Here is a 55,057-nt window from a genome sequence, read left to right as displayed (position 1 = left end):
CTTGCCGCTTTCCGTATCCGTTCCCGCCCTTCGGCTCAGGTGGCAGCGGCTTCGCGTGCCGCCTGCCGTGCCAGCGCAACGAACCGGCGCACCAGTTGGGAGCGCTCGTCGCGCCGGTAGGCCAGGGCGAGCAGCGCACTCGGGGCATCGCCGGCCAGCGGCAGGTAGGCCACGCCGGCGCCGCCGATCCGGCTTACCGAGGCGGGGACGATGGAGACCCCGAAGCCGGCCTCGACCATCGGCACGATCGAAGGGATCTGCGGCGCGGCCAGGCCGAGCCGGGGGCTGAAGCCGGCACGGTGGCAGGCGCCGGCGATCGTGTCGTAGAGGCCAGGCCCGATGTCGCGGGGAAACAGGATGAAGGTTTCGCCGGCCAGCGCCGCCAGCGGGATCGCCGCGCCGCCGGAGGCCAGCGGGTGCCGGCGCGGCAGCACCGCCAGCATGCTTTCCACCACCAGTGTCTCGACGGCCAGCGCCTCGTCGGCCTCCGCCGAGGGCCGGATGAAGGCCACGTCGATGCTGCCGGCGTGCAGCCCCCGGGTCAGCGCCGGCGTATTGCTCTGTTCGGGCAGCAGTTCCACGTCTGGGTGGCGCTGGCGGTAGTCCTGGATCAAGGCCGGCACGCGCGGCTGGAAATAGGTGGCGCCGGCAAAACCCACGCGCAGGCGGCCGGCCTCGCCACGCGCCAGTTGCGCCACCTCGGCCTTGGCCTGCTCCAGTTGCGTGATGACCGGGCCGGCCCGCTCCAGCAATCGCCGGCCGGCCTCGGTCAGCTCGACGCCGCGCGACAGGCGGTGGAACAGGCGCGCGCCCAGCTCGCGTTCGAGCTGGCGGATCTGCATGCTCAGCGGAGGCTGGCCGATGCCCAGGCGCGCGGCGGCGCGGGTGAAATGCCGCTCCTCGGCCACGGCGATGAAATAGCGCAGGTGGCGCAGCTCCATGTCGCAGCGCCCGTTATTCGTTGAAAGATATGAAAATCATCATCGCCATATATTAGACAGCATGATCGAGGCCGGGCACAGTGGATGCATCCACCCACCGGAGAGTCGCCATGCCCAGGACCACGCTTGCCGACCAATTGGCAGAAACCCTCGTCCAGGCCGGCGTCGAACGCATCTGGGGCATCACCGGCGACAGCCTCAACGGCCTCAACGACAGCCTGCGGCGGCTGAAGCGGATCGCCTGGATGCCGGTGCGGCACGAGGAGGTCGCGGCCTTCGCCGCGGGCGCGGAAGCCGCGCTCACCGGCAAGCTGGCGGTCTGTGCGGGCAGTTGCGGGCCGGGCAATCTGCACCTCATCAACGGCCTGTTCGACTGCCACCGCAACCACGTGCCGGTGCTGGCGATCGCGGCGCACATCCCGTCCTCCGAGATCGGCCTGGCGTATTTCCAGGAAACGCATCCGCAGGAGCTGTTCAAGGAATGCAGCCACTACGTGGAGCTGGTGACCAACCCGGCGCAGATGCCGCAGGTGCTGCACCGAGCGATGCGCGCGGCGATCCTGCAGCGCGGCGTGGCGGTGGTGGTGATCCCGGGCGACGTGGCCCTGCAGGAAGCGGTGGCGCCCACCGGCACGTGGCCGGCGCTGACGCCGCCGCGGATGCTGCCGAACGACGCCGACCTGGATCGCCTGGCCAGCGTGCTCGACGAGGGCGAGGCGGTGACCATCCTCTGCGGCAGCGGTTGCGCCGGTGCCCACGACGAGGTGATGGCGCTGGCCGACGCACTGGCCGCGCCGGTGGTGCATGCGTTGCGCGGCAAGGAACACATCGAGTGGGACAACCCCTTCAGCGTGGGCATGACCGGCTTCATCGGCTTCAGCTCCGGCTACCACGCGATGCTCAACTGCGACACCCTGCTGATGCTGGGCACCGACTTCCCGTACCGCCACTTCTACCCCGGCAAGGCCAAGGTGGTGCAGGTGGATTGCGATCCGTCGGCGCTGGGCCGCCGCGCGCGGCTGGACCTGGGCGTGGTCGCCGACGTCGGCGAGACCGTGCGCGCCCTGCTGCCCAAGCTGAAGAAGCGCAACGACCGCGGCTTCCTCGACACCGCGCTCAAGCACTATGCCGCCGCGCGCAAGGGGCTGGACGACCTGGCCGTGCCCTCGCCGAAGGGGCGGCCGATCCATCCGCAATACCTGACCCGGCTGGTCAGCGAGCTGGCGGCCGAGGATGCGGTGTTCACCGCCGACGTCGGCACGCCCACGGTGTGGGCCGCGCGCTACCTGCGCATGAACGGCCGGCGCCGGCTGCTCGGCTCGTTCAACCACGGCTCGATGGCCAACGCGATGCCGCAGGCGATCGGGGCGCAGGCCGCGCTGCCGGGGCGGCAGGTGGTTTCGCTGTCCGGCGACGGCGGCTTCGCGATGCTGATGGGCGATTTCATCACGCTGGCCCAGCTCAGGCTGCCGGTGAAGGTGATCGTGTACGACAACGGCTCGCTGGGCTTCGTGGCGATGGAGATGAAGGCCAGCGGCTACCTCGACGTGAACACCGACCTGGACAATCCGGATTTCGCCGCGATGGCCAACGCGATGGGCGTGCTGGGCATCCGCGTCGAAGCCTCGGACGAGCTGGAGCCCGCCCTGCGCCGCGCGTTCGCGCACGACGGTCCGGTGCTGGTGGACGTGGTCACCGCCAAGCAGGAGCTGGTGCTGCCGCCGAAGATCCAGCTCGAGCACGCGCGCGGCTTCAGCCTGTACATGCTCAAGGCGATCATGAACGGCCGCGGCGACGAGGTGGTGGAGCTGGCGCAGACCAACTGGCGACGCTAAGCCGCCGCCGCGGGAGGCACGCTAGCCGTTGTCCAGCGTGGTGCCGGTGAGCAGGCCGCGGGCCAGCATGCCGCACTGGCGGCGGTACAGGATCAACTGCCACTGCCGGCCGCCGACCTGGCGCCACAGCACCGCCGAGCGGACCGCGGCCAGCAGGTTGGCGCGCACGCGCTCCACCACCTGCGGCTGCTGCAATTGCTGCGGATCGCCGCTGACCATCACGCGCGGCTTCAGGGTGGACAGCGTGCCGGCGTACAGCTCGGCCAGCCGCCGGACCACCTGCGGCGAGTCCTGCCCGAAGTGCGCGACCTGGCGCTGCGCCGCGACGATGCCGTCCTGCAGCTTGGCGAGCAGGGCGGGCTGGCGGGCGAGGCTGCGCTCCAGTCGCATCACCGTCACCACCATGCGGGTGACCGCCATGTCGCGGCTGCCGTCGTCCAGTTGGGTGATGAGGGTGCGCAGGCCCAGCCGCACGCCGGCGACGCCGCCGTACACCCCGACCACCGAGGGCGCGTCGATGCGAAAGACGCTGGCGATGCCCGCGGCCATCGCGGCATCGTCGCAGCGTCCTTCGCTGGCCAGTTGCTGGGTCAGCGCGGCGGCCTGGAAAAGGCCGGCCAGCGCCAGCACGCGTTCTTCGTTCATGGCAAAGGTTTCAAGCACGTTCTGGAATTCCCCGATCGCTGGAGAGGCCGCCGAAGGGGGCGTCGGTGGCGGCGATCACCGCACCGCCGAGGCAGGCCTCGCCGTCATAGAAAACCACCGACTGGCCGGGCGTGACGGCGCGCTGCGGTTCGTCGAAATGCACGTCGAGGCCGTCGCCGCGCACGCTCACCGTGCATGCCTGGTCGGCCTGGCGGTAGCGGGTCTTGGCGGTGCAGCGGAACCGTGCCGACGGCGCCGTGCCGGCCACCCAGGTGGGCGTCTCGGTCCGCAGCCGCCGGGAGTAGAGCCAATGGTTCTCGCCGCCCTGCGCCACGTAGAGCACGTTGGCGGGCACGTCCTTGCCCACCACGTACCAGGCTTCGCCGCTGGCGCCGTGGCGCCCGCCGATGCCCAGCCCGTTGCGCTGGCCGAGCGTGTAATACATCGCGCCCTGGTGCTCGCCGACGCGCATGCCCTCGGGCGTGCGCATCTCGCCGGTCCGCGCGGGGATGTACTGGCCGAGGAAGGTGCGGAAATCGCGCTCGCCGATGAAGCAGATGCCGGTGGAGTCCTTCTTGGCGTGCGTGGGCAGTTGCGCCTCGCGCGCCATCTCGCGCACCAGCGTCTTCTCGATCTCGCCGACCGGGAACAGCGTGGCGGCCAACTGCCGCTGGCCCAGCGCGTGCAGGAAATAGGTCTGGTCCTTGGCCGCGTCCACCGCGCGCAGCAGGCGGTATACGCCGTCGCGGCGGTCCACGCGGGCGTAGTGGCCGGTGGCGATCTTCTCCGCGCCCAGCGCGCGCGCCTCGTCCAGGAAGGTCTTGAACTTGATCTCGCGGTTGCACAGCACGTCCGGGTTGGGCGTGCGGCCGGCGCGGTACTCGGCGAGGAAGTGCCCGAACACGCCGTCCCAGTATTCGGCGGCGAAGTTGCGCGCGTGGAACGGGATGCCCAGCCGGCCGCAGACGGCGACGGCGTCCTTGCGGTCGGCGTCGGCGGTGCAGGGGCCGGAGCGGTCGTCCTCTTCCCAGTTCTGCATGAACAGGCCCTCGACCTGGTGGCCGGCCCGCTGCAGCAGCAAGGCGGCGACCGATGAGTCCACGCCGCCGGAAACGCCCAGCATCACCTTCATGGGCGCGGCTCCGCGGGAGCCTCCGCCAGCAGGCTGTCCAGGGCGCCCAGCGGCAGGCGCTGGCCGGCGAGCCAGGCGTCGATGCTTGCCAGCACCATCGGGCTGCGCAGGCGTCCATCCAGGGCGACGATCTCGGCACGGGTCAGCCACAGCGCACGGCGGATGCCGGCGTCGAGCGGGCGCTGCGGATCGTGGCGCAGCGGGCGGGCGGCAAAGCTGAAGCGCAGCACCTCGTCGCCGTGCTCGGTGCTGCGCCACTGGTGCACGCCGACCAGGTGCTGCAGTTCCACGGTCCAGGCGGTTTCCTCCAGCGTCTCGCGCCGCGCCGCGTCCGCCAGGCTTTCGCCCTCGTCCAGATGGCCGGCGGGCTGGTTGTAGACGATGCGCCCGCTGACCTCTTCCTCGACCATCAGGTAGCGCTCGCCGTCGGCCACCACGCAGGCCACGGTGACATGCGGGCGCCAGGTATCGCCTCGGGAAGCGGAGTGGTTCATCGGGGGAAGGGGGACTGGAAAAGCCGTCATTGTGCCACTACCTACCGACCGCATGGCCCTACCGTCCGGCACGGCCCGGGCGGCGGGCGCCGCAGCGTATACTTCGACCCAGGAACGACGGACCGGAAAGGCATGGCTCACGAACCCGAACACGAACAAGGCAACGCCCACGGGTTGGCCGTCGAGACCGCCCGGCCGGAGGTGATGCGGCCGCCGCTGTACCAGGTGGTGCTGCTGAACGACGATTTCACCCCGATGGACTTCGTGGTCGAGGTGCTGCGCGGCTTTTTCGGCATGGACCAGGAAAAGGCCGTGCAGGTGATGCTGCACGTGCATACCCGCGGCAAGGGCGTGTGCGGCGTGTTCACCCGCGAGGTGGCCGAGACCAAGGTCACCCAGGTCAATGAATATTCACGCACCCATCAACACCCTTTGTTGTGCACTATGGAAAAGCTCTGAGCGCCCCCATTTCGTAGCCATCGCGGCAACTGCCGCCCCGCCATTGCAACGGAGACGGTCCGGATGTTCAGCAAGGATCTCGAAGTCACCATCGGCCAGTGCTACAAGCAGGCCCGCGAGCAGCGCCACGAATTCATGACGGTGGAGCACCTGCTGCTCGCGCTCACCGAAAACCAGTCCGCCCTGGGCGCGCTGCGCGCCTGCGGCGTGGACCTGCCGCGGCTCAGCGCCGACCTGGAACGGATCATCGCCGAGACGGTGCCGGTGCTGCCGCACGGCGACGAGCGCGACACCCAGCCCACGCTGGGCTTCCAGCGCGTGCTGCAGCGGGCCGTCTACCACGTGCAGTCCTCCGGGCGGAAGGAGGTCACCGGCGCCAACGTGCTGGTGGCGATCTTCGGCGAGAAGGATTCCCACGCGGTGTACTTCCTGCACCAGCAGGAGATCACCCGGCTCGACGTGGTCAACTACATCTCGCACGGCATCGCCAAGATCGGCGACGAGCCGAGCGGCCCTGCGGCCGGCGAGCGCGAAGGCGAGGAGGGCGGCGAGCCGAAGGGCAACCCGCTCAACGAGTACGCCAGCAACCTCAACGAGCTGGCGCTGGAAGGCAAGATCGATCCGCTGATCGGCCGCACCGACGAGATCGAGCGCACCATCCAGGTGCTGTGCCGCCGCCGCAAGAACAACCCGCTCTACGTCGGCGAGGCCGGCGTGGGCAAGACCGCGCTGGCCGAGGGCCTGGCCAAGCGCATCGTCGACGGCGAGGTGCCCGAGGTGCTGGAAAGCGCCACCATCTGGTCGCTGGACCTGGGCGCGCTGGTGGCCGGCACCAAGTACCGCGGCGATTTCGAGAAGCGCCTGAAGGCGGTGATCGCCCAGCTCAAGAAGCAGCCCGGCGCGATCCTGTTCATCGACGAGATCCACACCATCATCGGCGCCGGTTCCGCCTCGGGCGGCACCATGGACGCCTCCAACCTGATCAAGCCGATGCTGGCCTCGGGCGAGCTGCGCTGCATCGGCTCGACCACCTTCCAGGAGTTCCGCGGCATCTTCGAGAAGGACCGCGCGCTGGCGCGGCGCTTCCAGAAGATCGACGTGGTCGAGCCCACCGTGGCCGACAGCATCGAGATCCTCAAGGGGCTCAGGAGCCGCTTCGAGGAGCACCACAACGTGGCCTACACCAACGAGGCGCTGAAGGCCGCGGTGGACCTTTCGGTCAAGCACATCCCCGACCGCCTGCTGCCGGACAAGGCGATCGACGTGATCGACGAGGCTGGCGCTCGCCAGCGGCTGCTGCCGGAGGGCGAGCGCACCGGCAAGGTGGACGTGCCCGAGGTGGAATACATCGTCGCCAAGATGGCGCGCATCCCGGCCAAGCAGGTCTCGGCGTCCGACCGCGACGTGCTGAAGAACCTGGAACGCAACCTCAAGATGGTGGTGTTCGGCCAGGATCCGGCGATCGAGGCGCTGGCCGCCTCGATCAAGATGGCCCGCTCGGGCCTGGCCGATCCGTCCAAGCCGATCGGCTGCTTCCTGCTCGCCGGCCCCACCGGCGTGGGCAAGACCGAGGTGACCAAGCAACTGGCGATGCAGCTCGGCATCGAGATGATCCGCTTCGACATGTCCGAGTACATGGAGGCGCACTCGGTGTCGCGGCTGGTCGGCGCGCCTCCGGGCTACGTCGGCTTCGACCAGGGCGGCCTGCTGACCGAGGCGGTGACCAAGCACCCGCACGCGGTGTTGCTGCTGGACGAGATCGAGAAGGCGCACCCGGACGTGTTCAACATCCTGCTGCAGGTAATGGACCGCGGCGTGCTCACCGACACCAACGGCCGCGAGGCCAACTTCAAGAACGTGGTGGTGGTGATGACGACCAATGCCGGCGCCCAGCAGGCCTCGCGCCGCACCATCGGCTTCGTCACCCAGAACCACGCCACCGATGCGATGGAAGTGATCCGGCGCAGCTTCACGCCCGAGTTCCGCAACCGGCTGGACGCGATCATCCAGTTCAACCCGCTGGACTTCGACCACATCCTGCGCGTGGTCGACAAGTTCCTGATCGAGCTGGAGGCGCAGCTGACCGAGAAGCACGTCAGCCTGGACGTGGATGCCGAGGCGCGGCGCTGGCTGGCCGAGCACGGCTTCGACCCGCAGATGGGCGCGCGCCCGATGGCGCGGGTGATCCAGGAGAAGGTGAAGCGCGCGCTGGCCGACGAGCTGCTGTTCGGCAAGCTGGCCGAGGGTGGCAAGGTGACGCTGGGCGTGCGCGACGGCGAGCTGCTGGTCACCACCGAGGCGGCGGAAAAGCTGCCGGCCGTGGTGGACTGAACATGGGCGCCCCTGCGCGGGAGGCAGGGGCGAAGACAAGGAGGCGGGAGCCGCCCACGAAAAAGGCCGCGCATCGCGCGGCCTTTTTCCATGCACCGGAACCTACTTCATGCGGTAGGTGATCCGGCCCTTGGTGAGGTCGTACGGGGTCATCTCCACCTTGACCTTGTCGCCGGTCAGGATGCGGATGTAATGCTTGCGCATGCGACCGGAAATGTGGGCGATGATCACGTGCCCGTTTTCCAGTTGCACACGGAACATGGTATTGGGCAGGGTCTCCTGGACCGTGCCTTCCATTTCAATGACGTCGTCTTTGGCCATGCGTTCCGGTCGGTGCGATCACGGCCGTCGTGGCCGCGTAAGCGGGCGATTATGGCACGTCCGTGGCGATGGTTAAAGAATCATCAGCCGAAATGCTCGTCCAGCTTGCGCCGGATCTCCTGCTCGACCATGCCCTTGAGCGGCGACAGCATCATGCCCAGCTCCGCGCTGACGTGGATTTCGTCGCTGCCGACCGCGATCGCGCCGTTCACCCCGGGCCGGGAGAAGCGCAGGGTGTCGCCCTGCCACTGGCCTTCCATGCCGAACTTCTCGCGCATGCGGGCCGCGACCTGGTCGATCACGCCGCGGGCTTCGGCCAGCGGCAGGTGGTGCGGACGGCGGATGTCGATCTTTGGCATGGGTACTCCGGGTGGGCCAATTTGGAATGCGGCGCCACATCTTAGAGCCTGTCCCGGATATCCAGGTATTCCCACACGAAGCGTCATCCCGGCGGCTCTCAACGGCCGCAGGGCCGGTCAAGCTGGGATCCGGCGTCTTTGAGCTTTGAAGCATCGAGCCATTGGATGCCTGCTTGACCAGCCCTTCGGCTGTTGAAAAGCGCCTCGCAGGAACGGCGGGAAAGGTGGCTGGACCGACGGATGGATTGGGCTCTTTTAGAGCCTGCCGATGGCTGGGGCCCCTCTGCGAGCGCCATTGGGTGGCGGATGGACGGTCGAGGCGCAACGCCGGCGCCCTGTGCGCGCTCTAGCGAAAGCAGCCTTGGCCGTGCGCAAGCCGCCCGGCCACAGGGCATTCGGAGCACAGGCGGCCCGGAGCGCCCGTGGCGCATCGATGCGGCGCATGCATCTGCTAGAGTCCGGCCGTCAATCGACTGGTTCACAGATGCGCATCGAGTTTCCCAATTCGCCCCGTGAGGATTTTCGCTGGACGCAGGTGCTGCTGCGCATCGGCAGTGCCCCCGACAACGACCTGGTCGTGGCCGCCCACCAGGCCGCCGCGCACCACCTGCGCATCCAGCAGGACCGGCGCGGCTGGGTGCTGCAGGTGATGCCGTCGTGCGGACGCGTCTACGTGAATGCGCGGCCGGTGCGCGAGCGCGCCCTGCTGCGGCCGGGCGATGCCCTGAGCGTGGGCGATTGCCGCATGCTGCTGTGCGCCGACGAATCGCCCCTGGAGCGCGACCCGTCGTCCTTCCACGGGCCGGGCAACTGCACGGTGGCGCTGCGCGCGGTCGCCGGTCCGCTCTCGGGCCGGGTGCTGCCGCTGCACGACCGGCTGGAGCTCGGGCCGCAGGGCAGCCAGCCGCTGGAGCTGCCGCAGGGGGAGTCGGGCACGCTGAAACTGTTCTGGCTGGACGGCCGGTTGCGCCTCGAAACCGATCCGTCGACGGGCCATCCGCTGCGGCTCAATGGCGTGGTCGTGCGGGAGGCGGCCCTGCAACCCGGCGACCAGCTCGGCATCGGCATGCATCGCTTCGTCGTCGATGCGCCAGGGCTGGTGCCCACGCCGGCGATCGCCGTGCCGGCGCCGGCACCCGAGCACTTGCCGGAAGAGGCGGCCGGGCCGCGCGGGGAAGTGTGGTGGCTGATCGCCACCGCGGCGGTGCTGGCGCTCGGCATTGCCTTGATGCTGCTGGTCCGTTTCTAGCGAAACCGTTGTTGACGGCTGCTTGCTGCGGTGCGGCATAATGCCGTGATCGCCATCACCGGGAAGTCGTCCTTGAGCAGGGTCTGGAATTTCAGCGCGGGACCGGCGGCGTTGCCGCAGGCGGTGCTCGAGCGGGCGCAGCGCGAGCTGCTGGACTGGAACGGCAGCGGCGCCTCGGTGATGGAGCAGTCGCACCGCGGCAAGCGCTTCATCGCGATGGCCGCGCAGGCCGAGGCCGACCTGCGCGGGCTGCTGGCGATTCCCGAGACCTATGCAGTGCTGTTCCTGCAAGGCGGCGCCACCCAGCATTTCGCGCAGATCCCGATGAACCTGGCCGGTACCGGCGACAGTGCCGACTACGTCGTGAGCGGCCACTGGAGCGCCAAGGCGGCGGGCGAGGCGGCACCCTACGTGCGGGTGAACGTGGCCGCCAGCAGCGCCGCCGACGACTACCTGCAACTGCCGCCGCGCGAGCAATGGCAGCTCGATCCGCGCGCGGCCTACGTGCACTACACGCCCAACGAGACGATCCACGGCGTGGAGTTCCACGACGTCCCCGAGGTCGGCGAGGTGCCGCTGGTGGCGGACATGTCGTCCAACATCCTCTCCGGCCCGCTGGATGTCGGCCGTTTCGGGCTGATCTATGCCGGCGCGCAGAAGAACATCGGCCCGTCCGGGCTGGTGGTGATGATCGTCCGCCGCGACCTGTTGCAGCGCGCGACGCGGCCGATGGCGCGCATCTTCAGCTATGCCGCGCAGGCGGCGGCCGATTCGATGCTCAATACGCCCAATACCTGGGGCTGGTACCTGGCCGGGCTGACCTTCCAGTGGCTGAAGGAGCAGGGCGGCCTGGAGCGCATCGCCGCGGCCAACCGGGCCAAGGCCGGGCTGCTCTACGAGGCCATCGACGGTTCCGGCGGCTTCTACCGCAACCCGGTGGCGCCGCCGTCGCGCTCGCGCATGAACGTGCCGTTCACCCTGCACGACGGCGCGCTGGACGCGGCCTTCCTGCAGGAGTCGGAGGCCGCCGGGCTGCTGGCCCTGAAGGGGCACAAGGCGCTGGGCGGCATGCGCGCGTCCCTCTACAACGCGGTGCCGCTGGAGGCGGTGCAGGCGCTGGTGGCGTTCATGCGCGACTTCGCGGCGCGGCACGGCTGAGCCGCCGGACGGGCGGTTCGTCTTCTTTTCGGGCACTATGGACGGCGGTTTGGACTTCTTTACGCCTAGGCTTCCATTGCATGACTGATACCAAAGCCTCGCTGGGGCAGGTGCGCGACCGCATCGACAGCATCGACCGGCAGATCCAGGAGCTGATCTCCGAGCGCGCCAACTGGGCGCAGGAAGTGGCGCGGGTGAAGGGCGAAGGGCTTTCCGCGATCGACTACTACCGTCCCGAGCGCGAGGCGCACGTGCTGCGCATGGTGGTGGACCGCAACCACGGCCCGCTGTCCGATACGGAGATGGTGCGGCTGTTCCGCGAGATCATGTCGTCCTGCCTGGCGCAGGAAGACCCGCTCAAGGTCGGCTTCCTCGGCCCCGAGGGCACCTTCAGCGAGCAGGCGGTGCGCAAGCATTTCGGCCATGCCGCCTACGGCCTGCCGCTGGGCAGCATCGAGGAGGTGTTCCAGGAGGTCGCCGCCGGCCATGCCGACTTCGGCGTGGTGCCGGTGGAGAACTCGGGGCAAGGCATGATCCAGGTGACCCTGGACATGTTCCTCACCTCCGACGCCCGCATCTGCGGCGAGGTCGAGCTGCGCGTGCACCAGTGCCTGCACTCGCTGGCCGGCGAGCTGGGCGACATCAAGCGGGTCTATGCGCATGCGCAGTCGCTGCAGCAGTGCAAGACCTGGCTGCGCCTCAACCTGCCGGACGTGGAGTGCATCGCGGTGAGCAGCAATGCCGAGGCCGCGCGGCTGGTGCGGCACGCCGGCGACGCGGCGGCGATCGCCGGCGAGACCGCGGGCAAGATCTACGGCCTCAAGACGCTGGCGAACGCGATCGAGGACCGCGCCGACAACACCACCCGCTTCCTGGTGATCGGGCGCAGCCTGTTCCCGCCCTCCGGCAACGACCGCACCTCGCTGCTGGTCACCGTGAACGACAAGCCGGGCGCGCTCTACGACGTGCTGAGCCCGCTCGCCAAGCACGGCGTCAGCATGAACCGCATCGAATCGCGCCCTGCGCATACCGGCAAGTGGCAATACGCGTTCTTCATCGACGTGTCCGGGCATATCCACGACGAGGCGGTGCAGACCGCGGTGCAGGAGATCGACCAGTCGGCGGGTTCGGTGCGGGTGCTGGGCTCCTACCCGGTGGCGCTGCCGTGAGGGCGGCGACGGGCAGGGAGCGGCACGCATGAGCCGCCTGGACTGGGACAGCCGCCGCGGGCGGCCGTTGCACGGCAGCGTGCGCATCCCCGGCGACAAGTCGGTTTCGCACCGCGCCCTGATGCTGGCGGCTCTCGCCGAGGGCCGTTCGCACATCCGCGGCTTCCTGGAAGGCGAGGACACCCGCGCCACCGCCGCGGCGCTGGCGCAGATGGGCGTGCGCATCGACGCGCCTGCCGCCGGCGAGCGGGTGGTGCACGGCGTGGGCCTGCACGGCCTGCGCGCGTCGGCGCAGCCGCTGGACTGCGGCAACGCCGGCACCGGCATGCGCCTGCTCGCCGGCCTGCTGGCGGGGCAGGCGTTCGACAGCACCCTGGTCGGCGACGCCTCGCTGTCGAAGCGGCCGATGCGCCGGGTCACCGACCCGCTGGCGCGGATGGGCGCGCGGATCGATACGCAGGACGGCCTGCCGCCGCTGCGTGTGCATGGCGGCCAGCGGTTGCAGGGCATCCGCTACGAACTGCCGGTGGCCAGCGCACAGGTGAAATCCGCGCTGCTGCTGGCCGGCCTGTACGCTGCCGGCGACACCGAGGTGGTCGAGCCGCATCCGACCCGCGACTACACCGAGCGCATGCTGGCGGCCTTCGGCTGGCCGATCGCGTTCGAGCCGGGGCGCGCGAAGCTGGAAGGCGGCCACGCGCTGCATGCCACCGACGTCGACGTGCCGGCGGATTTTTCCTCCGCGGCGTTCTTCCTGGTGGCCGCCAGCATCGTGCCGGGCTCCGCGCTGCGCCTGCCCGGGATCGGGCTGAATCCGCGCCGCACCGGCCTGCTGCAGGCGCTACGGCTGATGGGCGCGGACATCGCCATCGAGAATCCGCGCGAGAGCGGCGGCGAACCCGTCGGCGACCTGGTGGTACGCCATGCGCCGCTGCACGGCGTCGAGCTGCCCGTCGCGCTGGTGCCGGACATGATCGACGAGTTTCCCGTGCTGTTCATCGCCGCGGCCGCGGCCCGCGGCCGTACCGTCATCCGCGGGGCCGCCGAGCTGCGGGTCAAGGAATCGGACCGGATCGCGGCGATGGCCGCCGGCCTGCGCGCGCTCGGCGTGGCGATCGAGGAAACGCCGGACGGCGCGGTCATCGACGGCGGCCCGATCGGCGCCGGCACGGTGGAAAGCCTGACCGACCATCGCATCGCGATGAGCTTCGCGGTGGCCGGGCTGGTCGCGGACGGCCCGGTGCGGATCGTCGATTGCTTCCACGTCGCCACCTCGTTTCCCGGCTTCATGGAACTGGCCAACGGCTGCGGGTTCGCAATCGCGCCGGCAGGCTGAGCGCGGGCTCGTCTGCCGGCGGCGCAGCGGTTAGGCTTGCGCGATCCAGTACGAGGTCGCCATGTCCGCTCCGCTGCCCCCTTTCATCGTCGCCATCCCGGCCCGCTACGGCTCGACCCGGTTGCCGGCCAAACCGCTGCGCGAGATCGCCGGCGTGCCGATGGTGGTGCGCGTGGCGCAGCGCGCCTTGCAGGCGGGCGCGGCGCAGGTGGTGGTGGCGGTGGACGATCCGCGCATCGCCGATGCGCTGGCCGGGCAGGGCGTCGAGGTGTGCATGACCCGCAGCGACCACGCCTCCGGCAGCGACCGGCTGGCGGAGTGCGCCGCGCACTACGGCTGGCCGGACGATGCCATCGTGGTGAACCTGCAGGGCGACGAGCCGTTCGCGCCGCCGGCCGGCATACGCGAAGTGGCGCTGGCGCTGGCGGACAGCGACGCGCCGATGGCCACCCTGGCCGCGCCGGTCAGCGACGCGGACGAACTGTTCGATCCGAACGTGGTGAAGCTCGTGCGCGCAGGCAACGGTCACGCGCTGTACTTCAGCCGGGCACCGCTGCCATGGGCGCGCGACGCCTTCGCCGCGGACCGGAAAACCCTGCCGGCCGGCCTGCCGTTCCTGCGCCACATCGGCATCTATGCCTATCGCGCCGGCTTCCTCCAGCAATACGCCCGCCTGCCGCGCACGCCGCTGGAACAGGCCGAATCGCTCGAACAACTGCGCGTGCTGGAGCACGGCTACGCCATCGCCGTGCGCATGACGCCTGAACCGTTTCCGCCCGGGATCGACACCCAGGCCGATCTGGAACGCGCCGAACGGTGGCTAGCGGCGCAGGCTTGATAGAATCGGCCGCATGCAGCCATCCCAGTCGCCGCCGTCGTTCGATGGCAAGGCTTTCGTCCATACCCTGACCAGCTCGCCCGGCGTCTATCGCTATTTCGACGCCGACGGCGAGCTGCTGTACGTGGGCAAGGCAGGCAACCTGAAGAAGCGCGTCGGCAGCTACTTCCTCAAGCCGCGGATGGAGCCGCGCATCGCCGCGATGGTGTCGCAGATCGCGCGTTGCGAGATCACCGTGACGCGTACCGAGGGCGAGGCGCTGCTGCTCGAGTCGCAACTGATCAAGTCGCTCAAGCCGCGCTACAACATCCTGCTGCGCGACGACAAGAGCTATCCGTACATCTACCTTTCCAGCGGCGAGGAATACCCGCGGCTGGCTTTCCACCGCGGCGCACGCAACCTGCCGGGGCGCTTCTTCGGGCCGTACCCGAGCACGTTCGCCGTGCGCGAGAGCCTCAACCTGATGCAGAAGCTGTTCAAGGTGCGCCAGTGCGAGGACAGCTATTTCCGCAACCGTTCGCGGCCTTGCCTGCAGCACCAGATCGGCCGCTGCACGGCGCCGTGCGTGCGGCTGATCTCGGTGGACGACTACCGCAGCGACGTGCGCCATGCGGAGATGTTCCTCGACGGGCGCAGCAGCGCGGTGATCGACGAACTGGCCGGCGCCATGGAGCAGGCCAGCGCATCGCTGCAGTTCGAGCGCGCCGCCGCCCTGCGCGACCAGGTGGCCGCGCTGCGGCAGTTGCAGGCGCAGCACCACGTGCAGGGCGCCAGCGCCGACATGGACGTGGTCGCGGTGTGCATCGAGTCGGGCATGGCCTGCGTCAGCGTGCTGTTCTTCCGCAACGGGATCAGCCTGGGCACCCGCGACTTCTTCCCGCGCCTGCCGCTGGATGCCGAGCCGGCCGACGTGCTGGCGCAGTTCCTGGCGCAGTACTACCTGGACCGCCCGGTGCCGCGCGAGCTGATCCTCGGTGAGGCGATCGCCGACCAGGCGATCCTGGCCGAGCTGCTGGCGCAGCAGTCCGGGCATGCGGTGGAGCTGAAGTCGAGCGTGCGCGGCGAACGCGCGCGCTTCCTGCAGATGGCCCGGCGCAACGCGCAGGCTTCGCTGACCTCGCGGCTGGCCAGCCGGCAGACCCTGGGCACGCGCTTCGACGACCTGCGGAAGGTGCTGGGGCTTGCGGAGATGCCGCGCCGGATCGAGTGCTTCGACATCAGCCACACGCGCGGCGAGGCCACCGTGGCCTCCTGCGTGGTATTCGGCCCGGAGGGACCGGAGAAATCGCACTACCGCCGCTTCAACATCGCCGGGATCACCCCGGGCGACGACTACGCGGCGATGCACCAGGCCTTGACCCGGCGTTTCCGCAAGGTGGCCGAAGGGGAGGGCGCGCGTCCCGACGTGCTGCTGATCGACGGCGGCGGCGGGCAGGTGGCGCAGGCGCTGGACGTGCTGCGCGAACTCGGCGTGAGCGGCATCGAGGTCGTCGGCGTCGCGAAGGGGCCGGGCCGGCGCGCGGGCGAGGAGACCCTGGTGCTGGCCGGCTCGGGACGCGAGATCCACCCCGGTTCGGCGTCGCCGGCCTTGCACCTGGTCGCGGCAGTCCGCGACGAGGCGCATCGGTTCGCGATCAGCGGCCATCGCAAGCGGCGCGAAAAGGCGCGCGAGCGCAGCGTGCTGGAAGACGTGCCGGGCATCGGCGCGCGCCGCCGCACGGCGCTGCTCAAGACTTTCGGCGGGCTGGCCGGCGTGGAAGGAGCGGGCATCGAGGAGCTGATGCGCGTGAAGGGCATCGACCGCGGCCTGGCCGAGCGCATTTATGCGGCCCTGCATGCCTGAAGCCGCCGGCGAAGCGTGAGACACTGGCAAAAAACCAAGAGAACCCCGATGCGCATCAACCTGCCGACCTGGCTGACCCTGTTCCGCGTGGCACTGCTGCCGGTGATGGTGCTGGTGTTCTACCTGCCGTTCCGCGGCCACAACATCACGGCGGCGGTGGTCTTCGTCCTCGCGGCGGTGACCGACTGGCTCGACGGCTACCTCGCGCGCCGGCTCGACATGACCTCGGCCTTCGGCGCCTTCCTCGACCCGGTCGCCGACAAGCTGATGGTCGCGGTGACCCTGTTCCTGCTGGTCCAGTCGCATCCGGGGGGCTGGCCCGGCATCGTGATGGCGGTGACCGCGGCGATCATCGTCGGACGCGAGATCAGCGTCTCCGCGCTGCGCGAGTGGATGGCGGAAATCGGCATGCGCGCCACCGTCAAGGTCGCCTTCATCGGCAAGCTCAAGACGGCGATGCAGATGATCGCGCTGGTCGTGCTGATCGTGCAGCACGACGCCAATACCTTGCGGCTGTACCACGTCGGCGAGGCCCTGCTGGTGATCGCGGGCGTGCTGACCATCTGGTCGGGCCTGCACTACCTGCGCGCGGCGTGGCCGGCCCTGCGCGGCGAACCGCCGCAGGCGTGATCCGCCGTCGCACGATCGTCGCGCGCAGGGCTTGACGATCGGCAATCGCGTATTAGAATGCGCGACTCCGATGCGGGAATAGCTCAGTTGGTAGAGCACGACCTTGCCAAGGTCGGGGTCGCGAGTTCGAGTCTCGTTTCCCGCTCCAGTCTTGGAAGAAGCCCCGGCCAAGCCGGGGTTTCTTCGTTTCGGGGCGACCGGTGCCAGCTGCCGGCCGCATCCGTTGAAGTGGCGGCGTGAGCCCCCATATACTTCAAATGCTGACCAGCTCTTTCCCCGGGGGTGTCCTGGCTTCGACGGGGGTAGTGAGATGGCTTGGTGCATGCCGAGGGGGCAGCTTTCCTCGTTAATCCAGCCGCAAACTCATAGTTGCCAACGACGACAACTACGCTCTGGCCGCTTAAGGCTTAGCCCCGAACCCACTTGTGCCTGTGCTCGTGGATGTAGGGTCATTATCACGGGATCGCCGAAGACTGCCGCCTGCCGGTCTCAGGTCAAATCAAGCGGGCTGGTTCTCCGGTGCGCTTCGCACACCGTGCTGCCGGGGAACGAGATCCAACGGTGAGCTAAGCATGTAGTACCGGGCGTCAAGCGCCTTCGGACGCGGGTTCGACTCCCGCCACCTCCACCAATACGCCGCCCAGCGGCATCCAGAAAAGGCCGGAAAGCCCAGCAGCATCGGGGCTTCCGGCCTTTTCTTTGCCCGATGCGTTCCGCAGGGCCAGGCCCGTGGATACCTTCTGCATCGATGCCCTCCCTGCTCGAACTGGCGGCTTCCGCATGCCTGGGGCAGCATGGCGGGTCCGGGAACGCAGCGCGATCTGAAGCCGTTCTTCACATCGGACGCCGGATACTGGAGCGAGACTGATCCGCAAGCACGGGGGACGCCATGGCGACTGCGGCACTTTTCGATGCGGCCGATGCCGGGCTGCTGGCACGGATCGACGCCTACTGGCGCGCCGCGAACTATCTGTCGGTGGGGCAGATCTACCTGCGCGGCAATCCCCTGCTGCGCACGCCGCTCACGCTCGACCACGTCAAGCGCATGCTGCTGGGGCACTGGGGGACGACGCCCGGGCAGAACTTCATCTACGCGCATCTGAACCGCGCGATCCGGCGGTACGACCTGGACATGATTTATCTTTCGGGGCCCGGTCACGGCGGGCCCGCGGTCGTCGCCAATGCCTATCTCGAAGGAACCTACAGCGAGGTCTACCCGGAGATCGGGCGCGACGAGCAGGGCCTGCAGCGGCTGTTCAAGCAGTTCTCGTTCCCGGGCGGCATCGCCAGCCACGCATCGCCCGAGTGCCCGGGATCGATCCACGAAGGCGGCGAACTGGGCTACTCGCTGAGCCATGCCTTCGGGGCGGTGTTCGACAATCCGGAGCTGATCGCTGCCTGCGTCGTCGGCGACGGCGAGGCGGAGACCGGGCCGCTGGCGACCGCGTGGCATTCGAACAAGTTTCTCGATCCGGTGCACGACGGCGCCGTGCTGCCGATCCTGCACCTGAACGGCTACAAGATCGCCAACCCGACCGTGCTCGCGCGCATCCCGCGCGACGAGCTCGAACAGTTGCTGCGCGGCTACGGCTGGGCGCCGCACTTCGTGGAAGGCAGCGAGCCCGGGCCGATGCACGCGGCGATGGCCGCGACGCTGGATACGGTCGTGGCGCGGATCCGGGAGATCCAGCATCACGCACGGGAGCAAGGCGTTTCGCAACGCCCCCATTGGCCGATGATCGTGCTGCGGTCGCCGAAAGGATGGACCGGGCCACGCTTCGTCGATGGCCGCCCCATCGAGGGCACGTTCCGGTCGCACCAGGTTCCGCTGCCGGTGTCCGCGTCGAGTCCGCCGGAGCACCTGCAGCAACTGGAAGCGTGGCTGCGCAGCTATCGGCCGGAGGAACTGTTCGACGAACAGGGCCGCCTGCGCCCCGAGCTGGCCGAACTCGCGCCCGCCGGGCCGCGGCGCATGAGCGCGAACCCGCACGCGAACGGCGGCTTGCTGCTGCGCGATCTGCGGATGCCCGACTTCCGCAACTACGCGGTGGACGTGCCGGCGCCGGGCGTGCGGGGCATCGGCGATACGCGCAACCTCGCCCCGTTCCTGCGCGACGTGCTGCGGCTGAACCAGGAGCCGTGCAACTTCCGCATCTTCGGGCCCGACGAGACCGTTTCGAACGGCCTGCAGGCCGTTTTCGACGCCACCGATCGCCAATGGGAGGCGGCGACGCTGCCGGATGACGAGTTCCTGGCGACGCGGGGGCGCGTCGTCGAGGTGCTCAGCGAGCACCAGTGCGAAGGCTGGCTGGAAGGCTACCTGCTGACCGGCCGGCACGGGCTGTTCAACTGCTACGAGGCCTTCATCCATATCGTCGACTCGATGTTCAACCAGCATGCGAAGTGGCTGAAGATGACCGCCGCGATACCGTGGCGCCGCCCGATCGCCTCGCTCAACTACCTGCTCGCCTCGCACGTCTGGCGGCAGGACCACAACGGCTTCACGCACCAGGATCCGGGCTTCATCGACCACGTCGCCAACAAGAAGGCGGAAATCGTCCGCGTCTACCTGCCGCCGGACGCGAACTGCCTGCTCTCGGTGATGGACCACTGCCTGCGCAGCCGGCACTACGTCAACGTCGTGGTGGCCGGCAAGCACCCGGCGCCGCAATGGCTGGACATGCCGGCGGCGGTCCGGCATTGCAGCCGGGGCATCGGCATATGGCAGTGGGCGAGCAACGACCAGGGCGGCGAGCCCGACGTGGTGATGGCTTGCGCGGGCGACGTGCCGACCCTGGAAACGCTCGCCGCGGTATCGCTGCTGCGCGAGCACCTGCCGGCGTTGCGCGTGCGGGTCGTCAACGTGGTCGACCTGATGAAGCTGCAATCGCCGAGCGAGCATCCGCACGGGCTCGACGACGTCGGCTTCGACCAGTTGTTCACCGTCGACCGGCCGGTCATCTTCGCGTTCCACGGCTACCCGACGCTGGTCCACCGCCTCACGTACCGGCGCAGGAACCACGACAACCTGCACGTGCACGGCTACCGGGAAGAGGGCACGATCACCACGGCGTTCGACATGACCGTGCTGAACCGGCTCGACCGCTTCCACCTCGTCATCGACGTGATCGACCGCCTGCCGCACCTGGGCGAGCGCGGCGTCTACCTGAAGCAGTGGCTGCAGGACCGGTTGGTTGCCCACCGGCAGTACATCGACGAGAACGGCGAGGACATGCCGGAGATCCGCGAATGGACGTGGAGCGGCCAGGCCGCGGCATGACGATAAGGGCCGGGACGCTGCGCCGCCGGCGATGAAGGCAGGCTTGCGTCTCCGTCAGCGGGGCGCCTTCGCGACCAGCTCGCATGCGTGCGATGCCATGATCCATTCCTCGTTGGCCGGTTCGACGGCGACGACGACGCGGCTTGCCGGCGTCGAGACGAGCGGCTCGTTGCGGGCATTGGCGGCGGCATCAAGCTCGACACCCAGGTAGCGAAGCCCGTGGCAGACCCGGTCGCGGATCGCGGCATTGTGCTCGCCGATGCCTGCGGTGAAGGCGAGCAGGTCGAGGCCGCCGAGCACCGCGACCAGCGCACCGATCTCGCGCACGATACGGCGCACGTAGAGGGCGAGCGCCGCGCGGATGCGCTCGCCGGTGCCGTCGTCGCGCGCCTCCTGGGCCAGCAGCACGCCCGGATCCGACGAGACGCCGGAGATGCCGAGCAGGCCGGACCGGTGATACAGCATGTCGCCGACTTCGGCGAGCGTCAGCTTTCCGGTTTCCATCAGGTAGATCACCGCGCCGGGGTCGAGCGCGCCGCAGCGCGTTCCCATCATCAGGCCGTCGAGCGCCGAGAAGCCCATCGTGGTGGCGACGCTTTCCAGCCGGTGCATCGCGCACAGACTGGCGCCGCTGCCGAGATGGGCCACGATCACGCGCCCCCTGGCGGCGTCGCCGTGGCGTTCGGGCAGCGCGATCGACTGGTATTCGTACGAGAGGCCGTGGAAGCCGTAGCGGCGCAGCCCGCGTTCCCATGCGGACCACGACAGCGGCAGCATCCGCTCGACCTGCGGCAGGGTGCGGTGGAACGCGGTATCGAAGCACGCCACCTGCACCGGCGCCGGGCGCGCCTGCATCAGTGCCTCGATCGCTTCCAGCGCGAACGGCTGGTGCAGCGGCGCCAGCGGCACGTAGCTCCTGAGGTCGGCGAGCACGGCGGCATCGATGCGTACCGGCTCGAAATACTTGCTGCCGCCGTGCACGACGCGATGGGCGACCGCGGCGAGGCGCGCGCCGCCGAGCCGGTCGCGGACGCGCTCGCGGATATGGTCGAGCGCGGCATGCTGGGAGCGGCCGGCTTCGCGGCCGAGCGGAACCGCGTCGGTGCCGGCCTCGACGTAGCGCGCACCGGGTGTATCGATGCCGTCGATCCTGCCGCTCCAGTCCGGCCCGCGCGGGAGCGGCGTCCGGCCTGCATCGAACAGCGCGAACTTGATGCTGGACGAACCGCAGTTGAGCGCGAGGATCCACTCACTCATGGCAGGCTTCCCGCGGAAGCGCGGTACTTCGTGGGTGCCCAAGCCTGCGCTCCCGCGGCCGGTTTCGCCAGTGGCCGGCGCCCGCTAGTCGTGGAACCCCTTCTTGATGTCCCTCATCTGGTCGTGGCCGTTGCGCACCGACGTATACGCGTCGGAAATGACGGCCATCGTGCCCGGCGACACATCCTTGTCCTTCATGGCGTTCTCGAACTTCGACTTGATGTGGTCCTCGCCGCGCTCGACCTCGTCCACCACCGCCTTGTTGTCGTTGGAGGTGAGGCTGGTGCGCAGATTCACGAACATGCGGTGCGCGGAGGCCAGCACCGTGCCTTCTTCCTCGGGCTCTCCGCCCAGCTCGCGGACGCGTTGCTGCAGGGTCGTGGCCACCTGCCGGCGTTCGAGCGAGCGATCCCGGAACAGCGCGACGAGCGCATCGCTCTTGGCGTCCTTGGCCGCCTCGGCATAGCCGTCGGCGCTGTCCAGGGTGGTTTCGACGAGGCTGTTGAGGGTCTTGATGTCGTGGTCGTTTTGCATCGGTTCTCCTTGGGCGCCGTCGAAGGCGTCCCTATCGGGTGAAAGAGGGGAGTTGCCGCGAAGCCATTGGATGCGATCGGGCGTGACGGCCGCGAAACGGTTTCGTTCAAGTGCGCTGCACGAGGTCGCGGTAGAGGTCGCCACGATGACGTCATCGCCGCTCATCGCCACCGGCTGACCCGCGCTGCCCTTGCCTACGCCTCCTGCACGGCCTGCTGACAAGCGCAGGCGAATACTGCGGGCGCACGTACTGAACGGAGAGAGCCCATGGGCAGCCCCCACCGACCCGGACCCGGTACCGACCCCCAGCGCGCCGACCCGCCGGGAAAATCCGATGAGGCCGGCCCGGAGGAACAGGGCGTGGGCCCGGCTCCCGGCCGGCCGAAGAACGCCCCGCCGCGGATACCCGGCCAGTTGCGCGATCCGGACGAAGGCGGCGGTGCGGAAAGGGAGGGGGAAACGGATGACGCAGGCGAAGCGGGGGACGACCGTCGCAACGACAGTGTGGAGCAGCCGTCCGAAGGCGGTTCGCGTCGCGCCTGAGGCGGTGCGACGCCGGCACGCCCGTTCCGGCGCGACGCCGCTCCGCAGCGCCCGTGTCCGCGGTGTCCAGCCGGCGCCCCGGGCCTGATGCGCAGGCTTCCCGCACCGCTGCGTGTGGTGGCATGGGTCTTGGGCGGCCTGTACGTCCTCTATCTGGTCGCGGGCAACGTCCTCGTCAACAGCAGCCGGGCGCGTGCCGAGCTCAACCGCAAGCCGCAGACCATCCAGGTGCAATGGTCGTGGGCGTGGACGGCCTGGCCCGGACAGATCGACGTGCACGGGCTGCGCCTGCACGGACACGCCCGCCAGTTGCTGTGGAGCGCGCAGGGCGAGCGCGCGTGGGGACGGGTTCGGCTGTGGCCGTTGTTTCGCCGCGAGCTGCGATTCGCCCCGATCCGCGCGTATGCCGTCGCGGTGGACGTGCAGCCGACCGTGGCGGACCGCAAGCCTCCGCCCTGGCGCAGCGACGCCTGGCGCGTCACCTTCGACGGCATCCGGACGTCATCGCTGCGCCGCGTCCGGCTGGGCGACCTGGTGGCCGAGGGTCATGGCGAGGGCGAGGTGGGCTTCACCCATCAGCTTCGCGGCGGGCCCACCCGCGTGTTTCCGTCGCGCGTGGCGATGTCCGATGCCCGGCTGGATTACCGCCAGCAGCCGTTGCTGCGGCGCGCGGACGTGGATCTGCGGTTCGCGGTGGATGCGTTCACGCACGAACGGCCCGCCGGCTGGCGCAAGGCGGAGCGCGCCAGCGGACGGTTGAGCGTGGCCGGCGACACGCCGCCGTTCATGCCGCGGCCCGCGCGCGCGGCGTCGGCCGGGCAGGGCATGGCCGCGGGCCGGCTGAAGCTGGACATCCCGTTCGATCACGGCAGCCTGCTGCCGGGCGGCAGCGTGCAATGGGATGGCCCGATGGCCAGCCTGGAGACCGACGGCACGCTGCGGCCGCATCGCGCCCACGCGGGCCTCGAGATGGGACCCGATGCCGTGACCCTGCGCGCGCAGGTGGCGCCGGCCGCCGGCGGCGCGGGCACGACGGCGCAGGACGGCGGCGAGCTGCGCCTGCGTTTCGCCAGCCGTCGTCTGCTGCCGCTGCGCCCCTTCGCCGACGCGGTGAAGCTGCTCTCGGGCACGGCCCGGTTCCGCTGGCATTTCGCCTCGCTGGACTGGCTGACGCCGCTGCTTCTTTCCAAGCCGTGGCTGCATCTGGACGGCGCCGGCGAGGTCGCAGGCTCGCTGCGGCTGGAGGCGGGGACGCTGATGCCGGGCAGCCGGGTGGAGGTGCCGGAGGTGGCGCTGGGCGCCCGCATCCTGGGCAAGCTGTTCACCGGCAAGGCGCACGCGCTCGCCAGCGTCGACGACGCTCCCGCCGGCGGCAGCCTGGCGATGAGCCTTTCCGCGGATCGCTTCGCGCTGGCCCCCGATGCGGCCTCCACGCCCTATCTGCGCGGGCGCGGGCTGCGGCTGGACATGCAGTCGTCGCGCGACCTGGCCCGGTTCCGCGACGCCTTCGCCGCGCGGCTGCGTTTTACCGATGCGGACGTTCCCGACCTGCGCGCCTACAACCCCTACCTGCCCGGCAGGAGCTTGAATTTCCTCTCCGGCCGCGGCCGGATGAGCACGGACATCCGCATCGACGGCAAGGGCGACGTCAACGCCGGCCGGATGCAGGTGAGCAGCAGCGGCGCGTGGCTTGCCGTGGGGCCATCGCGGTTGTTCGGCAACCTGCATATGGATACCAGGCTCACCGCTTCCCGGCGCGCGGGGCACGCCTACGACCTGGATCGCCTGACCCTGATGCTGGACGGCATCCGCGTGGCCGGATCGCGAGATCCGCCCTGGTGGGCCCGCTTCACCATCCGGCACGGCCGCCTCGACTGGGACCGGCCGATGCGGTTGCGGGGCAACGCCACCATGGTGATGAAGGACGTCAGCCTGCTGCTGTCGCTGTTCGCCGAGCGCAATGCCTTTCCCAAGTGGATCGCGCGGGTGATCGACGACGGCCAGGCCACGGCCCATGCCGAGGTCGATGCCCGCCGCGGCGATTTCGTGCTCGACCGGCTGTCGGCCAGCAACAAGCGCGTCGATCTGTCCGCCCATCTGCGCGTGCGCGACGGCATCCCCGACGGCGCGCTCTACGTGCGCTGGGGCGTGCTGGGCCTCGGCGTAGGGTTGTCCGGGGGACAGCGCGATTTCCACCTGCTGCATGCCGCGCGCTGGTATCGGTCGCAGCCGGACCTGCTGTCGCCCGCAGACGAGCCGTGAACGGCCCATGCGGTCCGTCCGGATGCCTGTCCTTGCGTCACGATGCGGACGGCGGCTACGGCGCCGGATAGGGTTCCCGTTTCAGCAGCGAGGCAAGGTGCGCCGCATTGCTGGCGAGGGTGCGGATGGTGCCGGCGAGCGGTTTCGGCGTGTCCTGCAGGTCGATGTAGTCGACGCTGCCCATCGCCTCGCCGACCCAGTACGCGGAGCTGCCCGCCGGCAGGGTGAAGCCCACGTCGGCCAGCGCCTGGTAGAGCTCGGCCGTGACGTGGTGGGCGCCATCCTCGTTGCCCACCACGCCCGCCATGGCGACCCGGCCGAAGGTGGGATAGCGGCCCTGTTCGTCGATCTCGTCCAGGAAGGCGTCCATGCGTTCCAGCACGCGCTTGGCGATGCTCGATGGCTGGCCCATCCAGATGGGCGTGGCGAGCACGAGGATGTCGGCGTCGAGCAGTTGCCGGCGCAGCGCCGGCCAGGCGTCGCCGTCGCCCTCGTCGGCCTTCACGCCCGGCTTGACGTCGTGCTCGACGACGCGGGTGGAGGACACCTCGACGCCGTGCCCGCGCAGCGCGTGCAGGAGCTGGTCGAGCAGCTTCTGGGTGGACGAGGCTTGCGGCCCGCGCTTGAGCGTGCAGTTCATGCCGAACGCGCGCAGTGGCCGCGATGCCCGGGTGCCGTGCTTTTCCATCGCCGTGCCTTGCAGCCTGGGTGGGGGCCGTGGAGACTACGCGGGTGGTCGTCGTCCCACGATGAAAGCGTCGTCCAAGGGACGGCCCGATGCAGGTGCGCCTTGGAAGAGGAAGCCGTCTATCCGCGTTTCGCCCATTGTGGCCGCACCTACGTCTACGTGCTTCCCTGCCGCGACGAGGACATGCTGAAGATCGGCTTCTCGCATGACCCGCTGGACCGCTTCCGTACCCTGCACCGGCGCTTCTTCCGCTTCTTCGACCTGGACCGCGGCCTGCTCATCCAGACCGATCGCCTGCGCGATGCGCGCCGCATCGAACGGCTGTTCCTGGAGGCGTTCGCCGAATACCGGGCGCCGGCGCCGCTGGCCGTGCGCGAGGCCGCGGCCGGGCACACCGAATGGCTCCGCGGCGCCTCGGCGGCGGCGGAGGCGCTGGCGCGGGAAACCTGCGCCAGGCAGGGCTTCGTCCTGCACGCGCCGCTGGGCGCGTGGCTTCGCGACCAGTTCGCCGAACGCGCCGCGCTGCTCTACGGCTGGTCGGAACGGCTGTTCGACGCGCTCGAATACGAATACTTCAACGTGCCCGCCGCGGCGCGCAGCGGCCACGCCGGAAGGGCGCTGCGCGAGACGCTGGACGCCTGCGAGGCGCTGGGCATGGACCTGAAGTCGCTGGTGCCGCCGCAGGTGCTGGCGTGGTATCGCAGCAGCGACTACTTCGGCACGCGCTGAGCCGCCGGCGTCAGGACGTCTTGCCGCCGCCGGCCCGGGTGCCGGTGCAGGCCGGGTGGCCGCACTGGCATTCCCCGGGTTCGCTGGTGGTCGGCGATTCCACGCGCTTGCGGCAATGCCCGCTGCAACAGGCCTCGCCTCCGGGCACGGTGCAGCGGCATGCCGGATGGCCGCAGCGCTGGTTGCTGGACGTGTTCATTCGATGCTCTTCGTTTCGCTCATACCGCATGCGCCGCGAAGGCGCCTGGCGGTTGCGTCGCTTCAAGGCGGCCTGCAGCTTCTGCGCCATTTCCAGGTGGGGCTTCGGGACCGGCAGGGTCGCTTCGGCAAAGGTGTGTGCCTGGGGGGCGCGCATCCGGCTGGCCTCGTCGGTGAACAGGGCGACGGCCTTCGGTGGTCGCCGACCATCGCGGCAGCCCAGGCCCGGTCGAACTTCGCCGCATCCTGGCCCCCATGCGGGCTGCGCAGGCATGGGGGCCGGGAAGAGGGGACTCGTGCCGGTGGTCGAGGACGATGACGTGGTGTGCCACATCGTGGTCGGGGTCCTGCGCCAATTGGGCCATGCGGCACTGGAGGCGGGCGACGGCGAGGCGGGCGACGGCGGCGCTCGAATCGAACGAGGACGTCCGCCTGCTGGTCACCCGACATCGGCCTGCCGGGAATGAGCGGCCGCGCCCTCGCGGACGCGGCGCGCGAAAGGCGGCCAAGGCCGTAGATCCTCCCTATGACCGCCATGCCTCCGCGCCGGGAGGGTTCCGCCCGGGTCATCGAACTGATCGCCAAGCCGTTCAGCGTGGACGCGTTGGCCGCCCGCCGGCGCAAGATGCCCGGCTGGGCCGGCGCATCGTCACCGGCGGCATCAGCCGTAGCGACGGGAAGGCGCAGGCATCCGCAGCAGGTCCTCCACCGCCTTCTCCAACGATTTCATGTCCAGCGGCTTGGACATCATGGGAACCCGGGGAAACTGGGCCGCCAGCGCCGACAGGTCGCCGCCTGACATCACCGCGAAGGGCACGCCCTGCTCGATCAGCGCGAGTATCAGCGGGTGCGCGCTTTCGCCGCGCAGGCTCTGTTCGATCAGCGCCGCGTCGAATTCGCTGCTCTCCAGATCGCTGAGCGCATTGACGAGGGAGAGATCGACCAGCACGTCCACTCCCATGTTGCGCAGCGTCTCTTCCACCACCATGGCGACCGCGGGATCGTCCTCGACCACGAGCACGCGCCTTGCCGATTCGAAGGTCATTGTTCGAGCGCTCCAAAGGAACGCCCCCCTTGCGCCACAGTGTAGGCCGCGGCAGGGCGAAAGGGCGAGAGCCTGCATCATGCGGCGGCCGGCTACCTTGCAGGGTTGAGAGAGGGGGCCGGTGGGGACTCTCCGGCGGTGGCGCGCGGGAACGAGGGCTAGACGGAACGCACATCGGGGCTTAACCCGCCGCCCGTCACGCTGCCGTTCCGCCTCCCCACAGCGAGAAATCCCCATGTCCAGCCACGACCGCAAAGACACCAGGCACCCGGCCAGCAGCGGCGACACTGCCAATGCCGAGAACACGCAAGCCCGCCAGCAGCGCAAGGACAAGGAAAGCCACAACCAGGACGAGGCGCTGGAGGAGACCTTCCCGGCCAGCGACCCGGTTTCGCCGTTCATTCCCGCGAAGACCCCGGACATCGGCGCCGCGCGGGATACGGAGGATCATTTCGTCACCTACGAGGGACGAAACTACGACCTGCGCGACCTGCGCAGCCAGATGGACCCCGAGTTGCTGGCCGGTATCGAGCCGGTCGGCAGCGACCAGGATTTCTTCAACGCCTACCTGATCGCCCACACGGAAAAATACGGCGGGCGATTCGAGGTGCACTGATTCGAAGGTGCGGAAGAATGCCCGTCATTCCTGCGCAAGCAGGAATCCGGCGTCTTGATGTCTGATAGAGCAGGGGCACTGGATTCCTGCTTGCGCCGGGATGACGGACGCGAAGCCAGTTGTCCGGTCTTTCTTGAGGGACTGCCCGTCCGAGGCAGATTTGCTCGCCGGCGTAGACAGGCGAATCGAATCCCGGCACGCGCCGGTTATGTGATCGTCGACATTCTCCATGCCCGAACGTCACATTGCGGCCGCTAGTGTCCAGTGGGTCATCGAACTTCGCCGGCTCCGTTGTCCGCATGTTGCCGGCGTCCGCCTTGCCAAGCATGCACGAGGTGCCTATGCAGATCGACCATCCCTGCGCCAACCCCCACTGCGAATGCAAGGTGAAAGGGGCAGGCGACTACTGCAGCGAAGCCTGCGAGCGCCAGGCCGATGCCGGGGCCACGGATCAGCCTTGCGAATGCGGGCATGGCGCCTGCGTCGCGGAGGCGGACGAGGCGCCTTGAAGGACGCACGGCGGATCTCGGCCTGTCGGTGCCCGGAGACGCGACGTGGCCGCCGTCCCTGCAAGCGAACGAATGCGCGATCGCGCACGTGGCCGAATCGCCTCGGCTCGAGGTCCGGCCCTTCCGTGCTTGCGCCGGCTGGCTGCACGTCCAACGCCTTCCTGTGAGTCGCGTCTTGACGGAAGCGTCGCGCGGCTTATCGCAATGCTTCCGCAAGCTGGAACGCCATAGACCAGCGACGAGAACCATGGACCATCGCCAGCCACTTCGACCGATCCCGCGCGTCGGCGCGACCCGCGCGGCAGGAGATCCCGCCCCGCCGCCAGAGCCGCCCCGTCCGCCTTCGCCGCCTTCGCCCGACATCCCGCCGCCCGAGCCGGGTGTTCCGCAGCCGCAGCGGCCGCCCATGACCGATCCGGAGCCACCCGCGCCACCGGTGGGTGATCCGGTGCCGCCGCCGGACCGGCGCCCTCAGGCACCCGGATGACGTCACTGCCGCTCGTGCGTGTGCGTGCCGCATGGCCCGGGCATCGAGTCGGTGGGCATGGAAACCGGAGCAGGCGAGGGCCGTTCCCTTGACTATCAACCTCTCTGAGAACATCGCCGTCCGGCGCAACTCGTTGCCGGGCTGGCCGGCAGCCGCGTGGCCTACATGACGCCGCCGCCGGCGCCGATGTTCTGCCCGGTGATCCATCCCGCGGCGGGACTTGCCAGGAAGGCGGCCAGCGCAGCGACCTCGGACGGCTCGCCGATCCGGCCGAAGGGGGACATCTGCGCCGCCACGGCCCGATCCCTCTCGGGCAGCAGATCGGTATCGGTGAAGCCGGGCAGCACCGCGTTGACCGTGACGTTGCGGGAACCCAGCTCCCTCGACAACGAGCGGACGAACTGTTCCACCGCGCCTTTGCTGCCGAGATAGAGCGAGGTTTCCGCGAACCACATGCGGGTGCCTCCGGTCGAGATCGCGATGATGCGACCGTTGTCGCGGACCCTGGCGGCGGCCTGCTGGAGGGTGAAAAAGGCGCCGCGCACGTTCGTGTCGAACGTGCGGTCGTAATCCTCCAGCGTGACCTCGAGCGCGGGCTTGATGATCGCGGTCGCGGCACTGGCGACGACGATGTCGAGCGGACCGATGCCAGCCTCGGCCTCGTCGAACATCCGGTAGATGTCCTCCATGACCGCGACGTCGGCCTTGATCGCCACGGCCTTGCCACCCTTCGACGCGATCGCCCCGACGACATCGAGGGCGGCCCGTTCGTTTTCGCGGTAATTCACCGCGACGGCCGCGCCGCGCATCGCCAGCGCCTCGGCGATGGCCCGGCCGATGCCGCGCGAGCTGCCGGTTACGAGTGCGTTCCTGCCGTCCAGATCTTTCTCCATGGCTTTTCTCCCAGGTCGTTTTCGCATGGATCGATGGATGGCGCGGCCTATGCCGCGAGCCCGACGGTCTTCCGTTCGGCACGCTGCCTGTTGATCAGGGCGAGCCTGACGCGCGGGTCGAGGGCCTCGTCGGTCACGTGGGCGAGCAGCCGCGGCACGGAGGCGTTGATCTCGTCGTCGGAGGCGAGCGCCATGCCGTGGAAGACGAAGGGGCGCAGATAGGTCATGCCTGTCAGCAGCGCCGTCTGCTGGTAGGGCTTGAGCAGCTCGTCCATGGAGAAATTGTTGAAGTTCCCGGCGTGGTAGCTGTCGGCGGGGCCGCCGGTGGAAGTCGCCAGCAGCAACTCCTTGCCCTTCAGCTTGTCGCCGCCCTGTCCGTAGGCGAAGCCGTCGCTGTAGACCTCGTCGATCCACGCCTTCAGGACGGCCGGCGCGGCGTACCAGTGAAACGGGAACTGCATGACGATGCGGTCGTGCGCCAGCAGAAGGTCGTGTTCCTGTTCGCGCCGGAAGCGCATTTGCGGCCCGCCGACCTGCGCCAGGTCGCGCGCGGTGACGTTCGGCAGTGCGGACAGGGACTCGAACCAAAGGCGGTTGATGCGGGACCGGGCGAGGTCGGGGTGGGCCGCCAAAAGCAGGATTTTCATGGTGAACGTCCTTTCGTTGAACTGGAAGGAACCATAACCATGATTGCATTTCGGCATAATGTCCTTTATTTCTAACGCATTCATGGATATTATCCATGAATGCGCTTGCCGCTCGTCATGCTGGAGGTTTTCGATGCCATCGTGCGGGCAGGGAGCCTGCGTGCCGCGGCCGATAGCCTCCAGCTCAAGCCCTCGACGGTCAGCCATCAGCTCAAGGCCCTGGAGCAGCGCATCGGGGCGCCGCTGTTCATCCGCACCACCCGTTCGCTGACGCTGACCGATGCCGGGCACGCCCTGAGCCAGGGCTGCCGCCCCGCGTTCGAGCAACTCGCGCAGTCGGTACGCCATGCCCGCGATGCCGGCGGCAGCACGCGCGGACAGTTGCGGATCACCATGCCGGAATTCGCCTACCACACCGTGCTGGCGCCGTTCGTCGGCTCGTTCCGCGCGGCCTGGCCCGACATCGGGCTCGAGATCGTCATGTCCGACGCATTCGTCGATCTTGCCGCCGCAGGCATCCATGCGGGCATCCGCAGCGGCGACCTGGTCGAGCAGAACATGATCGCCGTGCGGATCAGCAAGCCACTGCCGCTCGCCGTCTACGCCAGCGCGGGTTATCTCGCGCGGCGCGGGTCGCCGCGCCATCCGCGCGACCTGCTCGACCACGATTGCATCCGCTACCGCTTCCACAGTTCGGGCAGGACCGCGCCGTGGGTGTTCCAAGGAACGGACGGGGCCTATGCGGTCGACGTCGGCGGCGGGCTGATCGTCAACGACCTGCCGACGCTCTATGCCATGATCGACGACGGGCTCGGACTGGGTTACGTGCTGCGCGACGCCTACGGCCGCGGGCCGCGGAACAGGAAGCGCGTCGCGTTGTTCGAGCGGGAGATCCCGCCGGCGCCCGCCCTGTCGCTCTACTTCCCGAGCGAGTACCGCGCAATGGTGCCGCTGCGACTCTTCATCGAGCATCTGCGAGCCGGCATCGGGAGCGTGTAGACGGACGGGCTGGGCACGCCGGTGTTTTGCCCGGCGCTGCGAGCTTCTGGATCAGGCTGCCATGATCGGCCATGGACACTCGCGAACCGCGCAAGCGCATATGCCGGTCGCCTCGACAAACGATGCTGCTCGCCGCCGGTACACCTTCGTATCCGGCATCCATGCCCTTATGCGGACACCGGAGGCAACGCCGTGCCTGCGACGCAATTCGTCTGAAATGCGACCGGGCGCAGAAGGCGGGCACGGCGAGCGCAAGCATGCAGCGGGGCAGGGCAATGGCCGTGCTCCACGCAAGCAAGGCTGCAAGCGGGGCTCGGAAACCGGAGGTGATACCTGTCCCGCTGAACCGATGGTTGTGGCTGGTGCTTGCTCAGGAGCCGGCCACCGGCGCCGGTCCGCCGAGGATGCAGGGGCTGGAACCGATAGGATGCGAAGCCCTGCTCTTGTCCACGGCGGACGGTTGGGCAGCCCTGAGGGTGAGGGAATGCCTACACGCGCCGGCGGATTCCGCTGCTGGAGCCGCCGCAGGCATGCGGGCATCCTGCCGTGGCCCCGCAAGTCAGTTCGCCGCCGGAAGGATTCCGGCACATAGACAGGCAGTCAGGCAAAGCGGATGAGCGGGGCGCCCCTTCTGGATGCTCAACCCCCGAGCACCATTTCAAGGCGCCACTGGCGCCTTTTTTGTTGGGCGGCGAGGGCGATTTTCCGCCGTTGTCCAGCATCGCACGCAGGTGCCCGGGGTGGGATCGGCCCCGCATCCCCACGAGGGCGAGGGGGTTTGAGTCAAGGCATGGCTCCGTGCCGGACAGCAGGTTTCCGTCGGGCGCTTGGCAGCCCCAAACCTGAGACGTCGAACTCCGGGCATGCGTGTGTCCAGATCCATGGACCCGTCAACGCCGTGCCTTCATCGCCAACCCTCCCACGGCGCAGATCGCCATGGTGAGCCCTGCCACGAGGAAGACGTCGCTGTATGACAGGATCATGGCTTCATGCGTGACACTTGCGTTGATCATCCCCAGGGCGCGCTCGCGGACCGGGGCAGCCGCTGTGCCCCAGAGTGCGGTAGCGCGGTCGATCTGGGCGTGAGCGATTGAGCGGACATGGTCGAGCATCCGGTCCTGATAGGCGGGCGAGAACGGAGTGACCGCCTCGCCGATCCGCGCGGCGTGGAGCTTGGTGCGCTCGACGACGAAGCTGCCTGCGAGCGCGATGCCGATCGCGCCGCCGATGTTTCGCACGGTCGAGAACAGACTCGAGGCGGATCCCAGTTCGCTCCTGTCGATCCCCTGTACCGCCATCACGCCCAGTGCCACGACCACGAACGACTGGCCGATCCCGCGAACGATCAGCGAAGGGACGATGACGTTGGCCTTCGCGTCGCTGTCGAGATGGATGTTCATGAAGCAGCCTGCCGCGATGAGCAGGAAACCGAGAACGATGACGGCGCGCACGCTGGTCCATTTCATGAGCTTCGGTGTCGCGAAAGACATCGCGAACTGGACGAGCCCGTAAGGGATCATCAGCGCGCCGATCTGCTCGGCGTTCCAGCCATGCGCCTCGGCAAAGTAATTCGGCACGAGGAACACGACGCCGAACACCACCGCGCCGCTCATGAACTGCATCAGGCTCGCCAAGCCGAAATTGTAGTTGCGCATCAGCCGCAGGTTGATGAAGGGGTGGGGCTTGCGCAATTCGATGACGACGAAGGCCGTGAGGGACAGCGCGGCGACGATGGCGCAGTTGACGATCAGGGCCGATGAGAACCAGTCCTCGCGTTGGCCTTCCTCAAGCAGGATCTGCAGCGTGGAAAGGCCGACCGCCATGGTCAGGATGCCGCTCCAGTCGCCTTTTCGCAGCAGATCGATACTGGACGCCTGCCTGGGTGTCGCCCAGCCGATCGCGGCCAGCAGCATCAGACCCGGCGGAATCTGGAGGTAGAAGATCCAGCGCCAGGAATAGGCTTCCGTCAGCCAGCCGCCGAGCGAAGGGCCGGTCGCCTGGGCGACGTTGTTGGCAATGGCGAATATCGCCATGCCGAGCGGATGCTTCGAGGGCGGAAGCTCCTGCACGATGATCTGGAACGAGAGCGGGATCAGGACGCCGCCGAATGCCCCCTGCAAGGCCCGCGCGACGATCATCGTGTTGATGTCGGGAGCGAGCGAGCACAGCAGGGAGAAGAAGACGAATCCGGTGGTGCCAACCATGAGCACGCGGCGCATCGAGAAAACCTGCACCAGCCAGCCGGCGAGCGGAATGACGATGATTTCGGCGACCAGATAGGCGGTCGAGATCCACGACCCTTCCTCGAAAGACGCGCCGAGGGCGCCACGTACCTCGGGAAGCGAGGCATTGACGACATGCACGTTCATGCCAGCCATGAAGCAGCCGACCGCTCCGCCCAGCACTGCTACCCATGCGCGGAAGGAAACGTGCTCGTCCGATCCATCGGCATTGGTTGCAACGCTCATCGACGGTCGCCCCGCGTATCGACAGCCACCTCGACCGACATGCCGGGCCGAAGGTCGCCGAGACGCGTCTGGCCCGGTTCGAGCCTGATGCGGACGGGCATCCGCTGGATGATCTTGGTGAAGTTGCCGGTGGCATTGTCCGGTGGCAGCAGCGCGAACTGAGCCCCGGACGCGGGCGCGAAGCTGTCGACACGTCCTTTCAGCACCTCTCCGCCAAAGGCATCCACCCCAATGCCGACCGGCTGTCCCGGCCGGATATGGTTGGTCTGCGTTTCCTTGAAGTTGGCGACCACATAGGCGTCGCTGGGGACGATCGCGAGCAGCGGCGCGCCCGCCTCGACATATTGTCCGACGCGCAGAACGCGCTGGCCCACCAGCCCGGCCGATGGCGCGCGGATGACCGTGCGATCGAGATCGAGCCGGGCCGCGTCGAGCGCGGCCCGCGCCTGGCGGACCGTGGCCTCGGCTTTGCGAAGATCGGCCATGCCGGCTTCGCGCTCGCTCTTCAGCACGGGCAGCATCCCCCGGGCGGTGTCGAGGGTCGCGTGCGCCTCGGCGACGCCGGCCGCCGCCTTGCTTGCACTCGCCTGCGCCGTTTCGAGGCTCTGCCGACTCGAAACCTGTTGGCCGAAGAGAGCGGTCTGTCGCTTGTATTCCAGTGCCGCCAACCGGCTGTCGGCCTGCCGTGCCGCGAGCGTCGCGTCGCATTGCGCGATATTCCCTTGCTGCTGGCGCGACCGGGCATCCAGGCTGGCGATTCCGGCCTGGCGGGCACTCACATCGGCTTGCGCGGCCGCCAGGGCGCCCTCGGCTGCGTCCACTCTTGCCCGGTAGTCGCGGTCGTCGATCCTTGCGATGACATCGCCGGCGCGGACCATCTGGTTGTCGCGGACCTCGACTGCGACGAGGTTGCCCGACACCCGCGGAGCGACCGTGAGGATATCGGCCCGGATGTAGGCGTTGTCCGTGCCGACCATGAAGCGCCCGACCGTCCACCAGCGGACGCCGAATGCGACGGCAAGGACGAGGAGCAGGCCGGCGCCACCCATCAGCATGGATTTGCGTGTCGCCCGCGTTGGGCGTCGAGACGCCGTTGCGGGCAGGTCGAGGGTTGCAGTATCGGTCATGGTGTTCGTCACTTCGCGGATAGGGTCAGGGAGGAAGGTGGACGGGACGCGTCCGGTTCGGGAAGGTCTACCGGCGGAGCTTGTTCCCAGCCTCCTCCCAGAGCCTTGAAAAGGGCGATCTGTGCGCGGGCGACGTCCAGGTCGGCCTGGGCAAGAGCGGCTTGGGCGTCGAGGGAGGTTCGCTGCGCATCGAGCAACTCCAGCGCCGTCGCCCCGCCAGCACTGCGCTGGATCGCGACCCGGCCGGCAGCCAGGGCGCTGCGCCGGGCCGCCGTCGTCAGAGCCGCTTGGCGTTCCAGCACGGCGCGATAGACGTCGCCGGTCTGGTTCACCTCTTTCAATGCCTTGAGGATCACGGCGTCGAACGACGCCAGTTCCGCCGCCTCTCCGGCCCGTGCCTGCCGGACTCGCGCGCGTGCGGCGGCGAGGTTGGGGAAACTCCAGTTCAGCAGGGGGCCGAATCGCCAGACGACGTTTCGCCGCGACCCAAGGTCGCCGAGCGCAGGCGAGGAATCCGCCGCACTCGCACCGATCGAGATGCGCGGATACAAATCGGCGACGGCCACGCCAATCCGCGCCGTGCTGGCGGCCAATCGTTGCTCGGCTTCCCGCACATCGGGCCTGCGCCGGAGCATCGCAGTCGTGTCCCCGGTCGGCACGGCGGCAGCGATCGTCGGCAGCGTCGTGCAGGCGGCCGCCGGGCTGGCGAATGGCTCCGGCGGATGGCCGGTCAACACGGCCAGCTCGGCCAGTGCGTTGCGACGCCCGGCCTCGAGCGGCGGGATGGCGGCTTGCTGCTGCGCGACCAGCGCATCCGCGCGCAACACGTCGATCGGTGTCCCCGCGCCGGCGTCCAGTATTTTTTGGGAAAGGTCGCGACTGTGCTCGGCCAGCGCAAGCGAGTTGCGCGCGACCTCAAGGCCATGACCATAGCCGCATGCGTCGAGCCATGCGCCGGTGACGCCGGCCGCTACCGCAACCCGGACGCCATCCACCGTCGCAGCCGAAGCCCGCAGCTCGGCATTGGCGTTCCGTATCTCGGAGCCCAACCGGCCGAACAGATCCCATTCCCATGACACGCCGCCGCCAAGGTCGATCCTCGGACCGGTGCGTATGTGCCGCGAGCGATCGTTGATCGCGACGAGTTGGTCCTGCAGCGTGCTTCCGACCCCGGCTCCGGCCGTGATGCTCGTCTGCGGCGCCAGTTGGCCGCGCGTCTCGCTCAGGACCGCATGTGCCTGGAGCAAACGGGCGGCAGCGACGCGCAGGTCACGATTGTCGGCAAGCGCTTCCCGCACGGCCGTGTCGAGATCGGCATCGCGATAGAGCTGCCACCACGACGACGGCGGGACAGGCGAAGGAGCCCCGCGTGGCGAAACGTCGTTCGCAAGGGAGATCGTGGCCCGGGGCGGCACAGCCGGCGCGGCGGCGCATCCGGCAAGCGTTGCGGCTGACAAAAGAAAAAGAGCGGCTTTGCGAACCATGGAGCATCGGCTTGGCGAGGAAGTTGGTTCCTCATTTATAGGCAAGCCGGGGTGTGTCTGTATCGCGCCTTCAGGACATGTGGTGTAGCGAATGGGACATGTTGCCCTATTTGCCGGAATCAGCAACCTCTTCGAAGAAAGCGGACGGCGTCACCCCGAAATGCCGCCTGAACATGGCCGTGAAGGCGCTCTGGCTTGCGTAACCGCAGTCGAACGCGATATCGATCACCCGGTCGCCGGCGCCCAGCCGGCGCAGCGCGAACACCAGCCGCGCCTGCTCCCGCCACTGCGCGAAGGTCATGCCCGTCTGTTTGACGAAGAGGCGGTGGATCGTCTTCTCCGCGATGCCGAGCCGGCGGGACCAGTCCGCCACCGTGGATGTCTCGGATGGGCTGGCGATGAGCGTCTCGCAAACCAGCCGGATGCGCGGGTCGAGCGGCAGCGGCAGATGGAGGGGAAGAACATCGGACACGCGGAGCTCCTCGATGAGCAGACGCATGAGGAGTTCTTCGCGACCATCGGGAAGATAATCGAGCGGCACGCTGGCCGCCGCTACGATCAGCTCGCGAAGCAGGGGAGAGACATGAATGACGCAGCTCTGGTCGGGAACGCCGCTCACCTGCGTCGCGTCGATGAAGACGGTCCGCATCCTGACCTCGCCGAACATCCGTACATCGTGTTCCATATCCGCAGCGAGCCACAATGCGCGACTGGGCGGGACCACCCAGGTCGCGATTGGCGACTCCACGACCATGACACCGGTGATCGCGTAAAGGAGCTGGCCGCGGGAATGCGAGTGCCTTCCAGTGGACGATCCGTCGGGCCAATCGACCTCCATTGCCGCCATGGGACGGTGGGCATTGTGATAATCGATGTGCTTGCTGGCGATTTCGCCGACTCGATCGGGTCGAAATGTATTCTGATCCATCGTGGCCTCGAAGGAGCGCTCATCCGCTTGGTTGGATGGCCTCCCTGTGTCCGGAAAGGGGATATGTCTGGATTGTGTAAACGGGCCAAACAGGAAACCGACGCCGGACCTGGAGGCGCAACGACGACGGGCAAGCACGAAGTACGCTCGGCGTCGGAATTCTGCAGGGAGATCCGTCCGACGGAAAGTTCGTAGCCACCGACATCAGGCTATCCGCGATAGATGAAGCAGTGGATTGCTGCCGGTTCCGTGGACGCCATCCTGAGCCGATCGCATCTGTTGCTGACTGCACGGGCTGACGCAGCCCGATGTCGGGTGCGGACGTCGGGCGCTGTGGCATCGCTCGATTGAAGAAGCGCTCCATCGCCGAGTTGTACGGACAGTTGCCGGCATCGTTGATGCATCCACAAAAAACCGCCGCTGCGCAAGCAGCGGCGGTTCCGGATTGGTGCCCGAGGCCGGAATCGAACCGGCACGCCTTTCGGCGAGGGATTTTCTTGCCACTTCGGCTTTCGCCGCCGCCCCGCACGTCGCAGGGCGTTCGTGGTCTGGAGCACGCCTTCACCGTAGCCTTGCGGCCTTAGGTGCCCGCCGTCTGCTCTCTACACCTTCCCAAGCGTACGGCTTGGGCTTGGCTCGGCGTTGACTCGGACACTGGAGCATCCAGGGCTTTCGCCGACTTTGACGGGCTTCACTTCGGAGGTTTCCATCCGAAGGCTCAAATTGTTCAAGTCCCTTGTGTCTACCGATTTCACCACTCGGGCGAGTGCGATGTGCCGGAAGCTCCTGTCTCATGCTCCACTGGCGCCGAGCGCAAGCGGAAAGGGCGTGACGAAACTGATTCTAAGCGTCTTGCGTCTACCAGTTCCGCCACCGGCTTGATTGCCGTGAGCGCAGCCACGGGCGGCGCGCATCGTAGCATGGGCCAGCGTTCCGGCCCTGCCATGCCCGATAAAAGCCCAATAAAAAAGCCCGCTGGTGGCGGGCCTTCGAGGGCTTGCGTGGAAGCCCTTGAGCGCAATGGAGGCCAGGGTCGGAATCGAACCGGCGTACGCGGCTTTGCAGGCCGCTGCATGACCACTCTGCCACCTGGCCATCGCGCATGGACCAGCACCTGGACGGCTGCGGACCCGCTTAAAAAGCAAAACCCCGGCGATCCGAGGTTTTGCGTGAAACTGGAGCGGGAAACGAGACTCGAACTCGCGACCCCGACCTTGGCAAGGTCGTGCTCTACCAACTGAGCTATTCCCGCATCGGAGCCCGAAATCATAGCAGAAGAATGCGCGATGGGAAGAGGTCGCCGCGATTTCGAATCGATGCTCGAGTTTCCCAGGCGACCGGTCAGGCGGAGCGGTTGTGGGAGCGCATGGTGCGCTGCTTCTCGCGCTGCCAGTCGCGTTCCTTTTCGGTGTCGCGCTTGTCGTGTTCCTGCTTGCCGCGGGCCACGCCGATCTCGACCTTCACCTTGTTGCCTTTCCAGTAGAGCGCGATGGGTACCAGGGTGTAGCCCTTGCGCTCGATGGCGCCGATCAGGCGATCGATCTCCTGCCGGTGCAGCAGCAGTTTCCGGGTGCGCCGGTCTTCGGCCACCACGTGGGTGGAGGCGCTGATCAACGGCGGGATCGATGCGCCGACCAGGAAGATCTCCCCGTGCTGGACGATCGCGTAGCCGTCGCCGAAGTTGATCCGCCCGGCGCGCAGCGCCTTCAGCTCCCAGCCCTGCAGGGCAATGCCGGCCTCGTAGCGCTCGTCGATGTGGTATTCGTGGCGCGCGCGCTTGTTGAGCGCGATGGTGCCGCCACCCTTGTTGTCTTTGTCCTTGGTCTTGGCCATGTCCGTTAAACTTGGGCTCGTTGCCCTGTGCAGGTCCGGCCTGAGGGGCCTGGCCCGAAGTGATTGGAAGAGATTGCCGTGATCGAAATCCGCCGCAGCGCGCTGGTGAGGTATACGCCGGCGCAAATGTTCGATCTGGTCAACGACGTCGAAGCATACCCAAAGCGCTTCGCCTGGTGTTCCGGGGCGCAGGTACTGCAGCGCGAGGGCGATATGGTCGTGGCCAGGCTGGATCTCAAGTTCGCCGGCTTCAACCCGAGCTTCACCACCCGCAACACGGTGGAGCGGCCGCATCGGCTGCAGATGAGCCTGGTCGACGGGCCGTTCCGCAGCCTGGAGGGGCTGTGGAGCTTCACGCCGCTCGGCGAGAGCGGCTGCAAGATCGCCTTCGCGCTCGATCTCGACTACGCCGGGTGGCTGGGAGGCGGGGCGATCAAGCTCGGTTTCCAAGGGCTTGCCAGCCGCATGGTCGACGATTTCGGCCGCGAGGCGGAGCGTACCTATGGATGAGCCGCTGGCCGTCGAGGTGGTGCTGGCCCTGCCGGACAGGCAACTGCTGCGTCGGGTGACCCTGCCCGCCGGCGCGACGGTGGCCGACGCGATCGCGGCCTCCGGCCTGGCGCACGACTGTCCGGGCTTGGTCGATCCGGACCGGGCGGGCATCTTCTCGCGGCGGGTCACGCCGCAGCAGGCGGTTCGCACGGGCGACCGGATCGAACTCTACCGGCCGCTGGCCCTCGATCCCAAGGAAGCGCGCCGCCGGCGTGCCGGCGGCTGAAGCCGGCTCAGTTGCCGCCCTTGTCGTCGGTGCTGGTGCCGGAGCCGAAGCCGCCGTCCTTCGAGCTGGAGTCGTCCTTGGACTTGCTCTTGTCGCCCTCGGTCTCGTCCACCGGGTAGCTGGCGTGGTACTTCTTGCTGTCCTTGACCATCTGCTGGGCGTCCTGGGCGAAGAAGTCGCCCTCGGTGCGGACCAGGGTGTCGTTGTTGAAGGTCAGCGTATAGGTGCGCACCTTGATCGGGCCGCCGCGGTGCTGCTGGGTGGAAACGTAGTCCCAGCGGTTCTGGTCGAACGGCGTGGCGACCGAGGGCGTGCCCATCAGCACCAGCACCTGGTGCTTGGACATGCCGGGCTGCAACTGGTCCACGACTTTCTTGTCGAGCAGGTTGCCTTGCTGCACGTCGGGAACGTAAACCAGGCGGCAGCTTGCCAGCGAGAAGGCCAGCATGGCGAAACCCAGCGTGCGAATCAGCTTTTGCATGCGTCTTGCGTCCCGATCGTGAAGGTGTCGGATGATACACTAACGGCCTGACAGCGCCGTTGCGTGCGGAGTAGATGAGATGGAACAGGAAACCAAAGAACTGCGCCGGGTCGGCCTCAAGGTGACCCATCCCCGCATGCGGATCCTGCAGATCTTCGAGGAGGAGGACGCTCACCACCTCACCGCCGAGGACGTCTACAAGAGGCTGCTTGCGGACCAGGAAGACATCGGCCTGGCGACCGTCTACCGGGTGCTGACCCAGTTCGAGGCGGCCGGCATCGTCGTCAAGCACAACTTCGAGGGCGGGCAGGCCGTCTACGAGCTGGATCGCGGCAAGCACCACGACCACATGATCGATGTGGACAGCGGAAAGGTGATCGAGTTCGTCAGCGAGGAGATCGAGCGCCTCCAGCACGAGATCGCGGCCAAGCACGGGTACGTGATCGAGGACCACAGCCTGGTGCTGTACGTGAGGCCCAAGCCGCGCAAGTGACGGACGCGCCGCGCCGGCGCAAGGCCGGCCTGGGCGGAAAGCGGAAGGACAGGCATAAAAAAAAGCCGCGGGAGGACTCCTGTCCACCCACGGCTGATCCGGTGATCCGTGATGCGCCGGCAGTGCGAATTGCTCGCGGTGCCCGGGTGCATCCTGATACCGGCGGAACGGCTTCCTGCCGTTCTTCGAAGCTACCGTCCCCACGGTAACTTCGGCACACCATCTTGCGATGGCGGCTCCCCCACATCGATGGAGAAAGCGTAACGAAGTGTTTACGCCGGCGGTATTGGAAAAATTCCTATGCCAGCCGATTGATATCCGCACTGGTATTGCTGCTTCGCAGCAAAACCCGCAGGTGCACGCCCTTGCGATCGGGCCGCAGCCTGAACAGGCCGCCCAGCGAGGTGACCCGGTCGCGCATGCCCTGCAACCCCCGGCCGTCGCGGGGCAGGCGGTCGGGCAGACCCACGCCGTCGTCGCGGATGTCGAGCAGGGCCAGGGCGGTCCCGTGGCGTTCGCCGATGCGCAGGCGCAGGCGGAATTCGCTGGCCTGGGCGTGCTTCACGGCATTGGTCGCGCTCTCCTGGGCCAGGCGGTAGATGGCGGTACGGGTGTCCTCGTCCAGCAGCCGGGGATCGCCGTGCATCTCGGTGTGGTAGGCGAGGCCGGCCGTGCTCAGCAGGTCGCGGATCGGACCCTCGTCGAGGGCGCGCAGCAGACCGAACTCGTCCAGCACGGCCGGGCGCAGGTCGTCCAGCAGGCGGTGCAGGGCACGCCGCATGTAGCCCAGGATGGTGTTGATCGAGGTGCTGATGTCCTCCATGCCGGCGCTGCGCAGGCGGGCCTGCGCCAGTTTCACGTGGGTCTGGATGGCGGTGATGTTCTGGCCCAGTTCGTCGTGCAGTTCGGCGGCCATGTGGCGGCGCTGGTTTTCCTCGGCCTGCAGGTTGCCGCGCGCGGCGTCGCGCAGTTGCCGGGCGAGCTGGTCGAGCCGGCGGTTGACCGCGCCCAGGTAAACGTTCTGCTCGGCGACCCGCTCGCTGCTGCGGCGCAGGGCGTCGGTGGCCGAACCGAGCATCAGCGCGCCGGTGCCGGCCACGGCGAGGAACAGGTAACCGGCCGCGTTCTGCGGCCCGTGCTTGGACTGGAAGTCGGCCAGGGCCACCGCCAGGCTCGACACCAGCAGGGACAACACGGCGCCGCGCCAGCCGTGCCGGAAGGCGAAGAACAGCACCGGGGCCAGCGCCAGCACCCGGGCGAACTCCGGCTGCGGCGCGGCATGGCGGAACAGGATCAGCAAAATGGCGATAGCCGGCAGCATCACCAGCATGCCGTCCATCAGCAGGGCGGCCAGCGCCTTGCGGGTCGGCGGCGCGCGCAGCAGCATGATCAGCAGGGGCGCGATCAGCAAGATGCCGAGGTAGTTGCTGAGCAGCTCGCGGCCCAGCATCTGGATCATCATGCCGGACGAGGAGGCGTGGTGGATCAGGGCCAGCAGCACGGCGTCCACGGCGGCGTTGGCCGCCACGATCAGTACGGCGGAGAGCAGCAGGCGGGTCGCGTCTTCCGGGTCGCGCAGGCTGGCGTGGAGGTTCGCGCGGCGCAGCAGCCAGAGCCCGGCGGCCACGGTGAGCGGTTCGGGCAGGTCGCCGATGAGGAACTCCATCCAGCCCATCGGCATGCCGGTATGCCAGTCGACGGCGGCCGTGACGGCCAGTTCCATGCCGATCAGCCAGGGCCAGTGGCGCAACGGGGCGATCAGCAGGGCGCCGAAGCGCAGGCCGAAGGGCAGCATCCAGAACGGCTGCTCGGTGGACTGCAGCAGCAGCCAAAGCAGCGCATAGGCGAGGCCCAGCACGAAGCCGGAATCCGGCAGCGAAAGTGATTTCGATTGCATGCGCGGATGGTACATGTGCGATGCTCGTCACAACGATCGAGTCGATACACCCGCCAGGTTCCACGCATGTACAGCATCGTTCTAGTCGACGACCACGCCATCGTCAGGGAGGGTTTCAAGCGCCTGATCGAGATGGAGCCCGACCTGGAGGTGATCGCCGAATGCCGCTCGGCCGACGACGCGGTGGAGGCGGTCAACCAGAGCCGGCCCGATCTCGTAGCGCTGGACCTGTCGCTGCCCGACGGCAGCGGCCTGCCGCTGATCGAGCACCTGCTCAGCGTGGCCCCGGCGACGCGGATCGTGGTGCTGAGCATGCACGACGGCGAGCCCTACGTGTCCGAAGCGCTGCGGCGCGGCGCGAGCGGCTACGTGACCAAGGGCGTGGCGCCGGAGGAACTGGTGGCGGGGTTGCGCACGGTGATGCAGGGCGAATGCTTCCTGAGCTCGGACCTGCGCCAGCGCCGCGCCGAGCGCCCGAGCGAGGAGCTCGACCCGATCAACCGGCTGACCGCGCGCGAGCGCGAGGTATTCCTGCTGCTGGCCGCCGGCCGGGCGCCCAAGCAGGTGGCGGCGGAGCTGGGCGTGGGGCAGAAGACGATCTACATCCACCGGGCCAGCCTGATGGGCAAGCTCGGCGCCGGCTCGGAACTGGACCTCTACCGCATGGCCAGCGAGCGCGGCCTGCTGTCCGAGCGGAAGAAGGGCTGACCAGACGGCAGGGGCCGGCCATGGCGGGTCGCCGGGCCGGGCGGGCAGGCGGGTTCGAGTGGGCTTTCGATCCGGCCGGGCCGGCGGTCAGGCGGTCTGCGCGCGTTCCAGCATCTGCTTGGCGTGCGCCCGCGTCTCGCGGGTGATCTCGACGCCGCCGAGCATGCGCGCCAGCTCGTCGCGGCGGCCGTTGCCGTCCAGCTTCTCGATCTGCGTGCGGGTGCTGCCGCCGTCGCTGTGCTTGGCCACGCGCAGGTGCGCATGGCCCTGCGCGGCGACCTGCGGCAGGTGGGTGACGCACAGCACCTGACGCTGCGCGCCGAGCGCGCGCAGCTTCTGCCCGACCACCTCGGCCACGGCGCCGCCGATGCCGGTGTCGACCTCGTCGAAGACCATGCTGCCGACCGTGTCCTTGCCCAGCGTGGCGACCTCGATGGCGAGGCTGATGCGGGCCAGCTCGCCGCCCGAGGCTACCTTGCGCAGCGGGCGGGGCGGCTGGCCGGGGTTGGCGCTGACCAGCAGCTCGCAGCGCTCGCCCCCCTGCGGATCGGGCTCGGCGCCTTCCACCGGTTCCAGCTCGATCCTGAGCACGCCGCCGGCCATGCCGAGTTCGGCCATCAGGCCGCTGACCTCGCCGCCGAGCCGTGCTGCCGCCTCGGTGCGGGCCTTGCTCAGCGCGGCGGCGGCCTTGGCGTACTCGCGCTGCAGGCGCTCGCGCTGCCCGGCAAGCTGTTCCAGCGCGTCGCCGGCGCCTTCGAGTTCGGCCAGCTCGTTTTGCAGCGTGCCTAGCTTGTCGTGCAGCTCGGCCACCGGCAGCCGGTGGCGCCGCGAAAGCTCGTGCAGGCGGGTGAGGTGGGTATCGACCTCGCCGTAGCGGTCCGGGTCCAGGTCGACGTCCTGCGCGTAGCGGCCGAGGCCGTCGGCGGCTTCGCCCAACTGGATCGCGGCGTTGTCGAGCAGTTCGAGCATCGGCGCCAGCTTGTCGTCCAGCGCGGCCAGCTTGACCAGCTCGGCATGGGCGCGGCCCAGCGCGCGGCGCAGGGCGAACTCGCTGTCGCCGTCGAGCAGCTCGACCACGCCGGCGGCGCCCTCGGCAAGCCGGCCGGCATTGGCCAGCCGCTTGTGGCTGGCCTCCAGCTCGGCCATCTCGGCGGGAGGCAGCGCCCATTTCTCCAGTTCGCCCAGCTCGTGCCGCAGCAGTTCGAGGCGCTGCTCGCGGTCGTCGCCGCCGCTCAGCTTGCGGATGCGCGCGCCCAGCTCGCGCCACTGCACGGCCAGTTCGCGCACCTGGGCGGAAAGCGCCTCGTTGCCGGCGTAGGCGTCGAGCAGGTCGAGCTGGTGCGCCCGCGACAGCAGGGCCTGGTGCTCGTGCTGGCCGTGGATCTCGACCAGCAGGGTGGCCAGTTCGCCCAACTGGCTGGCATTGGCCGGCCGGCCGTTGATCCAGGCGCGCGAGCTGCCCTCGGCGCGGATCACCCGGCGCAACTGGCAGGCGCCTTCCTCGTCCAGTTCCTCGCGCTGCAGCCAGGCGCGGGCCTCGGGCAGGCCGTCAAGGTCGAACTCGGCGGCCAGTTCGGCGCGGTCGCTGCCGGCGCGCACCATGCCGCTGTCGGCGCGGGCGCCGGCCAGCAGCATCAGGGCGTCGACCAGCAGGGACTTGCCGGCGCCGGTCTCGCCGCTGACCACGGTGAGGCCGGGGCCGAAGGCGATCTCGGCTTCTTCGACAACGGCGAAATGGCGGACGTAGAGCGAAGTGAGCATGGGCAGGCGCGTTGTGGAGTGGGGCGATTGTAGCGGCAGGCGCTGTGGCAAAATCATGCCGCAAGGCTTGCGCGCGGGACGCGCAGACCTTATTTCCCTTGTGTCTCACGGATTGCCACAGCGCATGCCTCTTTCCCACGGCCACGACCTCGATGCCCGCGCCCGCCGGCTGCTGCGCACGCTGATCGCGCAGTACCTGGCCGACGGCGAGCCGGTGGGATCGCGCACGCTGTCGCGCTCGTCCGGGCTGGACGTGAGCCCGGCGACGATCCGCAACATCATGGCCGACCTGGAAGACGCCGGCCTGGTCGCCTCGCCGCATACGTCGGCCGGGCGCATCCCGACGCCGCGAGGCCTGCGCCTGTTCGTGGACAGCCTGATCGAGCTGCAGCCGCTGCCGCGCGACGAGATGGCCCGCCTCAAGCGCGAGCTGCCGCCGGGGCCGACCACCACCCGCGACCTGCTCGGCAACGTGTCCACCCTGCTGTCGGCGATGACCCATTTCGCCGGCGTGGTGACGGTGCCGCGGCAGGCGGATTTCCCGCTGCGCCACATCGACTTCGTGCCGCTGCCGGACGCCCGGGTACTGGTGATCCTGGTATTCAGCGACAACCAGGTGCAGAACCGCATCGTGCAGCTCGCCAAGCCGCTGGACGGCCGCGAACTGGAGCAGGCCGCGAACTACCTCAACCACCATTTCGCCGGCCTGCGGGTGGACGACATCCGCGCCCGCCTGCTGAGCGAACTGCGCGAGGCCGGCGGCGAGCTGAACCGCCTGCTGGCCAGCTCGATGGAGCTGGCGGCGGCCTCCTTCGCGCCGCACAGCGAGGGCGACGACGTGCTGGTCAGCGGCCAGACCAACCTGATGGCCTACTCGGAGCTGGCCGACCTGGAACGCCTGCGCGAGCTGTTCGAGGCGTTCCAGAAGAAGAACGAGCTGCTGCAACTGATGGAAGTATGCGCCCGCGCGCCGGGCGTGCGGCTGTTCATCGGCGAGGAGTCGGGCTTCACCGCGCTCGACGGCTGCAGCGTGGTCACCGCCAGCTACGGCGCCCAGGGGCGGGTGCTGGGCGCGCTGGGCGTGATCGGGCCGACCCGGATGGCCTACGAGCGGGTGATTCCGGTGGTGCAGGCCACCGCCGGCTTGCTCAGCGATGCCTTGAATCGCGCCGCGACGACCTCATAACCCGCCCCGGGAGGCGGGATTACCCCGCAAAACAGCAATGGTCGGCATTCGTGCCGGCCCGGACTTTCGTTTGGAGTGATGCATGCAGAACAACGATCCGCAGTCGCCCGGCGGGGCCCAGGAACCAGGGCAGCCCGGCGCATCGACCGCCAGCGAACTGGACAGCCTGCAGGCGCGCGTCGCCGAGCTGGAAGCGAGCAATGCCGAGCTGCGCGAGACCGTGCTGCGTGAGCGCGCCGAGATCGAGAACCAGCGCCGCCGGCTTCACCGCGATCTCGAGCAGGCCCGCCGGTTCGCCAACGAGAAACTGCTGAACGAACTGTTGCCGGTCTACGACGGCCTGGAGAGCGGCCTCGCGGTCGAAGGCGGCGACGTCGCCTCGATGCGCGAGGGCATCGGCCTCACCCTGAAATCGCTGCTGAAGGTGGCCGAGAACAACGGCATGGCGCAGATCGATCCGCTCGGCCAGCCGCTCGACCCGGAACGCCACCACGCCGTGAGCATGGTCGAGGCGCCGGGCGTCGCGCCCGGCACCGTGGTCAGCGTGCTGCAGAAGGGCTACGTGCTGAACGACCGCCTGCTGCGCCCGGCCCTGGTCTCGGTGGCGAAGGACTGACCGGACCGTCCGCCGGCGCCTGCCTGAACGGCGCGCCGGCAGCGACGACCAAATCGCATCCGGGGCCTGGCCGGCATTGAATCGCCAGGCCAGAACCCCATCTGACGTTCATCCATATTGGCGGCCGCGGGGGCCGCGACAAGCTTCGGGAGCATAGACATGGGCAAGATCATCGGCATCGACCTGGGCACGACCAATTCCTGCGTATCCGTGATGGACGGCAGCTCGGCCAAGGTCATCGAGAACTCGGAAGGCGATCGCACCACGCCCTCCATCGTCGCCTTCAACAAGGACGGCGAAGTACTGGTGGGCGCCTCGGCCAAGCGCCAGANCGTGACCAACCCCAAGAACACCTTCTACGCGGTGAAGCGCCTGATCGGCCGCAAGTTCACCGATGCGGAAGTCCAGAAGGACCTGCACATCGTGCCGTACGCCATCGTGGCGCACGACAACGGCGACGCCTGGGTGCAGACCTCCGACGGCAAGAAGATGGCGCCGCAGGAGATCTCCGCGAAGGTGCTGATGAAGATGAAGAAGACCGCCGAGGACTATCTCGGCGAGCCGGTCACCGAGGCCGTTATCACGGTGCCCGCGTACTTCAACGACAGCCAGCGCCAGGCGACCAAGGACGCCGGCAAGATCGCCGGCCTGGAAGTGAAGCGCATCATCAACGAGCCGACCGCGGCCGCGCTGGCCTATGGCCTCGACAAGAAGGGCGGCGACCGCAAGATCGCGGTGTACGACCTGGGCGGCGGCACCTTCGACGTCTCGATCATCGAGATCGCCGAGGTCGACGGCGAGAAGCAGTTCGAGGTGCTGGCCACCAACGGCGACACCTTCCTCGGCGGCGAGGACTTCGACATGCGCGTCATCGACTACCTGGTCGAGGAGTTCCAGAAGGACCAGGGCATCGACCTGCGCAAGGACCCGCTCGCCCTGCAGCGCCTGAAGGACNCGACGCCTCCGGCCCGAAGCACCTCAACATCAAGCTCACCCGCGCCAAGCTGGAGGCGCTGGTGGAAGACCTGGTCAAGCGCACCATCGAGCCGTGCCGCACCGCGCTCAACGACGCCGGCCTGCGCGTGTCCGACATCAACGAGGTGATCCTCGTCGGCGGCCAGACCCGCATGCCCAAGGTGCAGGAGGCGGTGAAGGACTTCTTCGGCAAGGAGCCGCGCAAGGACGTCAACCCGGACGAGGCGGTGGCCGTGGGCGCGGCGATCCAGGGCGGCGTGCTGGGCGGCTCGGTGAAGGACGTGCTGCTGCTCGACGTGACCCCGCTGTCGCTGGGCATCGAGACGATGGGCGGCGTGATGACCAAGCTGATCGAGAAGAACACCACGGTGCCGACCAAGGCGNNNGACCGCGGTGACCGTGCACGTGCTGCAGGGCGAGCGCGAGCGCGCCAGCGCGAACAAGTCGCTGGGCAAGTTCGACCTGTCCGGCATCGAACCGGCGCCGCGCGGCATGCCGCAGATCGAGGTCACCTTCGACATCGACGCCAACGGCATCCTGCACGTGTCGGCCAAGGACAAGAAGACCGGCAAGGAACAGAAGATCGAGATCAAGGCCGGCTCGGGACTGTCCGAGGAAGAGATTCAGCGGATGGTCGCCGACGCCGAGGCGAACAAGGAAGATGACAAGAAGTTCCACGAGCTGGTCGCCACCCGCAACAAGGCCGACCAGCTGGTGCACGCCACCCGCAGCGCGCTGAAGGAGCACGGCGGCAAGGTCGGCGCGCAGATCGGCAGCATCGAGGAGGCGCTGTCCGAGCTGGAGAAGGTCAAGGACGGCGACGACAAGGCGGCCATCGAGGCCAAGGTCGAGAAGCTGGAGCAGGCCGCCCAGCCGCTCTACGCGGCGGCGCAGTCGGGCGGTGCCGAGGCCGGCCCGCAGGCGGCCCCGGGCGGCGGCTCAGCGCAGCCGGACGACGTCGTCGATGCCGAGTTCACCGAGGTCAAGGACGACGACAAGAAGTAAGCCCGGCGGTTGGCATGGCCGATGGATGCAGCCCGCGCCGGTGCGAATCCCGGTGCGGGCTGTTTGCTGGATGAGGCATGGAGCCCGGCGCGGGCCCATGCGGGGAGCGTGATCGAGTTGTGGACGGGTCGATGAGCAAGCGTGATTACTACGAGGTCCTGGGTGTCGAGCGCACCGTCACCGAGGTCGAGCTGAAGAAGTCCTTCCGCCGGCTGGCGATGAAGTACCACCCGGACCGCTGCCCGGACGATCCGCACGCGCAGGAGAAGTTCAAGGAAGCCAAGGAAGCCTACGAGGTGCTGTCTGACGCGCAGAAGCGCGCGATGTACGACCAGCACGGGCATGCCGCCTTCGAGCACGGCATGGGCGGCCGCGGCGGTGCCGGCTTCGGCGACATGGGCGACATCTTCGGAGACATTTTCGGCGATATCTTCGGCGGCGGCCGGGGCCGGCAGCCGCGGCGCGGCGCGGACCTGCGCTACATCATGGAGCTGGACCTCGAGGAAGCTGTGTTCGGGATCGAGAAGAAGATCGACATCCCCAGCCAGGTCAACTGCCACCACTGCAACGGCACCGGCTCAGCGGACGGCAAGACCAGCCAGTGCAGGACCTGCCACGGTCACGGCCGCGTGCGCATGCAGAACGGCATCTTCTCCATCCAGCAGGCCTGCCCGCACTGCGGCGGCAGCGGCCAGACCATCGAGAAACCCTGCAAGCCGTGCCACGGCGAGGGTCGGTTGGAGGAAACCCGCACGCTGTCGGTGCGGATACCCGCGGGGGTCGACAACGGCGACCGCATCCGCCTGACCGGGCAGGGCGAGGCCGGCCCGGCCGGTGCGCCGGCGGGCGACCTGTACGTGGAAGTACACGTGCGCGAGCACGCCATTTTCCAGCGCGAAGGCAACGACCTGTATTGCGAGGTGCCGATCCGCTTCTCCCAGGCCGCGCTGGGCGCGGAGCTGCCGGTGCCGACGCTGGAGGGCGAGGTGCCGATCAGCATCCCGCCGGAGACGCAGACCGGGCAGCAGTTCCGCCTGCGCGGGCGCGGCGTGAAATCCGTGCGCAGCGGCCGCACCGGCGACCTGATCTGCCGCGTGCTGGTGGAGACCCCGGTGCGCCTGACGCGCCAGCAGCGCGAGCTGTTCGAGCAGTTGGAGGCGACCTTCGGCGAGGGCGAGGCGGACAAGCACATGCCGCAGGCCAAGACCTGGGTGGACGGGGTCAAGCAGTTCTGGTCGCGGGTGACTTCCTGAGCCGGTACCGCGCCGCTAGCATCCGTCGTTCCGCCCTCCGTTCTTGCCGCCAGCCGGGATCGCCATGAGCCGCACCATCCGCATCGCCGTCAACGGCGCCACCGGCCGCATGGGCCGGACCCTGCTGGGCCTGCTGCGGGACGACCCGCGCTTCGAGCTCGCCGCGGCGCTGACGGCCGCGGACGCCGCGCAGGTCGGCCAACCGGTGTTTCCCGGCGGAAAGGCTTCCGGCGGGGCGGTGTTGCGCTTCGGCAAGACCTGGCCGGCGGGCGACGCGCTCGACGTGGTCGTCGACTTCAGCGGGCCGGAGGGGCTGGCCTCGGCGCTCGACCATTGCGAGGCGCACGGCATCGCCCTGGTGTCCGGCACGACCGGCCTGGATGCGGCCCTGACGGAACGGCTGGAACAGGCCGGGCGGAGGATCGCGCTGCTGCGCGCGGCCAACTTCAGCCTGGGCGTGGCCGTGCTGACGCGACTGCTGCGCGAGGCTTCCGCAGCGCTGCGCGAGTGGGACCTGGAAATCGTCGAGGCCCACCACGGCCGCAAGGAAGACGCGCCGTCCGGCACCGCGCTGGCGCTCGGCGAGGCCGCGGCCGCGGCCCGCGGCACCTCGCTGGCGCGCGATGGCGTCTACGTCCGCGAAGGCCGCCCCGGCGCGCGTCGTCCTGGCAGCATCGGCTTTGCCGTGGTGCGCGGCGGCGATGTCGTGGGCGAGCACCAGGCACTGCTGCTCGGGCCGGGCGAGCGGGTCGAGCTGGGCCACCGCGCCACCGACCGCTCGATCTTCGCGCGCGGCGCCATCGAGGCCGCCTGCTGGCTGGCCGGCAAGCCGGCCGGCGCTTACGACCTGGACGCGATGCTGGCGGAGCGCGTCTGCGCTTGACCGGCGCTTGTCCCGCCCGGCCGCTGCCGCTACCATGCGCGCCATTGTCATTGGGGAGTAGCCATCCTCACCCCGGAAAGCCCCGTGCTTTCACCTTGAGGAATCCGCGTCAACACACTTGAAGCATCGGCTTCATGGCGCGGATGGTTGCCGCGGTCCGTCCGGATCGCGCCTGCCCGGCGAGACCTTTGGCCACGATGCGTTCACCCGTGCCGGGCGAACCGCGTCGTTGCGCCAATGGTTTTCCGTTCGCCCGGCCGTGGACCCGTCGATGCTTACCGCCTTCCTGTTCCTGCTGTCCGCCGGCGCGATCTATTTCGCCTGCGAATACTTCGTCAATGGCGTGGAATGGTTCGGGCGCAAGCTCGACCTCGGCGCCACCGCAACCGGCACGGTACTGGCCGCGTTCGGCACGGCGCTGCCTGAAAGTGCCGTGACCTTCGTCGCGGTGATCTTCGGCAAGACGCCCGAGGCGCGCGACATCGGCGTCGGCGCCGCGCTGGGCGGCCCGCTGGTGCTGGCGACGATCGCCTATGCGGTGGTCGGCCTGGCGCTGTGGAGCAACCGCCGCCGGCTGCAGCGCGCGGATTGCCTGGTGCGGGTGGGGCATGGCCGGCTGGCGCGCGACCAGTCCTGGTTCCTGGCGATCTTCGTGGTGAAGTGCGGGCTGGGCCTGGTCGCTTTCGCGCTGAAGCCGTGGCTGGGCGTGCTGTTCCTCGCCGCCTACGCGCTCTACGTGTGGCGCGAGCTGAAGGACGACGACACCGCGCCGGAGGAAGAGGAACTGGAGCCGTTGAAGTTCCAGCCGCGCGCGGCCGACCCGGCGCTGTCGCGGGTCTTCCTGCAGACGCTGCTGGCCCTGCTGGTGATCGCGGTGGCATCGCGCACCTTCGTTGCGCAGTTGGAGGCGATCGGCGCGGCCCTGCAGCTGTCGCCGCACCTGGTGGCGCTGGTGCTGAGCCCGGTGGCCACCGAGCTGCCGGAAACGGTGAATGCGCTGATCTGGGTGCGCCAGGGCAAGGAGCGGCTGGCGCTGGCGAACATCTCCGGCGCGATGATGATCCAGGCGACGATCCCCAGCTCGCTGGCCCTGTTCGCCACGCCGTGGCTGTTCGATGCGCCGCTGATGGTGGCCGGCGTGCTCACCGGCGTCGCCGTCGTCTACCTGTGGATGCTGTTCCGGCGCGGCCGGGTGGACGCGCGCTGGCTGGTGCCGGTGGCGGTGCTGTACGGCGTGTTTGCCGCGTTCGTGGCGTGGCATTTCGCACGCTGACGCGGCGCTTCAGTGGAAGTTGCTCACCAGGCCGAAGCAGGCGGCCACCAGCAGCAACAGCACCGCGACGATCGACAGCAGGCCGAGGAACATGCCCTTGCCGGTGCGCGACCTGCCCTGGCCGAGCAGGATCGCGGCCCACACCACGATCGCCACCGGCGGCAGCAGCATGCCGCCCAGGTGGCCGCCTACGAACACCAGCAGCTCGCCCAGCAGCATGACCAGCCAGGCCAGGCCCACGCCGGCGGCCAGCGATCCCTGGCCGGGGCCGGGCGGGTCCTGGTCGGGCGAAGGGGGCTCTGGCGGTGGCGGCGGTACGGAAGTGGGCGGTTCGAGGCGGAATTTGTTCATGCGGATTCCTCCTCCAGTGCGCGGCCTTGCTCGATCTCGCGGCGCAGCTTCGCCAGCACGGCCGCCTTGTCGTCGCGGTAGAACAGGTTGAAGGTGTCGAACGGGACGATTTTCCCGTCGGGCTGCGCGATGTGCACGCAGGATTTCTTCACCGCGCGTAGGTCGAAGCCGTGGGCGTCGATGAACTGCATGATCAGCACGCGGAACACGTTGCGGTAGCCCAGGTCGTCCGGCGCCTGCACCTGCGGCAGGCAGCACAGCAGGTCGGACAGCGAGCAGGCCTGCGACTCGGGCGAGTGGTTGGTGGCGAACAGCTCGAACACGTGCGCGCGCAATGCCTCGTCGCGTTCCACCACGATCGTGTTGCGGCCCTTGCTCACCAGCGTTTCCGGCGAGACGAAGCGGGTCAGCGGCAGGGTCTGGCCGCCGAGCTTGAGCGCATAGGCCATCGCCAGGCAGTCCGAGTTGCACGGCACCGGGATCAGGTCGTCCGGCTGGAACAGGCTGCTCTGCTCGAGGATGCGGCGGCGCACCTCGCTCAGGGTCAGCCGGTCGTGCTCCGGGTCGTAGCCTTCGAGCCGGCCGGCGGCCTGGATCGGCTGGAAGGTCACCCCGCGCACGCACGGCTGCTGCAGCGCGAAGTCGATGATCTCGCCCAGTTCGCCGTCGTTGAGGCCCTTCTTCACCGTGACCACGAGGGTGGTGGAGATGTCGTGCCGGTTGAGCTGCTCCAGCGCCTTCAGGCGCACGTCGCGCAAGCGCGCGCCGCGCAGGTCCTTGTGCACCTCGTCGCGCAGCGAATCGAACTGAAGGTACAGCTCGAAACCGGGCTGGTAGCCGGCCAGCCGCGCGGCGAATTCCGGTTCCCTGGCGATGCGCAGGCCGTTGGTGTTGACCATCAGGTGGCGGATAGGCCGCGCCTTCGCCGCATCGAGGATGGCGAAGAAGTCCGGGTGCAGGGTGGGTTCGCCGCCGGAGATCTGCACCACGTCGGGCTCGCCCTCGTTCGCCACCACGGCGTCGAGCATGCGCTCGACCGTCGCCAGGTCGCGGAAGCCGGGGCGGTGCGGGCCGCTTTCGGCGTAGCAGATGGGGCAGCGCAGGTTGCAGTGGTCGGTGATCTCGACCAGGGTGAGGCAGGAATGCTGCATGTGCTCGGGGCACAGCCCGCAGTCGTAGGGGCAGCCGTAGCGCTGGGGCGTGTTGAAGCGCTGCGGCAGTTCCGGCGGCTTGATGAAGACTTCGCGGCAGCGGCGGTAGTAGGCCGCGTCGTCGGCGAGCAGCACGCGCTCGCGGCCGTGGTGCGGGCACCATTTCTCCAGGTAGACGCGCTCGTCCTTGATCAGGATCTTGGCCTCGACCCGGCGCAGGCACCGTGCGCAGACCGATACCGCGCTGTCGTAGAACAGGTATGGCCTTACCTTGGCTCCCATGCACCGCTTCCCCGCGCGAACAAGGCCCGCAGGATACGCGGGATGGCCGGCGCGTAGTAAGCCAGCCCGGCCACGCACAGCCATTGCAGGCCGGACAGCCCGCCGGGGTAGAGGTAGAACGACGGCTTGATGAACTCGACCAGCAGCCGGAACAGGAGATAGCCCGCCATGAAGGCGCGGAAGCGGTCGCCGGGCCGGGCGAAGGCGTGGCGCCGCGCGTGGAGCACCGCGTACTGCAGCAGCAGGAACGCGATCTCGTACAACTGGGTCGGATGGCGGCGCAAGCCGTCACCGAAATCCACGCCCCAGGGCAGGGCGGTGGGCGTGCCGTAGGTGTGGTCGCCGAGCCCGGCCAGGTAGCAGCCGACACGGCCGATGCACATGCCCACGGTCAGCGGCAGCACGAAGGCGTCGCCGGTGGAGCTGCGGATGCCCGCGATCTTCTTCGCCAGTTCCACGCCGACCAGGCCGCCGAGCAGGGCGCCGACGATCGACTTGCCTTCCAGCAGGTGCCGAAGGTCCGGGAAATCCGCGAAGGCGGCGAGCGGATCGTCGATCCAGAAGGCCAGCTTGGCGCCCAGCGCGGCGCCGGCGATCGCGCCGACCCCGGTCCATACCACGTGGTCCTCATGGCCGAAGGCGGCCGGCGCCAGCGTGCGTCGCGTCCACAGGAACAGCCGGAAGCCGACCGCATAGG

The 55,057-nt window shown here is 68.7% G+C and carries 51 protein-coding genes, 3 tRNA genes, 1 other RNA gene, 3 pseudogenes and 1 riboswitch (1 of these 59 running past the window's edge); of the genes and pseudogenes, 31 read left to right on the top strand and 27 right to left on the bottom strand.

The window, feature by feature from the left end; all coding sequences use genetic code 11:
- Positions 1–35: 35 nt before the first annotated feature.
- Positions 36–941 (bottom strand): LysR family transcriptional regulator, encoded by a 906-nt coding sequence (locus ASG87_RS15800; RefSeq protein ID WP_056007274.1) that lies wholly within the window; start codon positions 939–941, stop codon positions 36–38.
- Between the two features lie 110 nt (positions 942–1,051).
- On the opposite strand from ASG87_RS15800, the gene poxB reads away from it, so the two are divergent.
- Complete coding sequence (gene poxB / locus ASG87_RS15795) at positions 1,052–2,776, top strand: ubiquinone-dependent pyruvate dehydrogenase (RefSeq protein WP_056007271.1); 1,725 nt, start codon at positions 1,052–1,054, stop codon at positions 2,774–2,776.
- 21 nt (positions 2,777–2,797) lie between these two features.
- Here poxB and hflD read toward each other — a convergent pair whose 3' ends face one another.
- The 3 genes from hflD to ASG87_RS15780 are packed head-to-tail and all read right to left on the bottom strand — an operon-like array spanning position 2,798 to position 5,047.
- Complete coding sequence (hflD, locus tag ASG87_RS15790) at positions 2,798–3,421, bottom strand: high frequency lysogenization protein HflD (protein WP_056007268.1); 624 nt, start codon at positions 3,419–3,421, stop codon at positions 2,798–2,800.
- 10 nt (positions 3,422–3,431) lie between these two features.
- Positions 3,432–4,553, bottom strand: coding sequence for a tRNA 2-thiouridine(34) synthase MnmA (gene mnmA, locus ASG87_RS15785; protein ID WP_056007265.1), 1,122 nt, complete (start codon positions 4,551–4,553; stop codon positions 3,432–3,434).
- Entirely contained in the window at positions 4,550–5,047 is a 498-nt protein-coding gene (locus tag ASG87_RS15780) for an NUDIX hydrolase (RefSeq protein ID WP_056007262.1), read from the bottom strand. Before ASG87_RS15780 ends, mnmA begins: the two co-directional genes overlap by 4 nt.
- 132 nt (positions 5,048–5,179) lie before the next feature.
- On the opposite strand from ASG87_RS15780, the gene clpS reads away from it, so the two are divergent.
- Both clpS and clpA read left to right on the top strand, forming a co-directional pair.
- Complete coding sequence (clpS, locus tag ASG87_RS15775; RefSeq protein WP_056007259.1) at positions 5,180–5,506, top strand: ATP-dependent Clp protease adapter ClpS; 327 nt, start codon at positions 5,180–5,182, stop codon at positions 5,504–5,506.
- A gap of 63 nt (positions 5,507–5,569) precedes the next feature.
- On the top strand, positions 5,570–7,837 hold the full coding sequence (gene clpA / locus ASG87_RS15770) for an ATP-dependent Clp protease ATP-binding subunit ClpA (protein ID WP_056007256.1): 2,268 nt from the start codon (positions 5,570–5,572) through the stop codon (positions 7,835–7,837).
- Between the two features lie 102 nt (positions 7,838–7,939).
- Here clpA and infA read toward each other — a convergent pair whose 3' ends face one another.
- Together infA and ASG87_RS15760 are read right to left on the bottom strand one after the other, a co-directional pair.
- Positions 7,940–8,158, bottom strand: coding sequence for a translation initiation factor IF-1 (infA, locus tag ASG87_RS15765; RefSeq protein ID WP_014402653.1), 219 nt, complete (start codon positions 8,156–8,158; stop codon positions 7,940–7,942).
- Positions 8,159–8,241: 83 nt separating this feature from the next.
- Positions 8,242–8,517, bottom strand: a complete 276-nt coding sequence (locus tag ASG87_RS15760) for a polyhydroxyalkanoic acid system family protein (protein WP_056007253.1) — start codon at positions 8,515–8,517, stop codon at positions 8,242–8,244.
- A 484-nt stretch (positions 8,518–9,001) separates the two neighbouring features.
- On the opposite strand from ASG87_RS15760, the gene ASG87_RS15755 reads away from it, so the two are divergent.
- The 9 genes from ASG87_RS15755 to ssrA all read left to right on the top strand — a co-directional run bounded on the left by ASG87_RS15755 (position 9,002) and on the right by ssrA (position 17,371).
- Positions 9,002–9,766, top strand: coding sequence for an FHA domain-containing protein (locus ASG87_RS15755; RefSeq protein WP_056007249.1), 765 nt, complete (start codon positions 9,002–9,004; stop codon positions 9,764–9,766).
- Positions 9,767–9,838: 72 nt separating this feature from the next.
- Entirely contained in the window at positions 9,839–10,924 is a 1,086-nt protein-coding gene (gene serC / locus ASG87_RS15750; protein WP_056007417.1) for a 3-phosphoserine/phosphohydroxythreonine transaminase, read from the top strand.
- 80 nt (positions 10,925–11,004) lie between these two features.
- Entirely contained in the window at positions 11,005–12,093 is a 1,089-nt protein-coding gene (gene pheA, locus ASG87_RS15745; RefSeq protein WP_056007246.1) for a prephenate dehydratase, read from the top strand.
- 28 nt (positions 12,094–12,121) lie between these two features.
- Positions 12,122–13,429, top strand: a complete 1,308-nt coding sequence (gene aroA / locus ASG87_RS15740; RefSeq protein ID WP_056007243.1) for a 3-phosphoshikimate 1-carboxyvinyltransferase — start codon at positions 12,122–12,124, stop codon at positions 13,427–13,429.
- Between the two features lie 61 nt (positions 13,430–13,490).
- A complete protein-coding gene (gene kdsB / locus ASG87_RS15735; protein WP_056007240.1) occupies positions 13,491–14,267 on the top strand; it encodes a 3-deoxy-manno-octulosonate cytidylyltransferase in 777 nt (258 codons plus the stop codon).
- A 13-nt stretch (positions 14,268–14,280) separates the two neighbouring features.
- Positions 14,281–16,110, top strand: a complete 1,830-nt coding sequence (uvrC, locus tag ASG87_RS15730; protein ID WP_056007237.1) for an excinuclease ABC subunit UvrC — start codon at positions 14,281–14,283, stop codon at positions 16,108–16,110.
- A gap of 48 nt (positions 16,111–16,158) precedes the next feature.
- Complete coding sequence (gene pgsA / locus ASG87_RS15725) at positions 16,159–16,740, top strand: CDP-diacylglycerol--glycerol-3-phosphate 3-phosphatidyltransferase (RefSeq protein WP_056007234.1); 582 nt, start codon at positions 16,159–16,161, stop codon at positions 16,738–16,740.
- Positions 16,741–16,812: 72 nt separating this feature from the next.
- Positions 16,813–16,888: transfer RNA gene (locus ASG87_RS15720), tRNA-Gly, on the top strand.
- A gap of 130 nt (positions 16,889–17,018) precedes the next feature.
- Positions 17,019–17,371, top strand: a transfer-messenger RNA (tmRNA) gene (ssrA, locus tag ASG87_RS19630).
- On the opposite strand, the gene ASG87_RS20280 is transcribed toward ssrA, so the two are convergent.
- Positions 17,328–17,486, bottom strand: a complete 159-nt coding sequence (locus ASG87_RS20280) for a hypothetical protein (protein WP_157511124.1) — start codon at positions 17,484–17,486, stop codon at positions 17,328–17,330. The genes ssrA and ASG87_RS20280 overlap by 44 nt on opposite strands.
- Before the next feature lie 143 nt (positions 17,487–17,629).
- On the opposite strand from ASG87_RS20280, the gene ASG87_RS15715 reads away from it, so the two are divergent.
- Positions 17,630–20,020, top strand: a complete 2,391-nt coding sequence (locus tag ASG87_RS15715) for a phosphoketolase family protein (protein ID WP_056007231.1) — start codon at positions 17,630–17,632, stop codon at positions 20,018–20,020.
- Between the two features lie 54 nt (positions 20,021–20,074).
- Here the strand turns inward: ASG87_RS15715 and ASG87_RS15710 are convergent, their stop codons facing one another.
- Complete coding sequence (locus tag ASG87_RS15710) at positions 20,075–21,277, bottom strand: acetate/propionate family kinase (protein ID WP_056007228.1); 1,203 nt, start codon at positions 21,275–21,277, stop codon at positions 20,075–20,077.
- 84 nt (positions 21,278–21,361) lie between these two features.
- Entirely contained in the window at positions 21,362–21,811 is a 450-nt protein-coding gene (locus ASG87_RS15705; protein WP_056007225.1) for a PA2169 family four-helix-bundle protein, read from the bottom strand.
- A gap of 267 nt (positions 21,812–22,078) precedes the next feature.
- On the opposite strand from ASG87_RS15705, the gene ASG87_RS20275 reads away from it, so the two are divergent.
- Positions 22,079–22,354, top strand: coding sequence for a hypothetical protein (locus ASG87_RS20275; RefSeq protein WP_157511123.1), 276 nt, complete (start codon positions 22,079–22,081; stop codon positions 22,352–22,354).
- Positions 22,355–22,441: 87 nt separating this feature from the next.
- Positions 22,442–24,616 (top strand): hypothetical protein, encoded by a 2,175-nt coding sequence (locus ASG87_RS15700; protein WP_157511122.1) that lies wholly within the window; start codon positions 22,442–22,444, stop codon positions 24,614–24,616.
- A 55-nt stretch (positions 24,617–24,671) separates the two neighbouring features.
- On the opposite strand, the gene ASG87_RS15695 is transcribed toward ASG87_RS15700, so the two are convergent.
- Positions 24,672–25,304 (bottom strand): NAD(P)H-dependent oxidoreductase, encoded by a 633-nt coding sequence (locus tag ASG87_RS15695; protein WP_056007221.1) that lies wholly within the window; start codon positions 25,302–25,304, stop codon positions 24,672–24,674.
- Between the two features lie 102 nt (positions 25,305–25,406).
- Here ASG87_RS15695 and ASG87_RS15690 point away from each other — a divergent pair, with 102 nt between their 5' ends.
- A complete protein-coding gene (locus tag ASG87_RS15690) occupies positions 25,407–26,033 on the top strand; it encodes a GIY-YIG nuclease family protein (RefSeq protein ID WP_056007218.1) in 627 nt (208 codons plus the stop codon).
- Positions 26,034–26,043: 10 nt separating this feature from the next.
- Here the strand turns inward: ASG87_RS15690 and ASG87_RS20270 are convergent, their stop codons facing one another.
- Together ASG87_RS20270 and ASG87_RS15680 are read right to left on the bottom strand one after the other, a co-directional pair.
- Positions 26,044–26,388, bottom strand: coding sequence for a hypothetical protein (locus tag ASG87_RS20270; protein WP_157511121.1), 345 nt, complete (start codon positions 26,386–26,388; stop codon positions 26,044–26,046).
- A gap of 504 nt (positions 26,389–26,892) precedes the next feature.
- Complete coding sequence (locus tag ASG87_RS15680; protein WP_056007212.1) at positions 26,893–27,276, bottom strand: response regulator; 384 nt, start codon at positions 27,274–27,276, stop codon at positions 26,893–26,895.
- Positions 27,277–27,511: 235 nt separating this feature from the next.
- Here ASG87_RS15680 and ASG87_RS15675 point away from each other — a divergent pair, with 235 nt between their 5' ends.
- Entirely contained in the window at positions 27,512–27,892 is a 381-nt protein-coding gene (locus ASG87_RS15675; protein ID WP_056007209.1) for a hypothetical protein, read from the top strand.
- A 1,157-nt stretch (positions 27,893–29,049) separates the two neighbouring features.
- Here the strand turns inward: ASG87_RS15675 and ASG87_RS15670 are convergent.
- Both ASG87_RS15670 and ASG87_RS15665 read right to left on the bottom strand, forming a co-directional pair.
- Positions 29,050–29,781: an SDR family oxidoreductase gene (locus ASG87_RS15670; protein WP_056007207.1), complete on the bottom strand. Its 732-nt coding sequence runs from the start codon at positions 29,779–29,781 to the stop codon at positions 29,050–29,052.
- Between the two features lie 47 nt (positions 29,782–29,828).
- Positions 29,829–30,428, bottom strand: a complete 600-nt coding sequence (locus tag ASG87_RS15665; protein WP_056007204.1) for an NAD(P)H-dependent oxidoreductase — start codon at positions 30,426–30,428, stop codon at positions 29,829–29,831.
- A gap of 99 nt (positions 30,429–30,527) precedes the next feature.
- Between ASG87_RS15665 and ASG87_RS15660 the strand changes: the two genes are divergently transcribed.
- The gene (locus ASG87_RS15660) at positions 30,528–31,427 is read left to right on the top strand and encodes a LysR family transcriptional regulator (RefSeq protein WP_056007201.1); all 900 of its coding nucleotides are present in this window, start codon (positions 30,528–30,530) and stop codon (positions 31,425–31,427) included.
- A gap of 890 nt (positions 31,428–32,317) precedes the next feature.
- Here ASG87_RS15660 and ASG87_RS15655 read toward each other — a convergent pair.
- From ASG87_RS15655 to smpB, 7 genes are all read right to left on the bottom strand, one after another.
- Entirely contained in the window at positions 32,318–33,895 is a 1,578-nt protein-coding gene (locus tag ASG87_RS15655; protein ID WP_056007198.1) for a DHA2 family efflux MFS transporter permease subunit, read from the bottom strand.
- Positions 33,892–35,022: an HlyD family secretion protein gene (locus tag ASG87_RS15650; protein ID WP_056007415.1), complete on the bottom strand. Its 1,131-nt coding sequence runs from the start codon at positions 35,020–35,022 to the stop codon at positions 33,892–33,894. Before ASG87_RS15650 ends, ASG87_RS15655 begins: the two co-directional genes overlap by 4 nt.
- An 8-nt stretch (positions 35,023–35,030) precedes the next feature.
- On the bottom strand, positions 35,031–36,506 hold the full coding sequence (locus ASG87_RS15645) for a TolC family protein (RefSeq protein WP_082583030.1): 1,476 nt from the start codon (positions 36,504–36,506) through the stop codon (positions 35,031–35,033).
- A gap of 106 nt (positions 36,507–36,612) precedes the next feature.
- On the bottom strand, positions 36,613–37,434 hold the full coding sequence (locus ASG87_RS15640) for a helix-turn-helix transcriptional regulator (RefSeq protein WP_056007195.1): 822 nt from the start codon (positions 37,432–37,434) through the stop codon (positions 36,613–36,615).
- A gap of 1,021 nt (positions 37,435–38,455) precedes the next feature.
- A tRNA-Cys gene (locus ASG87_RS15635) sits at positions 38,456–38,529 on the bottom strand.
- An 81-nt stretch (positions 38,530–38,610) separates the two neighbouring features.
- Positions 38,611–38,686 (bottom strand) — tRNA-Gly (locus tag ASG87_RS15630).
- Between the two features lie 89 nt (positions 38,687–38,775).
- A complete protein-coding gene (gene smpB, locus ASG87_RS15625) occupies positions 38,776–39,267 on the bottom strand; it encodes an SsrA-binding protein SmpB (RefSeq protein WP_056007192.1) in 492 nt (163 codons plus the stop codon).
- A gap of 78 nt (positions 39,268–39,345) precedes the next feature.
- Here smpB and ASG87_RS15620 point away from each other — a divergent pair, with 78 nt between their 5' ends.
- Complete coding sequence (locus ASG87_RS15620; protein ID WP_082583029.1) at positions 39,346–39,777, top strand: type II toxin-antitoxin system RatA family toxin; 432 nt, start codon at positions 39,346–39,348, stop codon at positions 39,775–39,777.
- The gene (locus ASG87_RS15615) at positions 39,770–40,045 is read left to right on the top strand and encodes an RnfH family protein (RefSeq protein WP_056007189.1); all 276 of its coding nucleotides are present in this window, start codon (positions 39,770–39,772) and stop codon (positions 40,043–40,045) included. Before ASG87_RS15620 ends, ASG87_RS15615 begins: the two co-directional genes overlap by 8 nt.
- A 7-nt stretch (positions 40,046–40,052) precedes the next feature.
- On the opposite strand, the gene bamE is transcribed toward ASG87_RS15615, so the two are convergent.
- On the bottom strand, positions 40,053–40,526 hold the full coding sequence (bamE, locus tag ASG87_RS15610; RefSeq protein WP_056007186.1) for an outer membrane protein assembly factor BamE: 474 nt from the start codon (positions 40,524–40,526) through the stop codon (positions 40,053–40,055).
- 79 nt (positions 40,527–40,605) lie between these two features.
- Between bamE and fur the strand changes: the two genes are divergently transcribed.
- On the top strand, positions 40,606–41,019 hold the full coding sequence (gene fur / locus ASG87_RS15605; RefSeq protein WP_056007183.1) for a ferric iron uptake transcriptional regulator: 414 nt from the start codon (positions 40,606–40,608) through the stop codon (positions 41,017–41,019).
- Positions 41,020–41,317: 298 nt separating this feature from the next.
- Here the strand turns inward: fur and ASG87_RS15600 are convergent, their stop codons facing one another.
- On the bottom strand, positions 41,318–42,916 hold the full coding sequence (locus ASG87_RS15600) for an MASE1 domain-containing protein (protein ID WP_056007408.1): 1,599 nt from the start codon (positions 42,914–42,916) through the stop codon (positions 41,318–41,320).
- 66 nt (positions 42,917–42,982) lie between these two features.
- Here ASG87_RS15600 and ASG87_RS15595 point away from each other — a divergent pair, with 66 nt between their 5' ends.
- On the top strand, positions 42,983–43,624 hold the full coding sequence (locus ASG87_RS15595) for a response regulator transcription factor (protein WP_056007180.1): 642 nt from the start codon (positions 42,983–42,985) through the stop codon (positions 43,622–43,624).
- An 87-nt stretch (positions 43,625–43,711) separates the two neighbouring features.
- Here the strand turns inward: ASG87_RS15595 and recN are convergent, their stop codons facing one another.
- A complete protein-coding gene (recN, locus tag ASG87_RS15590) occupies positions 43,712–45,385 on the bottom strand; it encodes a DNA repair protein RecN (RefSeq protein WP_056007177.1) in 1,674 nt (557 codons plus the stop codon).
- A 124-nt stretch (positions 45,386–45,509) separates the two neighbouring features.
- Between recN and hrcA the strand changes: the two genes are divergently transcribed.
- The 9 genes and pseudogenes from hrcA (at position 45,510) to ASG87_RS15560 (ending at position 52,576) form a co-directional block, all read left to right on the top strand.
- Positions 45,510–46,571: a heat-inducible transcriptional repressor HrcA gene (hrcA, locus tag ASG87_RS15585; RefSeq protein WP_056007175.1), complete on the top strand. Its 1,062-nt coding sequence runs from the start codon at positions 45,510–45,512 to the stop codon at positions 46,569–46,571.
- Positions 46,572–46,653: 82 nt separating this feature from the next.
- Entirely contained in the window at positions 46,654–47,187 is a 534-nt protein-coding gene (gene grpE, locus ASG87_RS15580) for a nucleotide exchange factor GrpE (RefSeq protein ID WP_056007172.1), read from the top strand.
- Between the two features lie 159 nt (positions 47,188–47,346).
- Positions 47,347–47,518: pseudogene (locus ASG87_RS21075) on the top strand (Hsp70 family protein); the annotation flags it as partial.
- A gap of 1 nt (position 47,519) precedes the next feature.
- A pseudogene (locus ASG87_RS21070) lies at positions 47,520–48,141 on the top strand (Hsp70 family protein); the annotation flags it as partial.
- A gap of 1 nt (position 48,142) precedes the next feature.
- A pseudogene (locus ASG87_RS21065) lies at positions 48,143–48,545 on the top strand (Hsp70 family protein); the annotation flags it as partial.
- A gap of 3 nt (positions 48,546–48,548) precedes the next feature.
- Positions 48,549–49,167: Hsp70 family protein (locus tag ASG87_RS21060; protein WP_235499668.1), on the top strand; the 619-nt coding region annotated here is incomplete at its 5' end.
- A gap of 131 nt (positions 49,168–49,298) precedes the next feature.
- Positions 49,299–50,420, top strand: coding sequence for a molecular chaperone DnaJ (gene dnaJ, locus ASG87_RS15570; protein ID WP_056007169.1), 1,122 nt, complete (start codon positions 49,299–49,301; stop codon positions 50,418–50,420).
- Positions 50,421–50,484: 64 nt separating this feature from the next.
- Positions 50,485–51,303 carry a 4-hydroxy-tetrahydrodipicolinate reductase gene (dapB, locus tag ASG87_RS15565; RefSeq protein WP_056007166.1) on the top strand — a complete coding sequence of 273 codons (819 nt, stop codon included), beginning with the start codon at positions 50,485–50,487 and terminating at the stop codon, positions 51,301–51,303.
- A gap of 40 nt (positions 51,304–51,343) precedes the next feature.
- Positions 51,344–51,570, top strand: a riboswitch (yybP-ykoY riboswitch).
- A gap of 4 nt (positions 51,571–51,574) precedes the next feature.
- Positions 51,575–52,576, top strand: coding sequence for a sodium:calcium antiporter (locus ASG87_RS15560; RefSeq protein ID WP_056007164.1), 1,002 nt, complete (start codon positions 51,575–51,577; stop codon positions 52,574–52,576).
- A gap of 9 nt (positions 52,577–52,585) precedes the next feature.
- Here ASG87_RS15560 and ASG87_RS15555 read toward each other — a convergent pair whose 3' ends face one another.
- The 3 genes in view from ASG87_RS15555 to ASG87_RS15545 are tightly spaced (each overlapping or abutting the next) and all read right to left on the bottom strand, a layout consistent with a single transcriptional unit that may run on beyond the window.
- Positions 52,586–52,927, bottom strand: coding sequence for a hypothetical protein (locus tag ASG87_RS15555; RefSeq protein ID WP_157511120.1), 342 nt, complete (start codon positions 52,925–52,927; stop codon positions 52,586–52,588).
- A complete protein-coding gene (locus tag ASG87_RS15550) occupies positions 52,924–54,360 on the bottom strand; it encodes a radical SAM protein (protein WP_056007158.1) in 1,437 nt (478 codons plus the stop codon). The genes ASG87_RS15555 and ASG87_RS15550 overlap by 4 nt, the downstream gene beginning before the upstream one ends.
- On the bottom strand, positions 54,345–55,057 hold the 3' portion of the coding sequence (locus tag ASG87_RS15545) for a prolipoprotein diacylglyceryl transferase family protein (protein WP_056007155.1). Its footprint extends 40 nt past the window's final position; only the last 713 of its 753 coding nucleotides appear in the window; the start codon falls outside the window, past its right edge; its stop codon occupies positions 54,345–54,347. The genes ASG87_RS15550 and ASG87_RS15545 overlap by 16 nt, the downstream gene beginning before the upstream one ends.

The sequence above is a fragment of the Frateuria sp. Soil773 genome (genome assembly GCF_001428405.1).
Lineage (GTDB): Bacteria > Pseudomonadota > Gammaproteobacteria > Xanthomonadales > Rhodanobacteraceae > LMSL01.
This window is presented reverse-complemented; position numbering and strand designations above follow the sequence as displayed.

Excerpts from the sequence above, each read along its gene's own strand:
- ASG87_RS15550 (WP_056007158.1), bottom strand. The coding sequence starts at position 54,360 with ATGGGAGCCAAGGTAAGGCCATACCTGTTCTACGACAGCGCGGTATCG.
- infA (WP_014402653.1), bottom strand. The coding sequence starts at position 8,158 with ATGGCCAAAGACGACGTCATTGAAATGGAAGGCACGGTCCAGGAGACC.
- ASG87_RS20270 (WP_157511121.1), bottom strand. The coding sequence starts at position 26,388 with ATGCGCGCCCCCCAGGCACACACCTTTGCCGAAGCGACCCTGCCGGTC.
- ASG87_RS15680 (WP_056007212.1), bottom strand. The coding sequence starts at position 27,276 with ATGACCTTCGAATCGGCAAGGCGCGTGCTCGTGGTCGAGGACGATCCC.
- pheA (WP_056007246.1), top strand. The coding sequence starts at position 11,005 with ATGACTGATACCAAAGCCTCGCTGGGGCAGGTGCGCGACCGCATCGAC.
- kdsB (WP_056007240.1), top strand. The coding sequence starts at position 13,491 with ATGTCCGCTCCGCTGCCCCCTTTCATCGTCGCCATCCCGGCCCGCTAC.
- ASG87_RS20275 (WP_157511123.1), top strand. The coding sequence starts at position 22,079 with ATGGGCAGCCCCCACCGACCCGGACCCGGTACCGACCCCCAGCGCGCC.
- pgsA (WP_056007234.1), top strand. The coding sequence starts at position 16,159 with ATGCGCATCAACCTGCCGACCTGGCTGACCCTGTTCCGCGTGGCACTG.
- ASG87_RS15660 (WP_056007201.1), top strand. The coding sequence starts at position 30,528 with ATGCGCTTGCCGCTCGTCATGCTGGAGGTTTTCGATGCCATCGTGCGG.
- ASG87_RS15705 (WP_056007225.1), bottom strand. The coding sequence starts at position 21,811 with ATGCAAAACGACCACGACATCAAGACCCTCAACAGCCTCGTCGAAACC.
- recN (WP_056007177.1), bottom strand. The coding sequence starts at position 45,385 with ATGCTCACTTCGCTCTACGTCCGCCATTTCGCCGTTGTCGAAGAAGCC.
- poxB (WP_056007271.1), top strand. The coding sequence starts at position 1,052 with ATGCCCAGGACCACGCTTGCCGACCAATTGGCAGAAACCCTCGTCCAG.
- ASG87_RS15650 (WP_056007415.1), bottom strand. The coding sequence starts at position 35,022 with ATGACCGATACTGCAACCCTCGACCTGCCCGCAACGGCGTCTCGACGC.
- ASG87_RS15645 (WP_082583030.1), bottom strand. The coding sequence starts at position 36,506 with ATGGTTCGCAAAGCCGCTCTTTTTCTTTTGTCAGCCGCAACGCTTGCC.
- dapB (WP_056007166.1), top strand. The coding sequence starts at position 50,485 with ATGAGCCGCACCATCCGCATCGCCGTCAACGGCGCCACCGGCCGCATG.
- ASG87_RS15600 (WP_056007408.1), bottom strand. The coding sequence starts at position 42,916 with ATGCAATCGAAATCACTTTCGCTGCCGGATTCCGGCTTCGTGCTGGGC.
- ASG87_RS15670 (WP_056007207.1), bottom strand. The coding sequence starts at position 29,781 with ATGGAGAAAGATCTGGACGGCAGGAACGCACTCGTAACCGGCAGCTCG.
- ASG87_RS15615 (WP_056007189.1), top strand. The coding sequence starts at position 39,770 with ATGGATGAGCCGCTGGCCGTCGAGGTGGTGCTGGCCCTGCCGGACAGG.
- bamE (WP_056007186.1), bottom strand. The coding sequence starts at position 40,526 with ATGCAAAAGCTGATTCGCACGCTGGGTTTCGCCATGCTGGCCTTCTCG.
- hflD (WP_056007268.1), bottom strand. The coding sequence starts at position 3,421 with ATGAACGAAGAACGCGTGCTGGCGCTGGCCGGCCTTTTCCAGGCCGCC.
- ASG87_RS15800 (WP_056007274.1), bottom strand. The coding sequence starts at position 941 with ATGGAGCTGCGCCACCTGCGCTATTTCATCGCCGTGGCCGAGGAGCGG.
- smpB (WP_056007192.1), bottom strand. The coding sequence starts at position 39,267 with ATGGCCAAGACCAAGGACAAAGACAACAAGGGTGGCGGCACCATCGCG.
- ASG87_RS15675 (WP_056007209.1), top strand. The coding sequence starts at position 27,512 with ATGTCCAGCCACGACCGCAAAGACACCAGGCACCCGGCCAGCAGCGGC.
- ASG87_RS15760 (WP_056007253.1), bottom strand. The coding sequence starts at position 8,517 with ATGCCAAAGATCGACATCCGCCGTCCGCACCACCTGCCGCTGGCCGAA.
- ASG87_RS15755 (WP_056007249.1), top strand. The coding sequence starts at position 9,002 with ATGCGCATCGAGTTTCCCAATTCGCCCCGTGAGGATTTTCGCTGGACG.
- ASG87_RS15665 (WP_056007204.1), bottom strand. The coding sequence starts at position 30,428 with ATGAAAATCCTGCTTTTGGCGGCCCACCCCGACCTCGCCCGGTCCCGC.
- ASG87_RS15555 (WP_157511120.1), bottom strand. The coding sequence starts at position 52,927 with ATGAACAAATTCCGCCTCGAACCGCCCACTTCCGTACCGCCGCCACCG.
- dnaJ (WP_056007169.1), top strand. The coding sequence starts at position 49,299 with ATGAGCAAGCGTGATTACTACGAGGTCCTGGGTGTCGAGCGCACCGTC.
- ASG87_RS15695 (WP_056007221.1), bottom strand. The coding sequence starts at position 25,304 with ATGGAAAAGCACGGCACCCGGGCATCGCGGCCACTGCGCGCGTTCGGC.
- clpS (WP_056007259.1), top strand. The coding sequence starts at position 5,180 with ATGGCTCACGAACCCGAACACGAACAAGGCAACGCCCACGGGTTGGCC.
- ASG87_RS15700 (WP_157511122.1), top strand. The coding sequence starts at position 22,442 with ATGCGCAGGCTTCCCGCACCGCTGCGTGTGGTGGCATGGGTCTTGGGC.
- grpE (WP_056007172.1), top strand. The coding sequence starts at position 46,654 with ATGCAGAACAACGATCCGCAGTCGCCCGGCGGGGCCCAGGAACCAGGG.
- ASG87_RS15715 (WP_056007231.1), top strand. The coding sequence starts at position 17,630 with ATGGCGACTGCGGCACTTTTCGATGCGGCCGATGCCGGGCTGCTGGCA.
- clpA (WP_056007256.1), top strand. The coding sequence starts at position 5,570 with ATGTTCAGCAAGGATCTCGAAGTCACCATCGGCCAGTGCTACAAGCAG.
- hrcA (WP_056007175.1), top strand. The coding sequence starts at position 45,510 with ATGCCTCTTTCCCACGGCCACGACCTCGATGCCCGCGCCCGCCGGCTG.
- ASG87_RS15640 (WP_056007195.1), bottom strand. The coding sequence starts at position 37,434 with ATGGATCAGAATACATTTCGACCCGATCGAGTCGGCGAAATCGCCAGC.
- aroA (WP_056007243.1), top strand. The coding sequence starts at position 12,122 with ATGAGCCGCCTGGACTGGGACAGCCGCCGCGGGCGGCCGTTGCACGGC.
- uvrC (WP_056007237.1), top strand. The coding sequence starts at position 14,281 with ATGCAGCCATCCCAGTCGCCGCCGTCGTTCGATGGCAAGGCTTTCGTC.
- ASG87_RS15560 (WP_056007164.1), top strand. The coding sequence starts at position 51,575 with ATGCTTACCGCCTTCCTGTTCCTGCTGTCCGCCGGCGCGATCTATTTC.
- ASG87_RS20280 (WP_157511124.1), bottom strand. The coding sequence starts at position 17,486 with ATGCAGAAGGTATCCACGGGCCTGGCCCTGCGGAACGCATCGGGCAAA.
- mnmA (WP_056007265.1), bottom strand. The coding sequence starts at position 4,553 with ATGAAGGTGATGCTGGGCGTTTCCGGCGGCGTGGACTCATCGGTCGCC.
- ASG87_RS15710 (WP_056007228.1), bottom strand. The coding sequence starts at position 21,277 with ATGAGTGAGTGGATCCTCGCGCTCAACTGCGGTTCGTCCAGCATCAAG.
- ASG87_RS15655 (WP_056007198.1), bottom strand. The coding sequence starts at position 33,895 with ATGAGCGTTGCAACCAATGCCGATGGATCGGACGAGCACGTTTCCTTC.
- fur (WP_056007183.1), top strand. The coding sequence starts at position 40,606 with ATGGAACAGGAAACCAAAGAACTGCGCCGGGTCGGCCTCAAGGTGACC.
- ASG87_RS15780 (WP_056007262.1), bottom strand. The coding sequence starts at position 5,047 with ATGAACCACTCCGCTTCCCGAGGCGATACCTGGCGCCCGCATGTCACC.
- ASG87_RS15595 (WP_056007180.1), top strand. The coding sequence starts at position 42,983 with ATGTACAGCATCGTTCTAGTCGACGACCACGCCATCGTCAGGGAGGGT.